36 protein-coding genes and 1 pseudogene (1 of these 37 running past the window's edge) are annotated in these 50,034 nt (G+C 48.8%); 24 read left to right on the forward strand and 13 right to left on the reverse strand.

All coding sequences use genetic code 11. The annotated features are described in order from the left end of the window. The 8 genes from FDF36_RS16660 to FDF36_RS16695 form a co-directional block, all read left to right on the forward strand. On the forward strand, window positions 1-455 hold the 3' portion of the coding sequence (locus FDF36_RS16660; protein ID WP_193683310.1) for a S41 family peptidase. It extends 1,231 nt beyond the left edge of the window; the window shows 455 of its 1,686 coding nt (coding positions 1,232-1,686); its start codon lies off the left edge, out of view; its stop codon occupies window positions 453-455. A gap of 193 nt (window positions 456-648) precedes the next feature. Next, window positions 649-3,486, forward strand: a complete 2,838-nt coding sequence (locus FDF36_RS16665) for a hypothetical protein (protein ID WP_220392116.1) — start codon at window positions 649-651, stop codon at window positions 3,484-3,486. Between the two features lie 176 nt (window positions 3,487-3,662). Then, on the forward strand, window positions 3,663-5,954 hold the full coding sequence (bglX, locus tag FDF36_RS16670; protein WP_220392117.1) for a beta-glucosidase BglX: 2,292 nt from the start codon (window positions 3,663-3,665) through the stop codon (window positions 5,952-5,954). Between the two features lie 1,123 nt (window positions 5,955-7,077). Next, entirely contained in the window at window positions 7,078-10,074 is a 2,997-nt protein-coding gene (locus FDF36_RS16675) for a SusC/RagA family TonB-linked outer membrane protein (RefSeq protein ID WP_220392118.1), read from the forward strand. A 137-nt stretch (window positions 10,075-10,211) separates the two neighbouring features. Further along, window positions 10,212-11,720 (forward strand): RagB/SusD family nutrient uptake outer membrane protein, encoded by a 1,509-nt coding sequence (locus FDF36_RS16680; RefSeq protein ID WP_220392119.1) that lies wholly within the window; start codon window positions 10,212-10,214, stop codon window positions 11,718-11,720. A 551-nt stretch (window positions 11,721-12,271) separates the two neighbouring features. Then, window positions 12,272-13,567: a glucoamylase family protein gene (locus FDF36_RS16685; protein ID WP_220392120.1), complete on the forward strand. Its 1,296-nt coding sequence runs from the start codon at window positions 12,272-12,274 to the stop codon at window positions 13,565-13,567. Window positions 13,568-13,702: 135 nt separating this feature from the next. Beyond that, a complete protein-coding gene (locus tag FDF36_RS16690) occupies window positions 13,703-15,424 on the forward strand; it encodes a family 43 glycosylhydrolase (protein WP_220392121.1) in 1,722 nt (573 codons plus the stop codon). 12 nt (window positions 15,425-15,436) lie between these two features. After that, the gene (locus FDF36_RS16695; protein ID WP_220392122.1) at window positions 15,437-16,210 is read left to right on the forward strand and encodes a carboxylesterase family protein; all 774 of its coding nucleotides are present in this window, start codon (window positions 15,437-15,439) and stop codon (window positions 16,208-16,210) included. A 108-nt stretch (window positions 16,211-16,318) separates the two neighbouring features. On the opposite strand, the gene FDF36_RS16700 is transcribed toward FDF36_RS16695, so the two are convergent. From FDF36_RS16700 to rpoN, 5 genes are all read right to left on the reverse strand, one after another. Further along, window positions 16,319-18,163 (reverse strand): 4-hydroxy-3-methylbut-2-en-1-yl diphosphate synthase, encoded by a 1,845-nt coding sequence (locus tag FDF36_RS16700; RefSeq protein ID WP_220392139.1) that lies wholly within the window; start codon window positions 18,161-18,163, stop codon window positions 16,319-16,321. 211 nt (window positions 18,164-18,374) lie between these two features. Further along, window positions 18,375-18,881 (reverse strand): 5-(carboxyamino)imidazole ribonucleotide mutase, encoded by a 507-nt coding sequence (purE, locus tag FDF36_RS16705; protein ID WP_005781966.1) that lies wholly within the window; start codon window positions 18,879-18,881, stop codon window positions 18,375-18,377. A gap of 145 nt (window positions 18,882-19,026) precedes the next feature. After that, window positions 19,027-19,407 (reverse strand): glycine cleavage system protein GcvH, encoded by a 381-nt coding sequence (gene gcvH / locus FDF36_RS16710; RefSeq protein ID WP_220392123.1) that lies wholly within the window; start codon window positions 19,405-19,407, stop codon window positions 19,027-19,029. 30 nt (window positions 19,408-19,437) lie between these two features. Further along, the gene (locus tag FDF36_RS16715) at window positions 19,438-20,118 is read right to left on the reverse strand and encodes a phosphatase PAP2 family protein (RefSeq protein WP_005781968.1); all 681 of its coding nucleotides are present in this window, start codon (window positions 20,116-20,118) and stop codon (window positions 19,438-19,440) included. Between the two features lie 29 nt (window positions 20,119-20,147). After that, complete coding sequence (gene rpoN, locus FDF36_RS16720; protein ID WP_005781969.1) at window positions 20,148-21,626, reverse strand: RNA polymerase factor sigma-54; 1,479 nt, start codon at window positions 21,624-21,626, stop codon at window positions 20,148-20,150. Between the two features lie 198 nt (window positions 21,627-21,824). On the opposite strand from rpoN, the gene FDF36_RS16725 reads away from it, so the two are divergent. The 5 genes and pseudogenes from FDF36_RS16725 to FDF36_RS16745 all read left to right on the forward strand — a co-directional run bounded on the left by FDF36_RS16725 (window position 21,825) and on the right by FDF36_RS16745 (window position 29,617). Continuing rightward, window positions 21,825-23,198 carry an aminopeptidase P family protein gene (locus FDF36_RS16725; protein WP_165016443.1) on the forward strand — a complete coding sequence of 458 codons (1,374 nt, stop codon included), beginning with the start codon at window positions 21,825-21,827 and terminating at the stop codon, window positions 23,196-23,198. 571 nt (window positions 23,199-23,769) lie between these two features. Further along, window positions 23,770-24,105: pseudogene (locus FDF36_RS16730) on the forward strand (HU family DNA-binding protein); the annotation flags it as partial. Window positions 24,106-24,232: 127 nt separating this feature from the next. Beyond that, window positions 24,233-26,170, forward strand: a complete 1,938-nt coding sequence (locus tag FDF36_RS16735; protein ID WP_220392125.1) for a DUF3857 domain-containing protein — start codon at window positions 24,233-24,235, stop codon at window positions 26,168-26,170. Between the two features lie 17 nt (window positions 26,171-26,187). Continuing rightward, the gene (locus FDF36_RS16740) at window positions 26,188-27,768 is read left to right on the forward strand and encodes a DUF3857 domain-containing protein (protein ID WP_220392126.1); all 1,581 of its coding nucleotides are present in this window, start codon (window positions 26,188-26,190) and stop codon (window positions 27,766-27,768) included. Between the two features lie 22 nt (window positions 27,769-27,790). Next, the gene (locus tag FDF36_RS16745; protein WP_220392127.1) at window positions 27,791-29,617 is read left to right on the forward strand and encodes an endonuclease/exonuclease/phosphatase family protein; all 1,827 of its coding nucleotides are present in this window, start codon (window positions 27,791-27,793) and stop codon (window positions 29,615-29,617) included. Between the two features lie 565 nt (window positions 29,618-30,182). Here the strand turns inward: FDF36_RS16745 and FDF36_RS16750 are convergent. Continuing rightward, window positions 30,183-31,736, reverse strand: a complete 1,554-nt coding sequence (locus FDF36_RS16750) for a sensor histidine kinase (protein ID WP_220392128.1) — start codon at window positions 31,734-31,736, stop codon at window positions 30,183-30,185. 234 nt (window positions 31,737-31,970) lie between these two features. Further along, the gene (locus tag FDF36_RS16755) at window positions 31,971-33,644 is read right to left on the reverse strand and encodes a nucleoside kinase (protein WP_005822293.1); all 1,674 of its coding nucleotides are present in this window, start codon (window positions 33,642-33,644) and stop codon (window positions 31,971-31,973) included. Window positions 33,645-33,727: 83 nt separating this feature from the next. Here FDF36_RS16755 and FDF36_RS16760 point away from each other — a divergent pair, with 83 nt between their 5' ends. After that, window positions 33,728-35,425 carry a Na/Pi cotransporter family protein gene (locus FDF36_RS16760; RefSeq protein WP_101603997.1) on the forward strand — a complete coding sequence of 566 codons (1,698 nt, stop codon included), beginning with the start codon at window positions 33,728-33,730 and terminating at the stop codon, window positions 35,423-35,425. Window positions 35,426-35,536: 111 nt separating this feature from the next. On the opposite strand, the gene rd is transcribed toward FDF36_RS16760, so the two are convergent. Beyond that, a complete protein-coding gene (gene rd, locus FDF36_RS16765; RefSeq protein ID WP_005781988.1) occupies window positions 35,537-35,698 on the reverse strand; it encodes a rubredoxin in 162 nt (53 codons plus the stop codon). 134 nt (window positions 35,699-35,832) lie between these two features. Between rd and FDF36_RS16770 the strand changes: the two genes are divergently transcribed. The 8 genes from FDF36_RS16770 (at window position 35,833) to FDF36_RS16800 (ending at window position 43,975) form a co-directional block, all read left to right on the forward strand. Next, a complete protein-coding gene (locus FDF36_RS16770) occupies window positions 35,833-37,500 on the forward strand; it encodes an ATP-binding protein (RefSeq protein ID WP_220392129.1) in 1,668 nt (555 codons plus the stop codon). Between the two features lie 63 nt (window positions 37,501-37,563). Further along, entirely contained in the window at window positions 37,564-40,248 is a 2,685-nt protein-coding gene (locus FDF36_RS16775; RefSeq protein WP_220392130.1) for a calcium-translocating P-type ATPase, PMCA-type, read from the forward strand. A gap of 72 nt (window positions 40,249-40,320) precedes the next feature. Then, window positions 40,321-40,947, forward strand: a complete 627-nt coding sequence (locus FDF36_RS16780) for an HAD family hydrolase (protein ID WP_005781993.1) — start codon at window positions 40,321-40,323, stop codon at window positions 40,945-40,947. 15 nt (window positions 40,948-40,962) lie between these two features. Further along, window positions 40,963-41,892, forward strand: coding sequence for a bifunctional riboflavin kinase/FAD synthetase (locus FDF36_RS16785; protein ID WP_220392131.1), 930 nt, complete (start codon window positions 40,963-40,965; stop codon window positions 41,890-41,892). Between the two features lie 206 nt (window positions 41,893-42,098). Continuing rightward, entirely contained in the window at window positions 42,099-42,227 is a 129-nt protein-coding gene (locus tag FDF36_RS21345; protein WP_255469910.1) for a hypothetical protein, read from the forward strand. A 38-nt stretch (window positions 42,228-42,265) separates the two neighbouring features. Beyond that, a complete protein-coding gene (locus FDF36_RS16790) occupies window positions 42,266-43,054 on the forward strand; it encodes a CPBP family intramembrane glutamic endopeptidase (protein WP_220392132.1) in 789 nt (262 codons plus the stop codon). A gap of 35 nt (window positions 43,055-43,089) precedes the next feature. Continuing rightward, window positions 43,090-43,728, forward strand: coding sequence for a DUF2975 domain-containing protein (locus FDF36_RS16795; protein ID WP_005781999.1), 639 nt, complete (start codon window positions 43,090-43,092; stop codon window positions 43,726-43,728). A 28-nt stretch (window positions 43,729-43,756) separates the two neighbouring features. Then, the gene (locus FDF36_RS16800) at window positions 43,757-43,975 is read left to right on the forward strand and encodes a helix-turn-helix domain-containing protein (RefSeq protein WP_005782001.1); all 219 of its coding nucleotides are present in this window, start codon (window positions 43,757-43,759) and stop codon (window positions 43,973-43,975) included. A gap of 53 nt (window positions 43,976-44,028) precedes the next feature. On the opposite strand, the gene FDF36_RS16805 is transcribed toward FDF36_RS16800, so the two are convergent. Genes FDF36_RS16805 through FDF36_RS16820 form a run of 4 tightly spaced genes read right to left on the reverse strand, consistent with a single transcriptional unit; the run spans window position 44,029 to window position 47,252 of the window. Beyond that, a complete protein-coding gene (locus FDF36_RS16805) occupies window positions 44,029-44,457 on the reverse strand; it encodes a SufE family protein (RefSeq protein WP_005782003.1) in 429 nt (142 codons plus the stop codon). Window positions 44,458-44,466: 9 nt separating this feature from the next. Continuing rightward, window positions 44,467-45,471: a M20 family metallopeptidase gene (locus tag FDF36_RS16810; RefSeq protein WP_220392133.1), complete on the reverse strand. Its 1,005-nt coding sequence runs from the start codon at window positions 45,469-45,471 to the stop codon at window positions 44,467-44,469. Window positions 45,472-45,526: 55 nt separating this feature from the next. Next, entirely contained in the window at window positions 45,527-46,441 is a 915-nt protein-coding gene (locus FDF36_RS16815) for a S66 peptidase family protein (protein ID WP_005782007.1), read from the reverse strand. A gap of 19 nt (window positions 46,442-46,460) precedes the next feature. Then, window positions 46,461-47,252, reverse strand: coding sequence for a glycoside hydrolase family 16 protein (locus FDF36_RS16820; protein WP_005782009.1), 792 nt, complete (start codon window positions 47,250-47,252; stop codon window positions 46,461-46,463). Window positions 47,253-47,434: 182 nt separating this feature from the next. Between FDF36_RS16820 and FDF36_RS16825 the strand changes: the two genes are divergently transcribed. After that, window positions 47,435-48,376, forward strand: coding sequence for a phosphate acyltransferase (locus tag FDF36_RS16825; RefSeq protein ID WP_220392134.1), 942 nt, complete (start codon window positions 47,435-47,437; stop codon window positions 48,374-48,376). Window positions 48,377-48,398: 22 nt separating this feature from the next. After that, on the forward strand, window positions 48,399-49,514 hold the full coding sequence (buk, locus tag FDF36_RS16830; RefSeq protein ID WP_220392135.1) for a butyrate kinase: 1,116 nt from the start codon (window positions 48,399-48,401) through the stop codon (window positions 49,512-49,514). A 110-nt stretch (window positions 49,515-49,624) separates the two neighbouring features. Here the strand turns inward: buk and FDF36_RS16835 are convergent. Then, window positions 49,625-50,034 (reverse strand): DUF4469 domain-containing protein (locus tag FDF36_RS16835; protein ID WP_220392136.1); only part of this gene is annotated, 410 nt, incomplete at its 5' end.

Genomic DNA, 50,034 nt, shown 5'->3' on the forward strand with positions numbered 1-50,034 from the left:
ATCTGGTGCGCGATAACCTGATCTTCGATTATGCAACGCAGTACTGCCTGAAGCATCCGTCCATCCCTTCTCCGCAGGAGTTCAAGGTAACCGATGCCGACTATAACGCTTTCAAGGCAATGGTGAAGAAAGCCGACTTCAAGTATGACCAGCAGAGTGAGAAGATCATGAAGACGCTGAAAGAAGCTGCCAAGTTCGAAGGGTATCTGGATGAAGCATCGGAGGAGATCAAGGCTCTGGAGAAGAAACTGACTCATAATCTGGACCGCGATCTTGATTACTTCTCAAAAGACATCAAGTCGATGATTGCCGATGAGATCATCAAGCGTTACTACTATACACGTGGAGGGATCATCCAGCAATTGAAGGATGACGATGGGCTGCAAGCCGCTCTCAAGATATTGGCCGATCCGGTCAAATACAAAGAAACTTTGAGTGCTCCGGTAAAGAAATAATAAATGGGGCTGTGTCAAAAGTCTTTTCACCACAGATTACACTGACTTTCACGGATTATCAACATCGATAATCAATGACTTAAAACTCATTCTGTGTTACTCTGTGTCCTCTGTGGTGAAAACAAACTATCAACGTCCGATAAGATAGCTCTGCTTTTTCCGCACAAAGAATTTTTCTAAAGACGACTGACTGATGAAGAATCTGTTATTGTTCCTTGTTTTTGTTTGTACTCTTTCTCTCCCTTGCCGGGGCAACCCTGTCCCTTTTTCACCTATTGTCCGTAATTATTCTGTCCTCGACTATAATGCCGGTAACGAAAACTGGGCCGTTGCGCAGGACGGGCGGGGCGTCATGTACTTTGGCAACAATAGCGGACTGCTCCGGTATGACGGAAGCCGGTGGAAGCTGTTTCCTTTGCCGGCGTCGGGCATTGTGCGTGCCGTTTACGTGGCTTCCGACGGGCGTATCTACGTCGGATCGTTCGAGGAGTTCGGTTATTTTGAAGAGAATGACCTGAACTTGCTGGAATATCATTCCCTGAAAGATCAGGTGAAAGGGTTCGATTTTCACAATGACGAGATATGGACTATCGTGGAGCAGGGAGGGAATATCGTCTTCCAGTCATTCGGTTCATACTTCATATACGATGGCACGACGACGAAAGGAGTCCGCTGCCATGAACTGCCCCTGAATCTGTTCCGGGTAGGGGATACGGTTTATTCCCAACTGATCAATGCAGGTGTTTGTGTCTTTACGGGTGATAGGTTTACTCCGTTGATCTCCCGACAGGAGTTGGGCAACAGCGACGTACTGGCAGGTTTGCCCTATTCCGGTGGAATGTTGTTGCTGACCCGTAACAGTGGTGGGTATCTTTATATCTCCTCCGGCATTCGTCCCTGGCATACGGATTGTGATGAGGAGTTGAAACGCCATACTGTCAATCGGGCAGTGATGACGAAAGACTCTTGTTACGTGATAGGAACTATCTCCAACGGGCTGTATGCCTTCAGTAAAGAAGGGCGCCTGCTCTGGAAAGAGAACGCTGACAATCAGTTGGAGAATAACACCGTCCTGGGACTGTATTGCGATATAGACAATAATATCTGGACAGCCCTCGACAACGGCATTGCCTACGTGCGCAACAATTCTCTGATTTATCATTTCGAGCCGGTGCGTCGCAAGGTTGGAATGGTGTATGACGTGCTGGTACGCGAAAAGGATGCCTATATCGCTTCCAACCAAGGGTTGTACCGGCTTGAAGACAACCTCCTGGAACTGGTTCCGGGACTCGAAGAGCAGGCATGGACCATCGGCGAATGGGGCGACCAGGTGCTTTGCGGACACAATAAAGGTACTTTCCAGATTAAAGGCATGCAGGCCCGGCTTCTTTCCGACGTACGGGGAGCTATGTGTATGCGGCAGGCGCAGATCGGTGGGGAAGAGCTCCTGATACAAGGTACCTACACTTATCTGAATATTTATAAGAAGAATGCTGCCGGTGAGTGGTACTTCTCCAATTCGGTGCGCAACTTCAGCCACATGGCAAAGAACATCGAAGTGGATCCTCACGGCAACATCTGGGTGCAGCACATGCGCAAGGGGCTTTACCGGGTGCGTCTCGATGAAGCGTTGAAGCAGGTGACGGAGCTAAAGCAGTACGACTCTCTGTCGGGGAATCCGGGCGGGCATTGTTACCTTTTCAAGGTAAACGGACGTGTCGCCTTCTCAGACGGGCGGAACTTCTACACTTATGACGACATGGCGGATTCCATTATTCCCTACAAAGCGATGAACGAACAGTTGGCCGCACTCCGGGATATCCACACCGTCACCGCCATGAAAGGCGATCTGTACTGGTTTCTCAGCGACCGCGAGGCCTGTCTGGTGAGATGTACCGTGAACGACTTTAAGGTGGAGCGGAGAATACCCTTCTCCATGTTTGGCAACCTTCCCATCGAGGGGCTGGCCCGGATGGTATACGACAAGCGGAATGATTGCTCTTACCTCTGCCTCAATAACTCCTTTGCCCGTATCGCTGCCGACAGCACCGGGCTGTACAAGTCTCGTGAGCAACCGTCTTTATGGATCTCCGGCTTTTCGGCATTCAACGAGCAGACGGGCGAGCGGCTGCAACTTCCGGTTTCGGGAGATGATGAGATAGCCCCCGCTTTCAACAATGTAGGCATCTCTCTTGCCTATCCCGTTTACAATGATTTTGCGTTTCATGTGCGTTACCGCCTCGAGGGGTTGTCCGGCAAGTGGATCGAGGGACTTCCCGATTTGCGGAAAGACTTTACCCGGCTACCATTCGGTTCTTATCGCTTCCGTGCCGAGGTGTACGATGACGGCGGGGTGGTTTCTGCTGTCGAACTGCCTTTCCGTATCCTGCGTCCCTGGTATCTTTCGTACGTAGCCATTGCCGTTTACGCTCTCTCCGGGCTGGCATTTCTGCTGGGACTCCTTTATGGGGTCTACGTCTATACCAAGAAGAAGAAAGATGCCGTCATCGACCGTCAGCGTGCGCACCATAAAGCAGAGATAGAGCAGCAGGAAAAGAAGATCATGGCACTGGAGAAGGAGCAACTCGAGGCCGATCTCCGCTTCAAGAGCAAAGAGCTTTCGGGCGTGGTGATGACCAACATCGCGCATCAGGAGTTCCTGAGCTCGCTGAAAGAGGAATTGCAGCAGCAGAAACTCTCCGGGCAATATACCCGCAAGAACCTGGATAAGCTGCTTTCGATGATCAATCAGAATATTGTCTCCGACGAAGAGAGCTGGAATATGTTCCAGTCCAACTTCGACCGGATACACGAGAATTTCTTCCGGAACCTGAAAGAAAAGTTCCCTGACCTGACTTCCGGCGATTTGCGCCTGTGCGCGCTGCTCCGGCTCAACCTGCCGACGAAGGAGATTGCGAAGCTGATGAACATTTCCGTAAGGGGTGTCGACGCTGCCCGCTATCGTCTGCGCAAGAAGTTGGGGCTTCCTCCGGAGAGCAGCCTGACGGATTTTATGATCTCCTTCAAGTAGTTGGAAATTAAATGATTGATGTGAAAAGAAGTACTAATGCAGTACTTCTTTTTTTGTTTTTTCGGGTTTGTAGTATTCTTGCCGTATGGATAAATGGAAGGCATTTGCCGGAGATTCGCTTTATTTGTACCTGCAAAGTCGGAAATTCATAAATAGATACTAAAACTGTAAAGACCATGAAACATTTTGTACGAAGAATGCAGGCATTCGCCGCTTCTTTGGTCATAGTGGCCGCCGGGGTACAGGCGCAAAAGGCTCCCCGGGATATGGACCGCTTTATCGACCAGTTAATGAAAAAGATGACGCTGGAGGAGAAGATCGGCCAGCTCAACCTGCCCGTGACCGGGGAGATCACTACCGGACAGGCAAAAAGCAGTGATGTGGCCAAACGCATCCGTAACGGAGAAGTAGGGGGACTGTTCAACCTGAAAGGGGTAGAACGCATCCGTGAGGTCCAGCGGCAGGCGGTGGAGGAGAGCCGTCTCGGTATTCCCCTGTTGTTCGGTATGGACGTGATCCACGGATACGAAACCATTTTCCCTATTCCTCTCGGCTTGTCGTGCACCTGGGATATGAAAGCCATTGAGGAGTCCGCCCGTATATCCGCCATCGAGGCCAGTGCCGACGGTATCTCGTGGACATTCAGTCCGATGGTGGATGTCAGCCGTGACCCGCGCTGGGGACGTGTGTCCGAGGGGAACGGCGAAGACCCGTTCCTCGGTGCTGCCATCGCCCGTGCCATGATACGCGGGTATCAGGGAAAGGACATGAGCCGTAATGACGAGATAATGGCTTGTGTGAAGCACTTTGCCCTTTATGGCGCATCTGAGGCGGGACGTGATTATAATACGGTAGACATGAGCCGCCAGCGTATGTTTAATGAATACATGCTGCCCTACCAAGCCGCGGTCGAGGCAGGTGTCGGAAGCGTGATGGCCTCGTTCAACGAAGTGGACGGTGTGCCCGCCACCGGCAGCAAATGGCTGATGACCGATGTGCTGCGCAAGCAGTGGGATTTCGGCGGATTCGTGGTGACGGACTATACCGGTATCAACGAGATGATCGATCACGGTATGGGTGACCAGCAGACAGTTGCCGCCCTTGCTCTGAATGCCGGGGTCGATATGGATATGGTGAGCGACGCCTTCAGCGGTACACTGAAGAAATCGGTGGAAGAAGGCAAAGTATCGGCAACTGCCATCGACGCCGCCTGCCGCCGCATTCTGGAAGCAAAGTATAAGTTGGGACTGTTTGACGATCCTTATAAGTATTGTGACGTAAGCCGTCCCAAGAAACAGATTTTCACCAAGGAACATCGTGCCGTTGCCCGTAAGACGGCTTCGGAGAGCTTTGTACTGTTGAAAAACGGAGGTGTGTTGCCACTCAGCAAGAAGGGCACCATTGCCGTAGTCGGTCCGCTTGCCGATACCCGTTCCAACATGCCGGGCACCTGGAGCGTGGCTGCCGTACTGGATAATGCTCCTTCGCTGGTCGAAGGGCTCAAAGAAGTAGTCGGTAATCGTGCGGAGGTGGTAACCGCCAAAGGAAGTAATCTGATAGGCGATGCCGAATATGAAAAGCGCGCCACGATGTTCGGACGCGAACTGCACAGAGATAACCGTACGGATCGCGAGCTCCTGGACGAGGCACTGAAAGTGGCTGCCAAAGCCGATGTCATTGTCGCCGCGCTGGGCGAATCATCCGAGATGAGTGGAGAGAGCAGCTCCCGCACCAATCTGGAAATGCCGGACGTGCAGAGAGCGCTGTTGCAGGAATTGCTCAAAACAGGAAAACCCGTTGTGCTCGTACTCTTCACCGGCCGCCCACTGGTGCTTACTTGGGAGGAGGAACACGTGCCTGCCATCCTGAACGTGTGGTTCGGAGGGAGTGAAGCCGCTTATGCCATTGGCGATGTCCTTTTCGGTGATGTCAATCCCAGTGGAAAGTTGACCGCTACTTTCCCGCAAAATGTGGGTCAAATCCCATTGTTCTACAATCATAAGAATACCGGTCGCCCGTTGCAGGAAGGACGTTGGTTCGAGAAGTTCCGCAGCAATTACCTCGATGTGAGCAACGAGCCGCTCTACCCGTTCGGTTACGGATTGTCTTACACAACGTTTGCTTACAGCGATATCCACCTGAGCAGCACAGAGATGAGCGCCGACGGAGAACTGACGGCAACCGTTACCGTCACCAATACCGGCAGTCGCGACGGTGCAGAGGTGGTGCAGCTCTACATCCGTGACTTGGTGGGCAGTGTCACCCGTCCGGTGAAGGAGCTGAAAGGTTTCGAGAAGATTTTCCTTAAAGCCGGAGAGTCCCGCAAAGTCAGTTTCAGCATCACACCGGAATTGTTGAAGTTCTATAATTATGATTTGCAATTTGTTTGCGAACCGGGCGACTTCGATGTAATGATCGGCGGAAATAGCCGGGATGTGAAAAAGGCAAGATTCTTGCTGAGGAAATGAAACTGTGAATAAGAGTTTACCGCAGAGGGCACAGAATCTCATAGAAAAGCTTTTTCTTTCAAATATCCTATAAACCAAAGATAAAAATTCGGTGAGGCTCTGTGCAACTCTGTGGTGAATCAAGCGACTATTCAACTCTTTCCTTCTATAGATATTCCCAGTACGTTAATTGGCTATCAATTACTGATTCGCATGAATAATATAGAAAATAAGATTGCATTTTCAATTTATTGTTTTATCTTTGTAGAATTATAAGATAAACCTAACTTTAATCTCCGTCACAATAAAATCCAGACTTAAAAAAACTTAAAATCAACTCATTCATATTTACATTATTATTTAGGAAACCGCTACTTGTAGCGGTTTCTTTTTTGTACAAAACAGGAAAATTGCAAAAATGTCATTTAGATGCCTATATATCGTCGTCGTGATCTCACGAAGACATCGTCTTGACGACGAAAAATTGAGATCGTGATCTCAATTTTTAAGAGATAAAATGACTCCAAATGACTATTGGTAATTAGTTGTAACATTCTATAAAAAGAAAATTTGCTCTTAAATTGATGCAAAATGAAGAGCTGCTTTCCTCTCTTTCACTACCCGTCTATTTCATCCGGAAAGAATCCGTTCCTAAACCAGACAAGTCTATTATTTTTATCTTAGAATATAGTAAACGGAAAGATTCTCTCTTCTATTAAAGTCTATAGCGTAAATACTTCATAGCGGATATAGAAATAAATATGATTCACCACAGAGGACATAGAGGACACAGAGATTAATCAGCTGCGCTCTATCTGTTTTCAGATATAAGAACAGATAAAGAACAGATCAGAATAATATGCCCTCTGGTTCTTCTGTCTAAATTAAAACTCTGCGTCCTCTGTGTACTCTGTGGTGAATTCTAAACTGAATAGCCTCGACCCCTCCCAACCGTTTCATTTCCTTTCCTGAAACCTATTTTTATTTTATTGAATATTAATTAATTATATCACTTTGTAGTAGGGATGCAGTACTCCGGAAATCCCGTTTTTTTCTTCATGGTACTCTTGTAGTACCCCTTTTTTTGACTTACATCAATTTACCTTCTAAGTTTGCAGTAGAATTTTAAATCAGTACCAAAACGATGAAAAAAAATCTGTTTACCCTATGTATGATGTTGCTGCTTTCTACGCTTTCTTTTGCGCAAGGCAGCCTGACCATCTCGGGTGTTGTCACCGAGAAGAAAACAGGAGAGCCTATCATTGGCGCCAGTATCCTACTGAAAGGGCAATCGTCCGGAACTATCACGGACTTTGACGGCAACTATTCTATTTCAGGTGTCCCGTCGGGCGCCACTCTTGTTTTCAGTTACATCGGCATGAAAGCACAGGAGGTCAAGGTAACCGCCTCTTCAAAGCTGAATATCTCTCTTGAAGAGGACAATCAGCTGTTGGACGAAGTAGTTGTAGTCGGTTACGGCGTGCAACGCAAATCCGATCTGACCGGTTCGGTAGGCACGGTGAAGAGTAAAGACCTTACGAAAGTAGCCACTCCCAATGTGGCGAATGCCCTTCAGGGACGTGTCTCCGGTGTCTATATCTCAGCCAACGGTGCTCCCGGAAGCTCGCCCGAAGTGCGTATCCGCGGTATCGGTACAACGAATAACAGCAACCCCCTTTATGTGGTGGACGGAATGTTTATGGACGACATCTCTTTCCTGAGCACACACGACATCGAGTCGATGGAGGTGCTGAAAGACGCTTCGGCAACCGCCATGTACGGTTCGCGCGGTGCCAACGGTGTAATCATCGTTACCACCAAGCAGGGGACGGAAGGAAAAGTGGTGGTGAACTTTACGGCCAGCGAAGGATTCCAGTTCAACAACAGCAGCTTCGAGATGGCCAATGCCACCGAATATGCCACGCTGCTGAACGAAGCACTGGTCAACACGGGCGGAAAACCCAAGTTTGACGACCCTGCTTCACTGGGCAAAGGAACCAACTGGTTCGACGAAATCTTCCGTGTGGCTTCCGTACGCGACTATCAGCTCAGCGTCAGCGGCGGATCGGAGAAGGTGCGCTACAACCTCAGCGCTGGATATTACCAGCAGGACGGCATCATCACCGGAAACACCTACAACCGCTTCACCCTGCGTGCCAACAATAGCTACAAGATCAGCAAACGACTGACCATCGGGCACAACCTGTCGGCCTCTTTCAGCCATAAGAAAAACGAAAACAGCGCGGTGGTGAAAGCCGCCTACACCATCAGTCCCGTGAAGCGTCCCTACAATGAGGACGGAAGTTTCATGGATTCCGAAAGCGCTTCTTCCGCCAATCCCGTCGCTACACTCCATTATACAAACAATGACGACTGGAAAGAACGCATCGTGGGCAGCGCCTTCCTGAACTGGAATATCCTGAACGGGCTCGACTTTAAAACCAGCCTCGGCATCGACTACATCAACGGACGCCGCCGCAATTTCGTGCCGAAATACTACGTTTCGGAAACACAGAAGAACGAAACCAACAGCCTCTCCAAAACCTGGGACCGCGACTTCACCTGGCTGTGGGAGAACCTGTTGACTTATGACTGGAAGATCAATGACAAGAACCGGCTCAACCTCTTGGGAGGTATCACGGCGCAGAAGCGTGTTTATGAATTGCTGGAAGGCACCGGACGCGACTTCTTCTCCGATAACGAAAACTACTGGTATCTCGACCAGGCTTCGGCCAGCTCCAAGTCGGTGGCCAACAACGGATACCACGAAACAATGATGTCTTACCTCTTCCGGGCCAACTATGCGCTAATGGACCGCTATCTGCTGACGGCTTCGGTCCGTGCCGACGGTTCGTCTAAGTTCGGTCCCAACAACCGTTGGGGCTACTTCCCCTCAGTGGCTGCCGGATGGAGGATCTCGGAAGAAGCATTCCTGAAAGACCGCGTGCAATGGCTGAGCAACCTGAAGCTCAGAGGAAGCTGGGGACAGATCGGTAATGATAAAATAGGTAACGACAAATACCGTGCGCTTGCCAATATCTCTCCGTCTTACGATGCCGTGTTTGGCGGCGTGTTCTATCCCGGCGGAACCATCACGTCACTCTCCAACCGGAGCATCCATTGGGAACGTTCGGAGCAGATGGACCTCGGTTTCGACCTCGGACTGCTGAACAACCGCTTTTCACTGGAACTGGATTACTATCGCCGCGATACGAAAGACATGCTGGTGACGGTGGATGTACCGGCTTCCGTAGGCCTCACCCCGGTAGAAACAAACGTAGGGGCGGTGCGCAACAGCGGTGTGGACTTTACCGTGAAATGGGAAGATTCGCTGAAAGACTTCCGGTACGGTATCCGTCTGACAGGAACGACCATCAAAAACGAAGTCATCAGCCTGGGCGGCAAACGCATTGCCAGTGGTGACATCGGTGCCGGAAAATCCGTACAGATGACCGAAGAAGGAAAGCCGATTAAATATTTCTATGGTTACAACGTGATCGGCATCTTCCAGAACGAAGCGCAGATCAAGGAGTACAACGAGCGTGCCGCCGCTGCCACCGGAAATTCCGGACAACAGTATCAGAACAACGTAGGTCCCGGCGACCTGATATACGAAGACGTGGACGGTGACGGATACATCACCGCCAACGACCGTAAGGATCTGGGCAGCCCCACTCCCAAGTTCATCGGCGGTCTGGGCATCAGTGCTTCCTGGAAAGGATTCGACCTCTCTATCGACTTCCAAGGCAACTTCGGAAACAAGATATTCAATGCCAAGCAGGTAGAACGCTTCTCCGGTTCGGACAACTGGGACCGCTCCTTCCTCGACCGCTGGACACCCGAAAACCCGAATACCATGACACCGCGAATGACCTTGGAAGGCAACAACTATCAGGTGTCGAGCCGCTACGTAGAGAGCGGTTCGTACGTGAAGCTGCAAACAGTCGAGTTGGGATATACCTTCCCGAAGTCATGGATGCAGAAGGTATCCGTGCAGAACCTGAGAGTATACTTCTCCGGCAACAACCTGGCCTACTTCACCGGCTATAACGGCTTCACACCCGAAGTACTGGGCGGAATCGACCGCCAGATCTATCCGGTGACGGCTACCTGCCGCTTCGGGCTGAACGTTACTTTCTAATATTAAATGATATAGACATGAATACGATTCACCACAGATTACACCGATTAACACGGATACTTTAATCTTATTACCAATGAAATAATTATTAATCGGTGAAAATCTGTGTAATCTGTGGTGAACCCAAAACCATTACAATGAAAAAGATATATTCAATATTACTGGCTTCGGCACTGACCCTTTCTTCCTGTGCCGATTTCCTCGATGTAGATTCGCAGGGAAAGCTGACCGAAGATGTCTTCTTCGGCGAAGAAGAAGGCGCGTTGATGAGTATTAACGCCATCTATACCCAACTTCGGGCGTGGGACATCATCGGGTTCTCATGGTTTGCCATCACCGAGCTGCCCGGCGACAACTCCGATACGGGCAGTGAGCTGGCCGACGGCAGTGTGGCACGGCTGAACCTGTTCAACGATTTTAGTTACGATGCCTCTACCGCCGAGATCAACGGCTGGTGGGAAGGCAATTATAAAGCTATCGCTTCGTGTAATGTGGCTCTGGACAATCTGGGCGCGGTGAAGAACGAAGAACTCCGGGTGAAGTGTGTTGCTCAGGCCCGCTTTTTCCGGGGATTCTTCTACTTCAATCTCGTACGTGCTTTCGGCGGGGTGCCTTTGGTGACGAAGGTGTTGCAGCCCGGCGAATACAACCAGCCCCGGGCAACCGAAGATGCCGTCTATCAACAGATCATCGAAGACCTTACCTATGCAGCCGAGCATCTACCTACCCGTCAGGAGTGGGGTGCGAAAGAGTCGGGACGCGCCACCAAGGGAACGGCCGAAGGATTACTGGCCAAGGTATATCTCTTCCGCCAGGACTATGCCAACGTGAAGAAATACACCGGTCAGGTGATTGCCCGCGGCGAGTACGGCCTGCACCCGGATTATCGCGACCTGTTCAATCCGAACTCTTACTATTCGGACGAAGTGATGCTCGCCGACCAATACCTCTGGGGCGAATCGACCGAACGCAACCTCGAGTCGGAGTATGTGAAATGGCAGGGCATTCGCGGTGAGATGGGCTGGGGGATGTTCTCTCCTTCCGAAGCTCTCGACCAAGCCTATGAAGCGGGAGATCCCCGACGCACGGCAACCATTTTCTACGATGGAGAGACATTGGAGGGAAAGGGCGAGATTCATTTCAAGAAAGAAGTGCCGCCCCGTGCCAACAAAAAGACCATCTGGCCTATCGGTTACTGGAACGAGAACTCGTTTGCCAAACAGAATTGTCACCTGATCTTTCTGCGTTATGCCGATGTGCTGCTGATGTATGCCGAAGCCTGCAATGAATTGGGTGAAACCCGGGAAGCCCTCGACAAACTGGAGATGGTGCGCGCACGTGCCCGCAGAACAGTACATCCGGCGGATATGACAGTGGGATTGCCCGAGATTACGGAAACCGGTAAAGAGAAGCTCCGCGAGATCATCTGGAACGAGCGCCGCATCGAGCTGGCTTTGGAGGGACACCGTTTCTTCGACCTGATCCGTGCGGATAAGGTGGTGCCGGGCTATGCGGAGAAGATGATGAAGGCACACGGGAAGACAAACTTCTCGATAGCAAAGCATGCTACGTTCTTCATTCCGCAGAAACAGGTGGATATTTCGCAAGGGGTTCTCAAAATCTCATCCCCCGGCCCCTTCTCTTAACCTTTAAGAGAAGGGGAGGAGGCTGCGCGATGGAAATACGGCGTTCCGCCGTCGAAAGGGGACTGCGTCCCCCTTGCCCCTGTGGGGATTCCGAAGTGCAGTAGAGATGGCGGCCTCCGCCGCCCCGAAGGGCAGTGGGGAGCAGGCAGAGCTGGGTGAGAGAGGAAAGGTAGGTTTTCTTTCGGCCTTGTACTTACTTCTAAGTTTGTGCTTGTGTTTGGGTTTGCGTCCACTCCTGGGTTTGCGTCCATTTCAACTTTATGTTCACCCCGACTTTATGTTCACATTCAATTAAAAAGTATATATATAACCAGTTCATTTAAATAGAATCATTCCAATACTATCAATTCCATGATTACACCCGGTGTCCTCCCCACCGTCCTTTGGGGGGGGGCGGAGGCCGCCATCCCCTCTGCACTGCGGAATCCCCACAAGGGCAAGGGGGACACAGTCCCCTTTCGACGGCGGAACGCCGTATCTCCACCGCGCAGCCACCTCCCCTTCTCTTAAAGGTTAAGAGAAGGGGCCGGGGGATAAGATTTTGAAACATTATGAAACATACCCTATTATTTCTTCTTCTGATCTGTGCCTCCTCGTTGCAGACCACCGTTGCAGGCAATCGTCCGAAACTGACCGACGACGAGTTGATGACCCTTGTCCAGAAACAAACCTTCCGTTATTTCTGGGATTTTGCCCATCCCGAATCCGGCTTGGCGCGTGAGCGCAGCAACGACCGTCTGGAAGTTGCGACGATCGGCGGTTCCGGCTTTGGCGTGATGGCAATTATAGTCGGAGTGGAGCGTGGTTTCATCACCCGTGAGCAAGGAGCGGAACGTCTGCTCAAGATGGTGGAGTTCCTCAACAAAGCCGACAGCTATCACGGCATCTGGGCACATTGGATGGACGGTGCAACCGGAAAGACAATCCCCTTCAGCCGTAAGGATGATGGTGCCGACCTGGTAGAATCCGCCTTCATGTTCGAAGGACTGCTGGCAGCCCATCAGTACTTCGACCGGGATACCCCCACTGAAAACCGGGTGCGGGGACTCATCAACTCCCTCTGGCATCAGGCCGAGTGGGACTGGTTCACCCGTGGAGGTGAAGATGTGCTCTATTGGCACTGGTCACCCAATAACGGCTGGGCAATGAATCATCAGCTGAAAGGGCAGAACGAGTGCCACATAGCCTATGTGCTGGCTGCCTCTTCACCTACTTATCCCATCCGCGAATCGGTCTATCATAAAGGATGGGCCAACTCGATCACCTTTAAGAACGGGAAGGAGTTCTACGGCATCCGTCTGCCGCTGGGCACCGACTTTGGCGGACCGCTCTTCTTCACCCATTACTCTTACCTCGGACTCGACCCGCGCGGGCTTAAAGACCGCTATGCCGACTATGGCGAGCAGATGAAGGCGCATACCCTGATCAACCGTGCCTATTGCATCGACAACCCGAAGAAGTACAAAGGGTACAGCCGCAAATGCTGGGGACTGACGGCAAGTGACAACCATCTGGGCTACTCGGCGCATTGTCCGCAGAACGATCTGGGAGTGATCACTCCGACCGCGGCCATCTCTTCTATTCCTTATACCCCGGAACATTCTCTGGAAGCTATGCGTTACTTTTACGAAGAGCTGGGCGACCGCCTTTGGGGAGAATACGGCTTCAAGGATTCCTTCAACCTAACCGAGAACTGGTTTGCACCTTCTTATCTGGCCATCGACCAGGGCCCTATTGTGGTGATGATTGAGAATTACCGCACGGGGCTGATCTGGAAACTATTCATGAGCCATCCTGATGTGCAGAGAGGGCTGAAGAGACTGGGGTTCAGTTCAGAATCAAAATAAATAAGATAAAGGTTCACCACAGAGTGACACAGAGTCTCACAGAGTTTTGATTTTTTATTAATGGGATTTCTAAAAAGAAAAAACTTCTCTGTGAGACTCTGTGTTACTCTGTGGTGAAAACATACCGTTACAACCATGAAACAGCTATTTCTCCTTTTACTCCTCTTCCTGTCCCCGGCTCTTGCTCCCGCACAGGACATGCGGCAGGATACCTACTGCAACCCGCTGAACATAGATTATACATATATGATCTATAATTCCGACAAGGACATCTCTTACCGTTCCGGTGCCGATCCAGCGGTGGTCAGGTTCCGCGGCGAATACTATATGTTCGTCACCCGCTCCAATGGTTACTGGCATTCTAAGGATCTGCTGAACTGGGACTTTATCACTCCCAAAAACTGGTATCCGCAGGGAAGCAACGCCCCCGCCGCCCATAACTACAAAGACTCTGTGCTCTACGTCACCGGCGATCCGTCCGGTTCGATGAGTATCCTTTACTCCGACGACCCGAAGCGGGGAGAATGGAAAGCCACCCCCGCCATCTTGCATAACCTGCAGGATCCGGACCTGTTTATCGACGATGACGGCCGGGCCTATATGTTCTGGGGATCGTCCAATGTCTATCCCATCCGGGGAGTGGAGTTGGACAAGAATCACCGCTTTCTTCCCAAAGGAGAGGTGAAAGAGCTTTTCAGCCTCGACATGCTCCGCCACGGTTGGGAACGTTTCGGCGAGAACCACAGCGACACGGTTCTGAGAGGTTATATCGAAGGCCCGTGGCTGACCAAGCACAACGGGAGATATTATATGCAGTATGGTGCTCCCGGCACTGAGTTCAATGTCTATGCCGACGGCGTTTATGTAGCCGATCATCCGATGGGGCCTTACACCTATCAGAAACACAACCCCGTGTCGTATAAACCGGGCGGATACATGAACGGTGCCGGACACGGAAGCACGGTCCAGGGCCCCGGCGGAGCGTACTGGCATTTTGCTTCGATGGCCCTTTCCATCAATGTCAACTGGGAACGCCGCCTCTGCATGTTCCCTGCCGGATTCGATAAAGACGGCATCATGTACGTAGATACCCGTTTCGGAGATTATCCACGTTATGCCCCCGCTGTGCCCGGCAAGAGGGGCCGGTTCCGGGGATGGATGCTCCTGTCTTACCGCAAACCGGTGACAGCGTCTGCCGTGAAAGGCGGATTTGGACCTGCCGCGCTGACGGACGAGCTGACCAAGACCTTCTGGCTTGCTGAGGCGAACGATGAACGTCAGTGGGTGATGATCGATCTGGAGAACCCTGCCCGCGTTTGTGCCGTGCAGGTGAACTATCACGACTATCGGAGCGATATGTACGGCCGGATTCCCGGCTTGCGCCATCGCTACGTCATCGAGGGTTCTACCGACGGAGAGACCTGGAATACGCTGGTTGACCGCAAAAGCAGTTATAAGGACACACCGAATGACTATGTGGAGCTTGAAACTCCGGCCACGGTGCGTTACGTCCGGTATAGGAACATCGACGTACCCACTCCGAATCTTGCTATCTCCGAGTTGCGCGTATTCGGCCTCGGCTTCGGCAAAGCTCCCCGCCGTCCCGGCAAACTGACCCTGGACCGGCATGCCGACCGGCGGGACATCACCATCCGTTGGGAACCAGTGAAAGGTGCGCAGGGGTACAATGTGCTCTGGGGCATCGCTCCCGATAAGTTGTACAGTTCGTGGATGGTATACGACGGCACCGAGTTGCTGATGAAATCTCTGACCACCGACCAGGATTATTATTTCGCCGTGGAGGCCTTTAATGAAAATGGTGTATCTTTACCCTCCGAAACCCGATATGTAGAATAATCCCGAATAGCCATGAAACAGTTTGTTCTTTTCTTCCTCAGTATCTTCCTGCTGACCGTGGGTGTCCGTTCGCAAGAGGCGTATCAGAAAAAAGTATTTATCTCCTCCCGGGGAGATTCGCTGAACTACCGTTTGCTTCGTCCGGAGTCGGAAAAGCCGGGGCAGCGATATCCTTTGGTGCTCTTTCTGCACGGTGCCGGCGAGCGGGGGAGCGACAACGAGAAACAATTGACACACGGTGGACAGATGTTTCTCAACCCCGTGAACCGTGAGAAGTATCCGGCATTTGTCCTCGTGCCTCAATGTCCGGAGAAGGATTACTGGGCATACGTTTCCCGCCCTTCTTCGTTCGTTCCTTCGGAGATGCCGGTGGGACAGGAGATCACTCCCGTTTTGCGTGCGGTAAAGGAATTGCTGGACACTTACCTCAATTTGCCTTCGGTGGATCGTGACCGCGTCTACGTAGTGGGTCTTTCTATGGGAGGCATGGCGACGTACGACCTTGCCATCCGCTTTCCGGATACATTTGCCGCCGCCGTCCCCATTTGTGGCACGGTGAATCCCGGACGTCTGGCCGATGCCGTGAGTGTCCGTTTCCGCATTTTCCATGGGGATGCCGATAACGTAGTGCCGGTAGAAGGCTCTCGCGAGGCTTATAAAACGTTGAAGAAACTTGGAGCAGAGGTGGAATACGTCGAGTTTCCCGGTTGCAATCACGGCAGCTGGAATCCGGCTTTCAACTATCCCGGATTCATGGAGTGGCTCTTTACCAGCCGAAAGAAGTAAGGTGCCGGGAGTAACTCTCGGCACCCTTTCTTAATCCGTGGTGCTTTCTTTTTGTTGATTACTTATTCGTCGGCGGGACTAACTGTCTTTTTTGGGAGAAGATCGGGATTAAGCCTTCTCTTCGTAGTCACCGTTTGCCTTAATCAGTTCGATCAGTTTTTCCACGGCTTCTTCTTCGGGAATATTCTTCTCGATGCACTCCTTCCGTTTGTAAAGGCTTACCTTGCCACGGCCGGCACCCACGTAGCCATAGTCGGCATCCGCCATCTCGCCGGGTCCGTTGACGATACATCCCATGATGCCTATTTTCAGTCCCTTCAGGTGTGAAGTGGCTGCTTTGACGCGGGCAATCGTACTTTGCAGGTTGAACAGTGTCCGTCCGCATCCCGGGCAAGAGATATACTCCGTCTTGCTGGTGCGGATGCGTCCCGCTTGCAGGATGCCGAAGGCGGTAGCGTCGATCACCGCATGACTCAGTTCCCCTTGGTTAAAGAGATAAATGCCGTCACACAGACCATCGAATATCAGTGCTCCCATGTCCGCACCGGCCTTGATTTGCAGATCTTCGGCTGCATTTTCGGAGTAGTGCTGGAAGAAGATGACCGGGTTCTGCAACCCTTCCACCGCCAGTTGATGGGCCAGCGCACGATGTTCGCCTACCCGGTTCGGGTGGTTGCTTTGCGAGATCACCACTACTTCGGGATGTCGTTTCAGGCAGGCCACTACCTCGTCCGTAAGTGCCATATAAGGAATGAAGAAGAACTTCAGTCCGGCGGTGCACGTTTCCATCAGCTCCAGTTGGGCATAATTGAAAGCAGGCCACGTGTCCGGTTCTCCTTTCCACACGTCGGCGTCGAGGATGTATTGCATACCTTTTTCCGGCTGTTCGGGCAGTTCACGTCCGGCGTAGATATAATCCGGCGTGAATTGCGGGTTGGTCTCCATCCGTCCGTCCATGCGGTCGGCAAGCACTACTGGCAGATGGTCGCCGCCAATGTTCCGCACCGGTTGCGTTTTGCGCCTCGTCGGAGAGAGGTAGTTGAAGTCCGGTGCCTCCATGCCGGGGATGTATGGGTGATCCTGTCTCCCGACAATGTAGTCGACCAGTTTGCGTGCCACGGGAATTTCGGCTTCCGGCTCCTCACTCAGTGAGACGCGGATGGTGTCGCCCATTCCGTCGGACAATAAAGCACCGATGCCCAAGGCCGATTTGATGCGTCCGTCTTCTCCGTCGCCAGCTTCCGTCACACCCAGGTGAAGCGGGAATGCCATGCCTTCCTGTTCCATCACGGCCACCAGCAGGCGTACGGTTTTCACCATTACCACTGTGTTGGAGGCCTTGATCGAGATTACGACATCCGTGAACTTCTCGTCCACGCAGATGCGCAGGAATTCCATGCACGACTCTACCATACCTTCGGGCGTGTCGCCATAGCGGGACATGATGCGGTCGGACAGTGAACCGTGGTTCACGCCGATGCGTATGGCCGTATGATTTTCTTTGCAGATATTGAGGAAAGGAACGAAGCGGTCGCGTATCTTCTGCAGTTCGGCGGCATACTCCTCGTCGGTGTATTCCAGTTGCTTGAACGTGCGTCCCGGGTCTACGTAGTTGCCCGGATTGATGCGTACTTTCTCCGCATATCGGGCTGCCACGTCAGCTACCTTCGGGCTGAAGTGTACATCGGCCACAAGCGGAACCATGTATCCGTCACTGCGCAGTCCGATGTTGATGTTCATCAGGTTTTCGGCTTCTTTCACCCCTTGTGTGGTGAGGCGGACGTACTCTCCGCCGGCATCTACGATGCGCTTTGCCTGAGCCACACAAGCTTCGGTGTCCTGCGTGGCGGTATTGGTCATCGACTGGATTCGGATAGGGTTGGAGCCTCCCAACGGAGCAGCCCCGATGTTCACTTCCGAAGTTTCCCGCCGGGAGTAGTTGAATAAATCCATTTTGTTGTATGTAATTGGAGTCGCTTTACGACCGGACGATTTACTGCTTACGAGAGGAGTGCCGAAACTCACCACAGAGGACACAGAGTAACACTGAGTGAATTTAAACCATTGATTATCCATATTGATAATTTGTGAAAATCTGTGTAATCTGTGGTGAAAAGAGTTCCGCCTCCTCCCGTAACCGGTAAATCGTCCGTCATAAATCTTCTCAGTTTGTTTTAAACTCGTATTTGATCTCTTTCAGCTCTTCATTAGCTTTTACGATCTTCTTTTTCAGTCCCTCCTTATAGGCAATGAATTTCGTTTCGAGTTCTTTATTTTCCAATGAAAGCATTTGTACGGCAAGGATGGCAGCGTTCAATGCTCCGTTGATGCCTACGGTTGCCACGGGGATTCCCGGAGGCATCTGTACGATGGCCAGAAGCGCATCCATTCCGTCGAGAGACGACTTGATAGGTACACCGATTACCGGCAGCGAGGTGGAGGCGGCAATCACGCCCGGCAGGTGGGCGGCCATGCCGGCAGCGGCGATTATTACTTTAATGCCGCGTGAGCGGGCATTCTTGGCGAACTCTTCCACAGCTTCGGGAGTGCGGTGAGCCGAAAGCGCGTTCATTTCGAACGGCACGTGAAGGTCATTGAGCAACTGAGCGGCCTTCTCCATAACTGGAAGGTCGGAAGTGCTACCCATGATGATGCTTACAATTGGGGTCATATTGTTTTAATTATACGCTAAATGTTTTCTTTCTTTAGACTTGCATGGCTTCGGATTCACCACAGAGGACACAGAGAATATTTTTCTCTTTAATAGCTTATGAAGGAAGAGATTAAAACTCTGTGTCCTCTGTGGTGAAATCTCTTTATTCGTTCACCAATGCCTTGTAACTTTCTGCATTCAGCAGGTTGTCAAGGTCGGCAGCATTGGCAGGTTTCATTTTGATGAGCCAGCCTTCGCCGTATGGGGCTTTATTCACCAGCTCGGGGTTTTCTTCCAGTGCGGGGTTTTGTTCCAGCACTTCGCCTGCAACGGGCAGGAAGAGGTCGGAGATGGTCTTTACTACTTCGATGGTACCGAACACTTCGTTGGCTTCCAGGGTTTCGCCTTCGGTAGGAATGTCGACAAATACGATGTCGCCCAGTTGTTCCTGTGCATAGTCGGTGATACCTACATAAGCTGTGTCGCCCTCAAGGCGGATCCATTCATGTTCGTTGGTGTACTTTACATTCTGTGGGAAGTTCATAATGATTAGTTTTTAGGATTGATACTATGTTTAAAATAAAAATATACGAAACAATACGTTGCTGAGCGGGTGGAGCACCAGCAGCGAGCAGACGAAACCGACGGTAAAGCCGGCAAGGACTTCGCCCAGCGTGTGATGTTGCAGGATGATGCGTGCCGAGCCTAATATCCCTGCTATGAGGATGAAGAGGCAAAGCCACCACACCGGGTTGTAGCTGAAGAGCGCACTGAACGATACCAGTCCGCCTACGATACCGCCCATGCCTGCCATGTGTTCGCTCAGCTTCCACTTCAGGTTGACGAAGATGCAGATGACCAGCACGACCAGCGAGGCCAGTATGATGCCTGTCATATACCAGGGGATATTCAGTTTGTGCATCATCATCAGGCAGAAGACGTAGGAGATGATGGTGAGCAGGATCGGCACATAGCGTTTCTTGCGGTCGCTCAGGTCCTGGCGGGCAAAGCCGTTCACTTTGCGGAACAGGAAGATGGTCATGGTGGGCATCAGGATGGTGAAGCAGTAGACAATGCCCAATACGATGAGTTTGTACTGCAACGGCATGATGCGCAGGTAAGAGAACAGGAACAATACGAGGAAGGCCAGAAAGGGGATAGAGAATGGAGTCAGTATTCCCGAAATGATTCTGGCCGTACGGATCAGTGTCCTGTCAGCTATGATATGTTGCTCTATCTTCTCTTCTTCAGCCATTGGGTTTTGTTCTTTTTGATTATGCTTTTTTATTTTCTCAGTCTCGCCACCGGGATGTTGAGTTGCTGGCGGTACTTGGCCACCGTCCGGCGTGCGATGGGGTATCCTTTTTCTTTCAGTATTTCGGCCAGTTCATCGTCGGTCAGCGGTTTCTTTTTGTCCTCGCCGTCGATGCATTCTTTGAGGATTTTCCGTATCTCACGTACCGACATCTCTTCGCCGTCTCCGGTGGTATATCCGTCGCTGAAGAAGAACTTCAGGGGATAGATGCCGTAGTTGGTCTGTACATATTTGCTGTTGCTCACGCGCGAGATGGTCGATATGTCGAGTCCCGTACGTTCGGCCACGTCTTTGAGGATCATCGGGCGGAGCAGCGACTCGTCGCCTTCGAGGAAGAAGGGGCGTTGCAGGTCGATGATGGCCTGCATGGTGGTCATCAGCGTATTCTGGCGTTGCTTCACCGCGTCGATGAAGCCTTGCGCAGCATCCATCTTCTGTTTGAGGAACATCATGGCCTCTTTCGATTCTTTGGACTGGTTGGCCTTGTTCTTCGTATGTTCCTCCACCATCTCGGTGAAGTCGCGGCTCATGCGCAGTTCCGGCAGGTTCCGGTTGTTGAGGCTGATGTTGATGGTTCCGTCGTCGTAGGTATCGACGATGAAGTCGGGGACGATCTGTTGCAGGTTCCGTCCGATGGCTTCACCCAATGACGCACCTGGGCGCGGATTGAGCTTGGTGATCTCTTCGAGTGCCTTGTAGAAGTACTCTTCGTCCAGTCCGAGCTTCCTGATGATCTTCTCCCAATGTTTCCGGGTGAATTCTTCGTAGCACTCGCTGATGATCTCCTCTTCCGTTGCTAACAGGGGGTCCGCGGTATGCGGTTGTTTTTTCCGGCGTATCTGGATCAGCAGGCATTCTTGTAGGCTGCGCGCGCCGAGGCCGGGAGGGTCGAAGTCCTGTACGATTTTCAGGGCTTGTTCCAGTTCTTCTTCCGTCGCGTTGATGCCGGCATAGATGGCCAGTTCGTCGCCGATGCTTTCGAGCGACTTGCGGAGCAGGCCGTCATCGTCCAGCGAACCGATCAGGTATTCTGCCAGTTCGCGCTGATGTTCGGTCAGGTCGCGTTCGCCCAGTTGCTCTCTCAGGATTTCGTAGAATGACGTGGCGTCCGAGAATGGAATCTCTTCCGCCTGCTCGCCTTTGGAGCGGTTGTTTTCCTGGAGTTTATAGTCGGGGATGTCATCTTCGGTCAGATAGTCGCTCAGAGAATCGTAGTCCGTATCTCCTTCTGCTTCTCCTTCGGCGGTTTCGGCAGGGGTGGTTTCGTCGGAGGCGTTTTCTTCTTTGCCTTCTTCAAGGGCGGGATTCTCCAGCAGTTCGGCATGTACACGGTCTTCCAGTTCCACAGCCGGTAGCTCCAGTAGCTTCACTACCAGAATTTGCTGCGGTGAGAGCGTTTGTATCTGCTGCTGCGCCTGCGATTGTATCTGACGGGAACCTTGTGCCATACGTTGAATGCTTTACGTTTTTTTTTGTTTCTCGCTACAAAAGTAATGAATTGTTCGATATAGCGAAATGATTTATCCGATAAAAGGAGTTAAAGGAGGAAACGGGCGGAGAAGGCGGCGGAATTAAAGCTTTCCATCTTCTTTGCCAATTCATCCTTTGTTTATATCTTTGCCTTCATAACTTAAATACATACCATTATGTTCAGCAAAGAGACATATATGCAGCGCAGAGCCCTGCTGAAAAAAACATTAGGCTCCGGAGTATTGTTGTTTTTGGGTAACGACGAGTGCGGGTTGAACTACGAGGACAATACGTTCCGCTATCGTCAGGATTCCACCTTTCTTTATTACTTCGGCCTTTCGTTTGCCGGACTTTCTGCTATAATCGACATTGATGAAGATAAGGAAATTATATTTGGTGACGAGCTTACCATCGATCACATCGTGTGGATGGGTACACAGCCGACGCTGAAGGAGAAGAGCCGGCGGGTGGGAGTCAGCATCACCATGCCTTCGGCGGACATCATCGGCTATCTGCATAAGGCGGTGCAAAAGGGCCAGGCCATCCATTACCTGCCTCCTTACCGTGCCGAGCATAAGCTGAAACTGATGGACTGGCTGGGAGTACCTCCCGCACGCCAGGAAGGGTCGGTGCCCTTTATCCGCGCGGTGATCGCGCAGCGCAATTACAAGTCAGCCGAGGAGGTTGTCGAAATTGAGAAGGCTTGTGACATCACGGCGGATATGCACATCACGGCCATGAAGATATTGCGTCCCGGCATGCGCGAATGGGAGGTGTCGGCAGCTATGGAAGCGGTGGCACACGCCGCTGGAGGCGATCTTTCGTTCGCTACCATCGCTACGGTGAACGGGCAGACACTTCACAACCACTATCACGGCAACACGGTGAAGCCGGGCGATCTGTTTCTGATCGATGCCGGTGCCGAGACGGAGATGGGATATGCCGGCGACATGTCGTCCACCATCCCTGCCGATAAGAAGTTCACGCAGCGGCAGCGCGAGGTTTACGAGATACAGAACGCCATGCATCTGGAGTCGGTGAAAGCACTCCGTCCGGGCATTCCTTATATGGACGTGTACGATTTGTCGGCACGCGTGATGGTCGAAGGCCTGAAAGGACTCGGACTGATGAAGGGAAATGCCGAAGACGCCGTACGTGAAGGCGCGCATGCCCTGTTCTATCCTCACGGATTAGGGCACATGATGGGGCTCGACGTGCACGATATGGAGAACCTGGGCGAACTCTGGGTGGGCTACAACGGACAGCCCAAGAGCACGCAGTTCGGCCGTAAGTCGCAGCGTCTCGCCATACCGTTGGAACCGGGCTTTGTGCATACCGTTGAGCCGGGCATTTATTTCATCCCCGAGCTGATAGACCTGTGGAAGGGACAGAAGAAGTTTACCGACTTTATCAATTACGATAAAGTGGAGACGTACAAGGACTTCGGGGGCATTCGTAACGAAGAGGATTATCTGATTACGGAAACGGGGGCCCGCCGTTTAGGAAAGAAGATTCCGCTGACACCGGACGAGGTGGAAGCGCTAAGATAATTTTTTTTCATGAACAGTGTTATTAAGATGTGAATCCAGGTAACACTTTTATTTAATTTTTGGTATGTCCGGATAACGATCCGGACGGTTTATGTAAATTTTGTTAAGACAAGATTGCTTGGATGTGAATCTGGGCAATCTTTTTTTTGTCGATTTTTTAAAGAAAATGAAGAAAGAATTGTTTTTCTGATTTTAATAAGATACTTTTGTTGAAGATTTGAATCATTTACTATCTTAAACGGATTTAGCTATTGAAACGTATGCTTGCCGTTTATGAAATTAAAAATAATACTGATATCTGATAAACCATTATACACAGACAACTTAATTTTTTTTTTCATAGCATTCTGATATCACTTAGATGTGAATCCAGGAGATATCTCTATTTTATAATAAGACTAATTTAATGAATTTTTCAAATTGACAAAGATTGCTTGGATGTGAATCCGGGTAATCTTTTTTTGTTGTTTCTTGAAAAAAGAGAAGAAAGAGTTGTTTTTAAAATTTTAAGGGTATTCCTTTGAAGGAATTAAATAATTTTCTATTAATAACCTATCTAATCCTAAAAAACATGAGCGGATTGTATTATAACTTAGCGTTGCGGAACAGTGATGTGAGAGATAAAGATTCTGAAAAGTTGTATTATTGTGTCTTGAAGAACAGGGGGATGGTGGATCAGGAAACATTTATCAATTATCTAAGTCAGATTTCCGGGGGGCAAGATGCCTTATGTTTGGCTGTGCTTTCTAAGTTGGGAGCAGCGATTATCAATTTTCTGCAAGATGGGCAGGGCGTGGACATCCTGCATTGGGGAATCTTCAATCTAACGGCAAATAGCGCGGGGGTAAAAACAGCTGATGAGTCAAAAGCGTCGCAAATAAAGTCTATCAACTTGCGCTTTTCTTCTGCTGTCCGATACTTTATTTTCAAAGACTTCTCCTGATACGTTTTGTTTTTATGCATCGATATACTACTTTTGTCCGTTACAGACAGAAAAACGATAAAACCATTCACAAATATTCAATTTATAAACTATGCGTAAATTAAAAAATGTCCTCCGGGCATCTTCATGCTGTGCTTTTTCAATCTTAATGTGTCTCCCGACTGCCGGGCAGAATGCATGGAGCGAAGCTGACTGCGTGACCCTGCTGGACAGTATCTCGGTAACCGTACAGCCAAACGGCTCCGGAAGTTTTGCCGTGTACCGATCGTTTAAAGTACAGACTCCCAAAGGGGCAGTGAATAACCATGTGATCAAGTATGATTATGATCCACTGACGGCCTTTGCCCGTTTCAAGCAAGTCACCGTGCAGCGTGCCAACGGCGAAACCATGCAGGTGGATGTGACCAAGACCTGCGATTATGCCGCTCCGGCAAGGGCTATTTATTGGGGAGCCCGTCAGATCATGCTCGAACTCGGACGCCTGGAGCCTGGAGATGTCGTTTCCTACGAAATCAGTAAGAAAGGCTTTACATACGCTCTGCTGGCGGGAGCTGAAGAGGATGACGCGCGTTTCATTCCGCCCATGCGCGGGCAATTCTACGATATTGTTCCTTTTTGGGTGAACGAGCCCACCCGCCGCAAGGTATACGTTGTCAGTATGCCGATGGAAAAAGAGCTTCAGTTCCAGTTCTATAACGGTGCCTGCGCCTCGTCAATGCGTTATGAGGACGGGCGAAAGGTATATGCGTTTGCCGTGAACGAAGTGCTTCCTTTCCGGAAAGAGCCCAATATGGTGGATCTTTTTGATGAAGCCCCGAAGCTGATGATGTCGTCTACCCCGAAATGGGAGGATAAGTCGCTCTGGTTTCACGACCTGAACGAGGCGTACGGCAGCTTTGCCCCACTGCCCGAGGCTCAGAAGAAAGTGGACGAACTGATAAAGGGAAAAAAGACCGAAATGGAAAAAATCGCCGTATTGACCCATTGGGTAGCCGATAATATCCGTTATGCGGGCATCACCATGGGCGAAGGCGAGGGCTTTACACTCCATAATACGAAGATGAACTACACCGACCGCTGCGGAGTATGCAAGGACATTGCCGGCACGCTGATCTCTTTCCTGCGTATGGCGGGATTTGAGGCCTATCCGGCCATGACGATGGCGGGAAGCCGCATCGAAAGCATCCCTGCCGATCACTTTAACCACTGTGTGGCAGTGGTGAAGTTAGCGAATGGGACGTATATGCCCCTCGATCCTACCTGGGTTCCTTTCTGTCGCGAGTTGTGGAGCAGTGCCGAGCAGCAGCAGAACTATCTGCCCGGCATTCCGGGAGGTTCCGACTTGTGCCTGACTCCGGTTTCGGCTCCCGAGAATCATTATGTCCGCATCACTGCCGATAACAAAATCGATGCAAAGGGCACGCTGAAAGGTTCGTTTACCATCACCGCCGAAGGTCAGTCGGACAGCAGCATCCGCCGCATCTTTACGCAGGGCTGGCAGACCGAATGGCAAAGCACGATGGAAAGCCAGTTGCTCAACGTATCTCCCAAAGCCCGTATGCTCGGAGTGGACTACGGAAAGGCACCGAAGGATTATCAGGCAGGCCCCATTCGCATCACGTTCCGTTATGAGATACCGGACTATGCGCTGGTCGGTGACCGGGAATTAGTGTTGAAACCGATGGTGATGAACAACCTCTATACGAGTGTTCTCTCGTTCCTGCGTATCGATACCGGCTTGGAAACCCGCCAATACGGCTTCCGTGATGCTTGCTCTCGTCTGGTCGAATTGGACGAAACGATTGCCCTGCCGCGGGGATACCGCTTAGTGGGAGAGCCGCGCAGCGAACAAAAGGCCGCTCCGGCAGCCGACTTCGAAGGCTCGTTGCAGCAGGTTGGCAACAAACTGGTGCTGAAACAGAAACTCGCCTTGAAGAAGCGCATCTATCGGGCAGCCGACTGGGAAGGATTCCGCGCTGCGGTGAATGCCTACAAAAGCTTTGCGGATTATTTGATTGTTAAACTCTAAAAAGATGATCGTCACACATGACTAAAATATATACCCTTCTGCTCCTCTGCCTGTTTGCGCTGACTCTTCCGGTCACCGCCCGGGAAGCGGAATTTAAGAAAATCAAAGAAAGCTGGACCCTGCAGGCTGATGGTACGCAGGTTTATCGTCAGTCGAAAGTCCTGACGCTGTACACTCACACGGCCATGAACCGCACGTATGGGGAGTCGTTCATTACGTACGATCCCCGTTATCAGACTTTGCAGATTCACGAGTCGTATACCCGCCAGAAAGACGGAAATATCGTCAAGACCCCCGCCAATGCTCTGGTCGAAGTGCTCCCCTCGGCAGCAGCCAATGCGCCGGCATTCAATGCTTTGCGCGAGATGGTAGTCGTACACACCGGACTGGAACTCGGAGCTACCATCTATCTGGACTATTCCATTACAACCAAACCGGGGTATTTGCCGGGGATTCAGATCTGCCGGTTGCTGGAGCACTCTTCGCCGGTGAAGGAGTACGAGATCAACATCACCGTTCCCCGGGGGCAACATCTGCAATATGCCCTTAACAACCACAAGGCGAAAGCTTCCGTAACCGAATCCGAAGGGATGAAGCAAGTCAGCTGGACCCTGAAGAATCTGCCCGCCCTCAGCCGTGAACCGCAGGTGTCGGTGATCGGCGGTGATTTGCCTCTGCTGACTGCCACGACTGAGGAGAAACCCCTGTCGTTTCTGATGTCACAATGGCAACCGGAAGGAGATGCTGGGATTCGTGCGCTGGCCGGAAAACTGACTGCCGGAGCGAAGGACGATAAAGAAAAAGTAACCGCGATACGTGACTATGTGATTGATAATCTTTACTATTCGTCCCTCCCGTTGGCGGAAAGCGGTTATCGCATCCGTCCCGCCGCAGAGGTGATCCGTTCGGCATACGGCACGGAGGCCGAGAAGGCGAATCTGATGGCCGCATTGCTGAAAGCGGCCGGACTGAAAGCCGGGATAGGGGCGGTCTGCGCTCCGTCCGAGAATACGGCATCATTAGGAGTAGGCAGCATCCGCGAACTATTTGTGTGGACCGACGCCGGAGGCAGCCAACAGGCTCTGTCACTGAAAGGCAAAACTCCCTCAGCCGTTTCCTGGCAGAAAGATTATGCCTATGTAGCTTCATTGACGCAGCCGTTTGAACTGAATCTTCCACCGGTTGCCCTGAGAAAAGACTATGCATTGCAGCCCGACGCGGCAAATGCCAAAGATGGCTATCTGGTCTTCACCCTCCCTGTAGAGCGTGGCAGCCTGGCCGGTTCCCAGTACGTCCGGTTCAATAGCAAGCGCACTTCAAACCTTTTGTTGCCCGGACTGGCGGATGAATCTTTCACCTATACCATAGATACTCCTGCAGGTATGGAGCCTGTCACTCAGCCGATGGAGAAGAAGATGGACAATGCCGTAGGTACATTAACCGTTTCCATCCGTCCCGAAGGAGCGAAAACACGAGTAACCCGGAGCCTGAAGTTGAAGAAACAGATGATTCGTCCGGCGGATTATGCCGCTTTCCGTCAACTGATGACAGAGTACGGGGCAGTGGACGGGTTGACATTAGTGTACAGAAGCAAATAAAACCTGATAAACAAACAGATCCATGAAAAAACTTATATTGCTCTTATTCTCCGCACTTTTTGTGCTGTCAGCTCAGGCTGAAGATGTGCTGCGCCTGATGACCTATAACGTCCGCAACGCCAATGGTATGGACGGTATATGCAATTATCAGCGTGTAGCCAATGTGATCAACAACGCCCGTCCGGACATCGTTGCCATCCAGGAACTGGACAGCATGACTGCCCGGAGCAACCGGACCGATGTTCTCAAGGAACTGGCGGAACGCACTCAATTGCATCCCTGCTTTGCGCCTGCCATCGATTATGACGGAGGAAAGTACGGCATCGGCCTGCTTTCGAAAGAAACTCCGCTTCGTGTGCAAACCTTTGCCCTTCCGGGACGTGAAGAGGCACGCACGCTGCTTGTCGCCGAGTTCCCGGAGTATGTCTTTGCGTGTACGCACCTCTCTCTGACCGAAGAGGATCGGATGAAATCTCTCGAAATCCTGAAGTCCGTTGCAGCCAATACCCGGAAACCTTTCTTCCTTGCCGGTGACTTCAACTCGGATGCCGACTCCGGCTTTATCAAAGATTTGAAGAGTACATTCCAGATACTTTCCAACCCGAAGCAGCCCACTTATCCGGCTTCCGAACCGAAGGAGACGCTCGACTACCTGATTGCTCTGAAACAGGAAACGCCTACTTTTGTTGTCAACTCGGCCCGGGTGATCGATGAGCCTTTGCCATCCGATCATCGTCCTTTGTTGGTAGAAGTACGGATGGCGGTACCCGAGAATCGGATTTGCCGTACCAAACCCTATCTTCAGAATCCCGTGGGAGGTGGAATCACGGTGATGTGGCAGACCAACGTGCCGGCCTATTGCTGGGTGGAGTACGGCACGGACCCTTCCAACCTGAAGCGCGCACGTACCCTTCTGGACGGTCAAGTTGTTTGTGGCAATACTCTTCACAAGATTCGCCTCGATAGTTTGCAGCCCGGACAGAAATATTATTATCGTACCTGTTCGCAGGAGATCCTGCTTTACCAGGCCTACAAAAAGGTGTTTGGCAATACAGCCCGTACAGAACTCAGGGAGTTCACGTTGCCCGCAGCCGGTGATGACAGTTTTACGGCCGTGGTGTTCAACGACCTGCATAAACAATCGAAGACGTTTCAGGCATTGTGCGAACAGATAAAGGGGATTGACTATGATTTTGTAGTGTTCAACGGCGATTGTGTGGACGACCCCGCCAATCACGATCAGGCAACAGCCTTTATCAGCGAACTGACCGAAGGCGTGGAGGGTGACCGCGTACCTGTCTTCTTTATGCGCGGCAATCACGAGATCCGGAATGCCTATTCGGTAGGCCTGCACAGCCTGTTCGATTATGTAGGCGATAAGACTTACGGCTCCTTCAACTGGGGAGATACCCGTATCGTAATGCTCGATTGCGGTGAAGATAAGCCGGATGATCATTGGGTATACTACGGACTCAACGATTTTACGAAGCTGCGTAATGACCAGGTAGGATTTTTGAAGCGTGAGCTCGCTTCCAAAGAATTTAAGAAAGCCGCTAAGCGGATTCTGATTCATCACATTCCGCTTTATGGGAACGACTACGAGAATCTGTGTTCCGGGCTTTGGGGTAAACTTCTGGAGAAAGCACCCTTCAATATCAGCCTTAACGCGCATACACATGAATATGCCTATCATCCCAAAGGCAGCCTTGGCAATAATTTCCCAGTGATTATCGGTGGCGGTTATAGCATGAAAAGTGCAACGGTAATGGTGATTGAGAAGAAGAAGGATATACTCAAAGTGAAAGTACTCAACACCCAAGGAGAAGTGCTGCTGGAACTTACGGTCTGACAACGGACACCCCGATAAACGGACAGGAGGGTATCCAAACTCAGATTTAGAAAAGGAGAACTTTTCATTTGAGACTTGTGCACTCTTATCAACAATGAAAAGAGCCATATCAAACTCTATTTTGAGTAATGATATGGCTCTTTTATATTTATGGATTACAGTTTGTAACTTTTTAGAGTGCTCGCTTTAGTTGCGACACATTCACCTCTTTTATTTAATTATTCAAGTTTCGGAAGTGCAAGTCCTCGTTTATAGTTGACAAAAAAGCAAGTATCCCGACTTTTGACTGGAAATTCCATTCGTGAGGCGGAGAAGCAAACACTGAAATCAATCACCTGAAAAACAATATTTTCAAAGCATAAGACTCCTCTTCTCAAAAGCTGTGTTTTAACACAGTGTTAAAGCTTATTCTTTAGATGCAAATAACAAGTGTTTTAAATGCAAAAGGCTTGTTGTTTGCGCACAAGAATCAAACGTCTGAAAAAGGCGTTAACAATGTTAATTGAAGAAAGGTATAAATATGCCGGTTCAGACGGCATAAATCTACTTCCGAAACTTAAGTTAATTATGCATGTAATTCAAGTACAAATCTGCTTCCTTTGGTATAGCTGGTGTCCAGTGTCAGGCTACCGTTCATCTTGGTAGCTATCAGGGCACAGATAGGTAGTCCCAATCCGTCTCCTTCCGTCAGATCTTTAATCTCAGTGAAAGGTTTGAACAGGTTTTCTTGCTTTTCGGCGGGAATGCCCGTACCGGTATCCGAGATGATAAACTGATGCGTATGTGCGCCTCTCTTCTTGAAGTCGAGGAAGATCTTTCCGCTTTCGGTATATTCCGCAGCGTTCTTCAACAAGTGAATCAGTATCCGTTCCAGTTGTTCCGGATTGGTCTTGATCTGGAGTTTGGCGGCGTTTACCACGGTCGACACTTCCGGTTGTACAAACTCTTTTACCTTATCCATGGTAGCTTCACAGAAAGTATTTACGTTGATCTCTTTCATCTCATAAGGCTCGGTCAGAGAATTTTCCAGTGTGGAAAGTTCCTGTATGTCGTTACTGAACTTCTTCAGAGCTGCTACCTGTCCCTGCATCTGTTGTGCCTGCTGAGGAGCTTTGTTGGACAGTTCGGCGGCTGAAGAGGCCAGTGTATCCAACGTAGGTTCCATCTGTGCTGATATATTCTGGATGAACTGTGTCTTCAATTCGTTGTGTTCATTGGCTATCTGTACGCTTTTCTTTAGTTTGCGGTTCCCGGCAATGAAGCGGAGCAGTACGATGACGATGAAGATCAGACCGGCTATCAGGATGACGACAAGCGTACATAATCCAACAATCATATACTGTTTTCCGGACAGCGTATCGTCTTTTTCCTGAATGATCTGCTGGCTTTCGTCATATTTGCGTTTCAATACGTTCAGTTCATCTTGTGCTGTTAGTGCCTTTACCGAATCGGTCCAGACAATGAAGTTCTCGTACGTACGGGCCACCAATGAAGCATTGTTTGACTTACGGCCGATGGCAATCAGGTTCTTATAGCATTCGTTTACCTTTTCGTAGTTCTTCTGGGCTTTGTATTGATTGATCAATTTCCGGAAGCAGGCATCTCCTTGTGCGTTTTGGCCGAAAGTGTAGTGATAGTTTGCCTGCGTGTACAAGAGGTTCTCACTTAACGAATCGTTCTTTGCCTGGCCGGCGGTTTCCGCCAGTTTGTCCAACTGTGCTTTGGCTTGTGCGGCATTCTTCAGCCCGATATACATTTGTAATCTCTCTTTAGTGATTTGAAAGCGCAACGGATAGAATTGCTTCTGCTCCTTTTGTTCGCCCGCCCAGACTAACTGTTCCATTCCCCTGCAGAGGTCGAATGCTTCTTTATAATAATTCTCACGATGGTAAAGAGCAGCTCCCTGAATTCCACATTCCACGGCTTTCGGATAGTTTTCTTGTGCCGCGAAGGCGCCATAGGCTTGGATGAAAAGATAACGCGCTTTGGTATATTCTTTTTGTTCCAGACTGCTTTGCGCTTGTTTCATCAGTTCATTTGCTCTGTTTTGTGTGCCTTGTGCATCGACGATTGTGCTAAAACAAACGAGGATGGTCAGGATTAAAGTCGATATTTTCATACGATATGGTTTTAAACAGTGACAAAGTTAAAAAATCTTTGTAAGAACCTCTCATTTACCCCTTTTATTTTTCATTTCTTCCTCAATTCTTCCTTTGAGAGTTATGACAGGCATTGCCGGCTGATGGGGTAGTGGATAGTATTTGATAATTCAAGCATAGATTTTACAAATAATGCTCTCTTTCGGAGTTTTATTTGTAAAGTCTATGTCTGAAAAACATAAGGATGTGTCTTTTTAATATTTGAAGCTGCTTCCTCCCAGGAACTCTCTAAGAAGTGAGGTCGGAGGAATCTCCTTATCCTGTACCGGAGTGAAATATTTGATAAACTTCAGTAGCCGGTATGCTTCGGCATATTCCGGGCAGTTACGTGGCACGCTGGTCAAGATGGGTTCGGCATGGCAGCGGAGCACGGCAAATTCAAATAACAGGGCAGAGTTGAACATCACGTCGGCATTCTCCTGATAAGGGAAAATCCACTTGTCTTCTCCGGCACGCACGCTGGGCCAGCGCGAAATGGTTTCCTGCGCAGAATAGCCACGATAGTTGAAGTCACGGATAATGCGGCGCAAAAGCCGGTTGTCCGTGGTCGGAATCCAGTTATGGTCGTCCAGGGAGATGGTTGTCAGAGCAGATACATAGATTTTATATTTATTCTCTGCCGGGATTTGCGGGGTGAGTTCCGGGTTCAGGGCATGAATCCCTTCAAGAATCAATACCGTATGTTCGTCAATCCGCAGTTTGTCGCCTTTATATTCTTTCTTTCCCAGCATGAAGTTGTAGCGGGGCAGTTCTACTTCCTCACCGCGCAGCAGAGCTTGCAGCTGCGCATTGAATAATTCCAGGTCGAGGGCATAGAGCGATTCATAATCATAATTGCCGTTTTCATCCAATGGAGTTTCTTCCCGGTCTACAAAGTAGTTGTCCAGTGAGATGGGATAAGGCTTTAGCCCGTTTGTCATCAGCTGGATGGAGAGCCGCTTGCTGAAGGTGGTTTTGCCGGATGATGACGGTCCGGAGATCAATACCAGTTTTACACGGTTCCCGTTTTCTCCCCGGTGGAAGATGCTGTCGGCTATTTGTGCTATTTTCTTTTCCTGCAGTGCTTCTGCCACATTTATCAGGTCGGTAGCATGTCCTTCTTCACAGGCTATGTTGAAATCTCCCACATTGTTCAGCCCCATAATGTAGTTCCAGCGCAAATGCTCTTTGAAGACATCGAGCATCTTCTCTTGTTTCACTACCTCTTCCAATACGGTCGGGTTTTCTTTGTTGGGAATACGCAGTAACAGCCCGTCGTAGTACTTAACGAGGTCGAACAGATGAATAAATCCCGTACTTGGGAGTAAATTACCATAATAATAGTCCGCAGTGCCACCCAAAGTATAATAATAGGTATAGATGGAGCCGGAAGACTCAAGCAGTTTCACTTTGTCATTCATGCCCCGCTCGCTGAATACACGTACGGCTTCAGTGGTGTGGCATTCGATACGGTGGTAAGTGATATTCTCCGTAATGATTTCCTGCATGCGTTTCTTTATTTGCGACACATCCTCCAGAGTGATGGCCCGGCCGATGCGCAAATTGCAGAAGTATCCCTTGGATACGGGGTGCTCTACAAAAAGTTTGCCATTCGGAAAGAGTTCGCTGACTGCCTTGTAGAGTACAAAACAAAGAGAACGTACATATGTACGCATCCCCGAAGAATCTCTTACATCCAGAAACTCTACATCCTTATTGTTATATACACGGAAGTTGAGTCCTTCAGAACGATTATTTACTTTGGCACTGACTACCTGATAAGGAAAATTAAGATTGAAACCGTAATAAATATCCAAAAGTGAGCTTCCAATAGGGAATTCTTTAGAAATATTATTATTTTTGCAATATATTTGTAACATCTGTTTCATTTCACATCGTTTAGGGGTGAATAGTACGGATAAATATATCACATAATTGCTAAGAAGACAAACAACCACTAAAATAATTATAGATGGAATATTCTTTTTATGATTTTTTAAAGCTCATTGGCTCATTAGGACTTTTTCTTTATGGAATGAAAATCATGAGCGAGGGCTTACAGAAAGTCGCAGGTGACAGATTGCGAGGAATCCTGACAGCAATGACCACGAACCGGGTAACGGGAGTTTTAACAGGAGTGTTGATCACCGCCCTTATTCAGTCTTCTTCGGCAACGACGGTGATGGTGGTCAGTTTTGTAAATGCCGGTTTGCTGACTTTGGCCGAGTCCATTAGTGTGATAATGGGTGCCAATATCGGTACGACAGTTACGGCCTGGATCATTTCCATTTTTGGGTTTAAAGTTGATATGGCTGCTTTTGCCCTCCCTCTTTTAGCCATTGCCCTTCCTCTTATCTTTTCCGGTAAAAGTAACCGTAAGTCTGTCGGTGAATTCATTTTTGGTTTTTCTTTCCTCTTTATGGGGCTTTCGTATCTTAAAGCAAACGCGCCCGACCTGAATGCTAATCCGGAAATGCTTGCTTTCGTGCAGAACTATACCGATATGGGATTCTTCTCCGTTCTGCTCTTTCTATTTATCGGTACTATTCTCACAATGATCGTTCAGGCGTCTGCCGCAACGATGGCTATTACTTTAATTATGTGCGCCAACGGATGGATTAGCCTGGAGCTTGGTGCTGCATTGGTGCTGGGCGAGAATATCGGAACCACGATTACAGCAAACCTGGCTGCCCTGACAGCCAATTCGCAAGCGAAACGAGCTGCTTTGGCCCATTTCGTTTTCAACGTTTTCGGTGTGATCTGGGTATTGATTATTTTTCATCCCTTTATGGTATTTGTCAATTGGGTGGTGGATAGTTTCTTCCATCCGGGAAGTGCCGAAGTAGCCATTTCTTATAAGTTGTCTGCTTTCCACTCTATCTTTAATATATGTAACGTCTGCCTGCTGATTTGGGGAGTGAAACTGATTGAACGTACCGTGTGTGCCATTATTCGTCCGAAAGAAGAAGACGAAGAGCCACGTTTGCGTTTCATTACCGGTGGCATGCTTTCCACGGCCGAACTTTCGATACTTCAGGCCCGCAAGGAAATCCATTTGTTCTCCGAACGTATTCACCGTATGTTCGGCATGGTGCAGGATCTGCTGCATACGGAGAAAGATGACGACTTCAATAAATTATTCAGCCGGATTGAAAAGTATGAGAATATCAGTGATAACATGGAGCTGGAGATAGCCAATTACCTGAATCAAGTGTCCGAGGGACGATTAAGTTCGGAAAGTAAGCTCCAGATACGTGCCATGCTCCGTGAAGTAACCGAGATTGAAAGCATCGGCGACAGTTGTTATAACCTGGCACGTACCATCACCCGGAAGCGACAGACAAATCAGGATTTTACAGAGAAGCAGTATGAACACATTCACTTCATGATGAAGCTGACGAACGATGCCCTGTCACAAATGATTGTCGTGGTTGAGAAACCCGAGCATCAGAGTATCGATGTCAATAAGTCGTTCAATATTGAAAATGAAATAAATAACTATCGTAATCAACTGAAGAATCAGAACATTCTGGATGTGAACAATAAAGAATATGACTATCAGATGGGTGTTTATTATATGGATATTATTGCCGAATGCGAGAAGCTTGGTGACTATGTGGTAAATGTAGTGGAAGCAAGCAGTGACGTAAAGGAAAAGAAAGCATCTTAACAGGTCGATGAACCGTGAACGATGAACGATAAATGATGAATAAAGTGTGATTGGTACACTTACGGTTCATCGTTTATTGTTCATCGTTCAAAAACGTCCGTTGTTTATAAGTTATCCATTATACGGTTCGAAATCTTCTTTCCCAACTCCACAAAGGGGGCATACCCAATCATCAGGGATATCTTCAAACTGTGTTCCTGGTTCGATTCCGCTTTCCGGATCACCTGTCTCCGGATCGTAAATATAATCACAAACGGTGCAAATGTACTTCATGTCGTCTCTTTTTTTTAAAGTTTATGCAAATATAACAAAAGGATCGGATATATTGTTCACTTATTTTTTCTTTTTGGTTAATAAAACACTACCTTTGCCATAACAACAAAGCATTAATCAAGCAGTTATAAATTATGATGTGGCAGATTGTATTAATAGGGGTATGTGTCTCTTTTCTGGGAGCATTTCTGTGGGAAAGAAGAAAACGTAAGTTTATGCAATCTGCATCAGACCGGAAACTGGAGAATGTAAATCGCTTGTTTGATGCTATCCTAACGCATATTCATGCTTATGTCCTTGTTATCGATTCTGATTTTAAAGTCCTGAAAACAAATTATTATGATTTGACTCACCTCAATCCTGATGGTAAAGAAAAGCGCGTCGGTGATTTATTGCAATGTCAGAATGCATTGTCTGCCAAGGGAGGATGCGGAACCCATGCTTTTTGTCAGGAATGTCCTGTAAGAGGGGCTATCGGGGCTGCTTTTCGTCAGAAGAATGAGTTTACCGATCTGCAGTCTTCACTGAATATTGCCATAGGCGAAGATGAATTTATAAAATGCAACGTAATGATCTCGGGAGTTTTTATGACTCTGGATGGTGAAGATCGTATGGTATTGACGGTGCATGACATCACTTCCATCAAACATACGGAAGAGGCGCTGGCCGAGGCTAAAGAGAAAGCCGAAAACGCTGATCGTTCTAAATCGGCCTTCCTTGCCAACATGAGCCATGAGATCCGTACTCCATTGAATGCCATCATCGGTTTCTCCGAACTGCTGGCTGCTGCCACCGAGGAAAAGCAGAAATATCTGGAAATCCTCCATACAAACAGTGAACTCCTATTGCAATTGGTGAATGACATTCTCGATTTATCGAAGATTGAAGCCGGTACATTAGAGTTTGTTTATTCTGATGTTGATATCAATCTGTTACTGGCCGATCTGGAACAGTTGTTCCACATGAAGATCGGTTATGATTCGCCTGTACAGATAATTACCGAGGCCGGATTACCCTCATGCATGGTTCATTCCGACCGGAACCGTATCGCCCAGGTTGTATCCAATTTTGTTTCTAATGCAATCAAGTTTACCACAGAAGGCAGCATTCGTATCGGATATAAGCCTTGCGAGAATGGACTTCGGTTTTATGTCACCGATACCGGTTCGGGCATTTCAGCAGATAAGCTGGGAGGTGTATTCGACCGTTTCGTACGTCTGCAGAGTGATAAAAACGGCACCGGGCTGGGACTTTCCATCTGTAAGACGATTGTGAATAAACTGGGTGGGGAAATCGGAGCTGAATCGGTGGTAGGCCAGGGGAGTACTTTCTGGTTTACCTTGCCCGAACATTCGGATATCAAACCTAAGGTAATTATTGAAAAAGAACAGGAGAGACCGTCTTCTGTTGTGTCGGTTCCTGCCGCGGGGGTAAACGGTGATAAGAAACTGACAGTATTGGTGGCAGAAGATATGGAAGATAATTATCGCCTTTGTGAAGCTATCCTTGCTTCCCGTTACGAACTCTATTGGGCACATAATGGTGAAGAAGCCATTTCCCTTTTCCTGAAAAACCAGCCCGATATCATCTTGATGGATATTCGTATGCCCGAGGTGAACGGTTATGAAGCTACGGAGGCTATCCGGCAAATGTCGGCTACTGTGCCTATCATTGCTCTCACAGCTTTTGCTTACGAAGAAGACCGCCAAAAGATTATGCAGAGTGGCTTTACCGATTTCCTGACGAAGCCTATTTCATCGAGAATCTTGTTGGGAAAACTGGAATCCTTAAAAAAGATTTAAGAAACATTCTATACCGGATTTATGTTGTATTTTTGCAACCTCTAATTTAATGTATGTATCTGCATGACTGCAAAGAACGACGATTATTTTCATTTGGGCCTTACTGATCAAGAAGTCCTCCAAAGCCGGGAGAAACATGGTGTTAACCTGCTGACGCCACCCAAGCGTCCTTCTCTCCTCAAACTCTATCTGGAAAAATTTGAAGATCCTGTTGTACGGGTATTACTCGTTGCGGCTGTGTTCTCCCTTATCATCTCGATTATTGAGAATGAATATGCTGAAACCATCGGTATCATAGCTGCTATCCTGCTGGCAACCGGTATTGGTTTCTATTTTGAATATGATGCGAACAAGAAGTTTGATTTGCTGAACGCCGTCAATGAAGAGACTTTGGTAAAGGTGATTCGTAATGGGCGCATTCAGGAGATTCCCCGTAAGGATGTGGTAGTCGGTGATATTGTGGTACTGGAAACCGGTGAGGAGATTCCTGCCGATGGAGAACTGATAGAAGCCATCTCCTTACAGGTGAATGAATCGAACCTGACCGGAGAGCCGGTAATTAATAAAACAACGGTAGAGGCGGATTTTGATGAAGAAGCTACGTATGCCTCCAATCTGGTGATGCGTGGCACGACTGTGGTCGACGGTCACGGATCGATGAAAGTACTTCGTGTGGGAGATGCCACGGAGATTGGGAAAGTGGCACGTCAGAGTACGGAGCAGAGTACGGAACCTACGCCCCTTAATATCCAGTTGACTAAGCTGGCTAACCTGATAGGTAAAATCGGTTTTACCGTAGCGGGGCTTGCTTTCCTTATTTTCTTTATAAAAGATGTAGTACTCTATTTTGATTTTGGAGCTTTGAATGGCTGGCATGACTGGTTACCGGTGTTGGAGCGTACCCTGAAATACTTCATGATGGCAGTCACCTTGATTGTGGTCGCCGTCCCCGAAGGGTTACCTATGAGCGTAACGCTCAGTCTGGCCCTGAATATGCGCCGTATGCTTGCCACCAATAATCTGGTTCGTAAGATGCACGCTTGCGAAACGATGGGAGCCATTACCGTGATTTGTACAGATAAGACCGGTACGTTGACGCAGAACCTGATGCAGGTGCACGAGCCTAACTTCTATGGTTTGAAGGATGGCGGGAAGCTGGCAGATGACGATATCAGCAAATTGATAGCAGAGGGAATCAGTGCTAACTCGACTGCTTTTCTTGAAGAGACGGGAGAGGGAGAAAAACCAAAAGGGGTGGGCAATCCCACTGAGGTTGCTTTGTTGCTGTGGCTGAACGGTCAGAACCGTAACTATCTTGAACTCAGAGAAAGGGCGCAGGTACTCGACCAATTGACGTTCTCTACCGAGCGTAAGTTTATGGCTACTTTGGTGAAGTCTCCGCTGATGGGCAAGAAAGTGCTATATATAAAAGGTGCGCCTGAGATTGTGCTTGGCAAATGCAAAGAGGTGATTCTTGACGGTCGTCGTGTGGATAGTGTGGAATACCGTTCCACTGTCGAAGCGCAGTTGCTGAGTTATCAGAATATGGCTATGCGTACACTTGGTTTTGCATTCCGCATAGTAGAGGACAACGAACCGGACGATTGTGTGGCCCTTGTGTCGGAAAACAACCTGAACTTCCTTGGTGTGGTTGCTATTTCCGATCCTATACGTCCCGATGTACCCGCAGCGGTGGCTAAGTGCCAGTCGGCAGGTATCGGTATTAAGATTGTTACCGGAGATACTCCGGGCACAGCAACTGAGATTGCACGCCAGATCGGATTGTGGAAACCGGAAGATACGGAGCGTAACCGTATAACGGGAGTTGCTTTCGCCGAACTGAGCGATGAAGAAGCCCTGAATAGAGTGATGGATCTGAAAATCATGTCCCGCGCCCGTCCTACCGACAAGCAGCGCCTGGTGCAGTTGCTCCAGCAGAAAGGAGCCGTAGTAGCTGTGACCGGTGACGGAACCAATGATGCCCCGGCACTTAATCATGCACAGGTGGGACTTTCAATGGGTACCGGAACTTCCGTAGCCAAAGAGGCCAGTGATATCACCTTACTCGATGATTCTTTCAACAGTATCGGAACCGCCGTGATGTGGGGGCGTTCGCTGTACAAGAACATCCAGCGTTTCATTGTATTCCAGTTGACCATTAACTTTGTGGCACTTCTCATCGTATTGCTCGGTTCTATTGTAGGAACGGAGTTGCCGCTGACTGTTACTCAAATGTTATGGGTAAACCTCATCATGGATACGTTTGCCGCATTAGCTCTGGCCTCTATTCCGCCAAGCGAAAGCGTTATGAATGATAAACCACGCCGTAGTACTGATTTTATTATCAGCAAAGCGATGCGGCAAAATATATTCGGTGTCGGTACAGTCTTTCTGGTGGTGCTGATGGCAATGATATATTACTTCACAAATGTCGATGGAGGAATGACGGTACAGCGGTTGACCGTTTTCTTCACCTTCTTTGTGATGCTCCAGTTCTGGAACTTGTTCAACGCCCGTGTGTTTGGCACTACCGACTCAGCATTCAAAGGCCTTGCGAAATCATACGGTATGGAGCTGATAGTACTGGCTATTCTGGGCGGACAGTTCCTCATTGTACAGTTCGGTGGGGCTGTATTCCGTACAGAGCCGCTTGACTGGCAAACATGGCTTATCATCATCGGTTCTTCCTCTCTCGTCTTATGGATTGGTGAACTGATCCGCTTTGTCAAACGTTTAACTCAGAAATGAAATAAGAGGGGTCTCACCCCATCCTTTCTCAAAGGAAGAGGGGATGGAGTGAGACCTTAAAACAATATAGAGATGAAAAGAAAAGGAATTAAAAACCTTATTTTTGATTTTGGTGGTGTATTGATCAATCTCGACCGTCAGCGTTGTGTGGAGAACTTCCGGAAGTTGGGATTAGAGAAAGTAGACGAATTGTTAGGTATGTATTCTCAGCAAGGGATCTTTATGCAGCATGAAAAAGGATTGATCTCGTCGGCTGAATTTCGTGAGAATATCCGTGGACTGCTCACAAAAAAAGTGACTGACGAGCAAATCGATGCTGCCTGGAATAGTTTTCTGGTAGATATCCCTCGCTTTAAACTCGACATGTTGCTGAAGCTCCGCGAAAAATATGTGGTCTATCTGCTGAGCAATACCAACGAGATACATTGGAAGTGGGCATGCGAGCACGCATTTCCGTATCGGGGCTTCCGTGTGGAAGACTATTTTGAGAAGATGTACCTTTCGTATGAAATGAAAATGGTGAAGCCTGCCGAAGAGATTTTCCGGGGGGTACTTGAAGACGCAAACCTTGATCCGCACGAAACTTTTTTCATCGATGACTCCGAGGCCAACTGCCAGGGAGCCCAGGCATTGGGCATCTCTACTTATACGGTAAAACCCGGTGAAGACTGGAGGCCACTTTTTGCCGGAGATAAATAATTTAGAAGACATAGCATGCAGATAATCCATAATATACCGGCATTTACACCCGAACCTTGTGTAGCTACCATCGGCTTTTTCGACGGAGTACACACAGGGCATCGTTTCCTGATCAAGCAAGTCAGAGAGCTGGCTGCCGCTCGTGGATTGCGCTCTGCATTAATTACCTTCCCTGTTCATCCCCGTAAGGTGATGAAAGCGGATTATCGTCCGGAACTGCTGACTACTCCGGAAGAAAAGCGGACACTGCTCGAGGAAACAGGGGTGGACTATTGTTTCATGCTTGACTTTACGCAGGAAGTATCGCGCCTGACTGCCCGCGAGTTTATGTCTGATCTTTTGAGAGACCGTTATCGGGTGCAGACACTCGTCATCGGTTATGACCATCGCTTTGGGCACAACCGTAGTGAAGGTTTCGAAGACTATTGCTGTTACGGCTCCGAGATGGGCATAGAGGTAGTTCGTGCCCGTGCCTGTGTGTGTGATGATCTTCATGTAAGCTCTTCCGTCATTCGCAAGATGCTGCATCAGGGTGAAGTCGATATGGCGTCCCGTTGTCTGGGTTACGACTATTTTCTGGATGGTACGGTGGTGAGTGGCTATCAAGTGGGACGTAAGATAGGATTTCCTACAGCCAACCTCAGTGTGGACGATCCTGATAAATTGATTCCTGCCGATGGCGTTTATGCGGTTCATGTCACATTCGATGGGCGTACCTATAACGGTATGTTGAATATCGGTACCCGCCCCACGATAGGAAATGGTCCCGAGCGTTCGATAGAGGTGAACATCCTTCATTTCCATTCAAATATTTACGATAAGTTTATCCGTATTTCTTTTGTGAAGTATCTCCGTCCGGAACTGAAGTTCGATGGGATTGACGGGCTGATAGCTCAACTTCATCGGGATGCGGCCGATGTAGAAGCTCTTTTGGGGAATAAATAAAATGTCAATTGACATTTTGTATTTCCTGTTTGCCTTTGAGCCGGCTATATGCGCCCCTCTTAATATCGAAAAACATGCTATATTTATTGTTTATCGATAAATAATTGTCGGATTTCTTGTTTAAGTGGAAATTAATATCAATCTTTGCATATCGAAAAACGATAAATTATTATTGAATAACATAACGAATCTCCAAAGTCAATCTTATGGGAAAGTCATTGATGAGCATTACGATGTTGGTAGTATCCATCTCTATGTTAGCTTTGTTTGTGTGTAGCTCTGTTTTGCACGGACATGGTACAAATCACCCTGCTACTGAAACGGTAGTCAATTAAAACCGTTATCTTTGTACATATTTAAAACAGAGAACCGAATGAAAACAGCGATCAAATTAATTCTTATTTATCTGGGGATCCAGCTTGTCTGTGGTGGGCTGATAGGTATTCCTTTTACTGTTGTTGCCCGTATGAATGGTGGGAATATGGATGCCACCCGGATTTCGGAGTTGACACTGGCTCCTTCGATGTTACTTTCCATGGCAGTGATGTTTTTTTATTTATGGAAAGCCCGGTACATACCTAAGGATAAAATGAGCTGGTCATTCGTTTCGTTACCGTTTCTTACGGTCACTTTTCTGATAGGCTTGTCGATGACTGTTCTGATGGACTTGTTAACTGCTGTTTTATCTTGGGTGCCTGATGTTCTGGAACAACAGTTTAATGCTTTACAGTCCGGTTGGTTGGGAATTGTGGCCATCACGTTGTTGGGACCGGTTCTTGAGGAACTTTTGTTCCGTGGTGGTGTCACTAAGGCGTTGCTTGAACGATATTCTCCCCGGAAAGCGATTTTTCTTTCCGCACTTCTTTTCGGAATATTCCATTTGAATCCGGCTCAGGTAGTTGCCGCCTTCTTCGGAGGACTTCTGTTGGCGTGGGTTTATTACCGGACGCGGAGCCTGATCCCCTGTATCCTGATACACATTGTGAATAACAGCCTTTCTGTGATATTGAGCCTGACCTATCCCGATGCGGATACGATTAGCGATGTGACCGATACTACATCTTATTACATACTGATAGCTGTGACCGCTATGCTGTTCGTTGGCTGCTTCCTACGGATAAAGCAGGTTACGATTCCGGGAGTGTGGAGAAAGAGTGAGTGAAACTAAACTATGAAGATTGAAAAACAAGTCATAATATGAAAAGAAGATTGAACATACTATGTTTACTGGTATTTCTGGTATTCTGTTATTCGGTATTCAACATGGGGCGTGATTTCGGTCATGGCTTTTCCGAGGGCATGAAGATAAGTCATTCCGGCAATGAAAGTGTGGAACAGGCTATTAACCTTCGCATTGCTACGTTGATGCCCGAAGATTTTTCGTCGTTTAAAGATTCTGTTTACAATGAACGGACCCAATCTTATGTGCCTGTTGCTTACACACAGTTGATCACGAATGTAAAAGTGGATAGGAGCACCTGGCTGATGGTTGCGCAAGTGCTCTCCGGGCTTCTTGCCATTTTGGCCGTAATAGCATCTACGGTGCTGTTTGTGCAGTTGATTGTTTCTATCAATAAATCGGATATTTTTAATTGGAAGAATGTTCGTAGGTTACGTTGGTTGGGAGTCACCCTGTTGCTGAGTTTTATTAGTGAAGCGGTGCCGGCTTTGATGAATGATTATGAACTGTCCTCAGTCTTTTCATTATCCGGCTACTCTATGGAGACAAGTATTGACTCTGTGATGCTGGTCATTTTAGGACTGGTTTCGCTGATTGTAGGCGAAGTATTCGCCATCGGGTTAAAGATGAAAGAGGAGCAAGACCTTACCATCTGAATCCGGACACTGAAAAATTAATGGAATTATGGCTATAATAGTAAACCTTGACATTATGATGGCCCGAAGAAAGATATCTTTGGGGGAGTTGGCGGAGAAGATAGACATTACACCTGCCAACCTTTCTATCCTGAAAACGGGAAAGGCCAAAGCGATTCGTTTTTCTACCCTTGAGGCAATCTGCAAAGTACTCGATTGCCAACCGGGGGATATTCTGGAATATCAAGTGGATGAAAAAGATCCTTGATTTGCCACAGCGGACCTTCTGTGTGTCCACTGTGGCGATATAGAATGAGGAGATTAACCTTTTGTCCCTTTGGCTTTGAATGCCAATGCGTACATTCGCATTTGTTTTACCATGGATAGCAGACCGTTGCTGCGGGTGGGCGATAAATGATCTTTCAGCCCGATGCGGTCGATGAAGTAAAGTTCCGAATTCAGAATCTCGTCCGGTGTATGTCCCGAAACAACTTTTATCAGCAGGGCGATAATACCTTTTACGATCAGTGCATCACTTTCTGCTTTGAAGATCACCTTTCCACCTACCTCGTCTGCCTGAAGCCACACACGGCTCTGGCAACCTTCAATCAAATTCTGTTCCGTTTTATATTTCTCGTCAAGCGGTTCCTGTTCGTTTCCTAAATCGATAAGCAACTGGTAGCGGTCCATCCAGTCGTCAAAGTCACTGAACTCGGCAATGACTTCGTCTTGTAATTCGTTGATTGTCATATTGAATAATTATTTCTCGTTATAGATAACTTCCAGTACGGTCTGTCCCACGGCTTTGAGTGTCGATTTGTCGATAACATCCATGTTGTCGTTTACGGTATGCCAAGTCGGTCCGAAGCTGGACAGTTCACAATTTTCGTCGTTCGGAATGATGTCGATAGTCGGGATACCGGCCAGCCGATTGATAAACAGATGGTCGTCAGTGATCTGGCCACCTGTTTCGTTAATAAAGTAACGTCCGTAACCGGCGTCGTTAGCCTTCTTCCATACCTTTTTGTTGACTCCACGGGCAAACTTCTCCGAATACACTTCTTTGAAGAAAGTGGCATCTTTGCCGCCTACCATATCGAGCAAGATACCGAAACGGGCATTATAGCCTTCCACATGCGGATTGCGTGCCCAGTATTGTGCACCGAGACACCATTGCTCCTCTAAATGCTCTCCTTTATAGAATTGGGGAGCGCCATAATCTTCTGCGTCCAAAAAGATAATATCGATTCCCAGTTCCGGTTGTTGCTGATTGATCAGTCGGGCTATTTCAAGCAACACGCCCACACCGCTCGCCCCGTCGTTGGCACCCAATATCGGTGTGTGGTGATTCTTCTCGTTGGGATCATTGTCTGCCCACGGACGTGTATCCCAGTGTGCAAAAAGGGCAATGCGTTTTTTGCTTTCGGGCTTGAATGAACCGATGATATTGCGTGCTTTCAGCAGCGTGCCGTCATAGGCGGGCAGTTCCACATCCTGGTTAGTCACTTTGGCCCCATGCTCTGCCAGCTTAGCAGCCAGATATTCTCCACATGCTGCATGTCCTTTACTGTTCGGATTGCGAGGGCCGAAGTCCACTTGTGCCTGTATGTATTTATAGGCGCTGTCTGCATCGAATTGTGGTGCTTTCACGGTTATATTCTTTTCAGGCTCCTGAACTGAATTGGTTTTGTTGTTGTTCGTTCCGCAAGAAAAGGCGGATAACAAAATAAAAGCTGTCAGTAATAGCATAGAATTTCTTTTCATAATTATGCTTTTGGGGTTAAGGCCTCAAAATTAGTCATTTTCGCAGTAGGGTAGGTCAGATAGGAGGGTTTATTAACAATTCTACTCCTTTCTTTCCGGATATAAGTTCTACTTCCGCCCCATTGATCAGTGGCAGATTTTCCGTTACATGCCCTACGGGGAAATCAAAGCAGATCGGATAATTATACTCTTCTACCAGATCGAAGAGTGCACCATAAAGGTCTTTCTTTATGGCACGATCTTCTTCGTATTCGGTAAACTGTCCGATGATGAGGCCTGACAACTTCTCAAGTACGCCCCCTAATTTCAGGTTATACATCATGCGCTCGATGGCATAAGGACGTTCGCCCACGTCCTCGATAAACAGGATTGTCCCTTCGGGAGGTATGTCGTACGGAGTTCCCCGAAGGCCGTGGAATACTGCCATATTGCCACCACGCAGAATACCCTTGGCTGTGCCGAGTCGGTTCAACTTGTGACGCTTACATTTATATGCAGGCAGTTTACCGAAAAGTATATCCCTCAGGTACAGTGAACACGGATCGTCGGCCGCTTCTACTGCGAGATGGCGTGCCATAGGAGCATGTAACGAAGCAAATCCGTTATACTGAAACAGATTATGGAGCGCTGTGATATCACTGAATCCGATCATCCACTTCGGGTGTTCGCGGAAACGGGTGAAGTCGAGCCGTTCAATAAGATGAACCGCTCCATAGCCGCCACGGCTACATAAAATCGCCTTAATTTCTTTGTCGTCCATTGCTGTCTGAAAGTCCGAAGCGCGCTGCCGGATGGTGCCGGCATAACATCCCCAGGAGCTACGGACGTGTTTTCCCATTTCAGGGACCAGTCCCCAAGACGCCAGTTGCGCCTTGGCACCTCTCAGAAACATATTGTCTATCTTGCCCGAAGGCGATACGATGGCAACTTTATCGCCTTCGTACAGGAATGGAGGGAATTGTATCTTCATTCAGTGAATTTGTTTTAGTTTATTTCTTCTGGTAGAATTTTACCCAGTCTACATGCATTTCTACTGGAAGCTCTTTCGGGTCTACAGCTCCTACCCACGAGCCACCCAGTTGCATGTCGATCAGCAGATAGAAAGGCTGATCGAAGGGAAATTGCCCTTCTTTGTCTGTTTCGATGCGGGGATAGGTGAAAGTATGCGTATCATTGATATAGAATGCAATGCTGTCCGGATACATTTCTACCGAATATACATTGTAGTCATCGGGATTGATCGTACCTACGGAGTGTGACAACGGATTGTCTTTAATACCCAGATTGTATGTATAGTTGGTATGTATAGTCTGGTAAGCGATTGTGTCGTGATTCAGACGTTCCATAATATCGATTTCTCCACCCATCGGCCAGGGAGCATCTACCGGAAGCATCCAGATAGCCGGCCATTCGCCGCGTGCACCGTTCAGCTTGGCGCGTATCTCCAGACGCCCGTTGCTGAATGCCTTTTTCCCTTTGGTATAAATCCCTCCGGTCAGATAGGGTGCTGTGTCATTGGGCTGGCTGTAATTGATGATACCCCGCAGCACCATATTGCCGTCACGCATATCGAAACAGGAGTCGAAGTCTGTCATATAGTTATTCCAGTCCGATTTGCCACGTGGTATTTTGCTCCATACCTGTGGGTCAAAGCCTGTTTTCTGGTCGAAATTATCTTCCCAGACTAATGTCCACTGGTCGGATGAATGACGTTGGCACGATGAAAAGCCTGAACTGATACACAGCAGGCAGAAAAGAGCGAGAAAAGTTTTTGTTTTCATGGTTCTGTTTGATTATAGGTGTTTAACAGGATACAAATTTACATTAAAAAACGAAATTACCTGCATCCGTAGAAATGAAAGCGTTGTATAATATCAAAATGTTATCCGGTTTACCCATTTTTTCAATATACCATGATGTACTTCTCAATCCTTTTTCTGATATTTGCTAAAAATCTAACGTTATGGAACCTATTAGAAACTTCGACCAACTGACAGAACACCTAAAAACCTTAAACCGACGGAAACGGATTGCCGTTGTCTGTGCCAATGATCCGAATACAGAATATGCCATTGTCCGTGCACTTGACGAGGGTATTGCAGAATTTCTGATGATTGGTGACTCAGCCATCCTTCAAAAGTATCCTACCTTGCAAAAGTATCCGGATTATGTGAAGACCATCCATATCGAAGATCCCGACGAGGCAGCGCGTGAAGCGGTCCGCATTGTCCGCGAAGGGGGAGCCGACATTGTGATGAAAGGGATTATCAGTACTGACAACCTGCTTCATGCTATTCTTGACAAGGAGAAAGGGCTACTACCCAAAGGAAAGATCCTTACTCACCTGGCTGTAATGCAGATTCCAACGTATGATAAATTACTGTTCTTTTCGGATGCGGCTGTTATTCCCCGGCCCACTTTACAACAACGTATTGAGATGGTTTGGTATGCCATTTGTACCTGCCGGAGGTTTGGGATAGAACAGCCGCGTATCTCTTTGATTCACTGTACGGAGAAGGTAAGTGCCAAGTTCCCCCATTCGCTCGATTATGTTAATATCGTGGAGTTGGCCGAAGCCGGAGAGTTTGGCAATGTTATTATTGATGGTCCGTTGGATGTCCGTACTTCCTGCGAGCAGGCCAGCGGGGATATTAAAGGAATTGTATCGCCCATCAATGGGCAGGCAGATGTATTGATATTCCCTAATATCGAGTCGGCCAATGCTTTTTATAAATCTGTTTCATTATTTGCCAAGGCCGATATGGCAGGATTGCTGCAAGGCCCCATTTGTCCGGTGGTGTTACCGTCACGTAGTGATTCCGGACTTTCCAAGTATTATAGCATTGCGATGGCATGCCTGACGGCTTCTACCCGGTCGGCAGAGGGAGGAAGATGCTCCGAATGATGATCATAATTAAACTAAGAATATGGATAAACTGAATGCAATCCCCACTTCCCCTTCTGCGAGGAATGGACGGGGTGAAAGGGTCCTTGTTATCAATCCCGGTTCCACTTCAACAAAGATTGCCGTTTATGAAGACGAAGTTCCTTTGTTGGTACGCAATATCCGCCATACAGTAGAAGAGTTGTCTGCCTTCCCCCAGGTGATCGACCAGTTTGAGTTTCGTAAATCACTTGTCCTCCGGGAGTTGGAGGCAAATGATATTCCTTTCCGGTTCGATGCTGTCATTGGACGCGGAGGTTTGGTGAAGCCTATTCCCGGTGGAGTTTATGAGGTTAACGAAGCCATGAAGCGGGATACCCTCCATGCCATGCGTACGCATGCCTGCAATCTGGGAGGTTTGATAGCCGATGAATTGGCCGCAGCTCTACCCGGGTGTCGGGCGTTTATTGCAGATCCGGGTGTGGTGGACGAACTGGAAGAGGTTGCCCGCATTACCGGTTCGCCCTTGATGCCGCGTATCACTATCTGGCATGCACTGAATCAGAAAGCTATTGCCCGTCGTTATGCTGCCGAACATGGCACTCGTTATGAAGATCTTGATTTGATTGTCTGCCATTTGGGAGGAGGCATTTCCGTTGCGGTCCATCGTCATGGGCGTGCGGTCGATGCCAATAATGCACTGGATGGAGAAGGTCCTTTCTCACCCGAAAGAGCCGGAACTCTTCCCGCCGGACAACTGATAGACCTCTGTTTCAGCGGGAAATTCACCAAAGATGAATTGAAGAAACGAATTTCGGGCCGTGCCGGGCTTACCGCCCATTTGGGAACCACTGATATTCCTGCCGTTATTCAGTCCATTGAGGCAGGTGATGATCATGCCCGGTTGGTGCTCGATGCCATGATCTACAATGTGGCCAAAAGCATCGGTGCCGCCTCTACTGTTTTATGCGGAAAGGTAGACGCCATCCTGCTGACCGGAGGCATTGCCTATTCCGATTACGTAATTTCCCGTTTAAGGGAACGTATTTCTTTCCTTGCTCCCGTCTTCGTGTATCCGGGAGAAGATGAGATGGAGGCTTTGGCATTGAATGCTTTGGGTGCTTTAAGGGGAGAACTTCCGGTACAGGTTTATCAGTAATTTTAGAGCTTGGTTGCATTGCCGCATTGTGCAGGGGTGCACCGGCACCTTGTGCAGAACTGCACAAGATATCAATGCAGCCCTGCATAAGGGAAGCGATGCGGTATGATTTATGCTGTCGGGTCGTCCACAATATCTCCGTCGCCCTCGGTTGCATTGCCTATTACGATGGTTTGGCTGATGACATGTGGGGTCTTCAGTTGCCGGTTGCCACTTGTATATTGCGTGGTCAGTCGCAGTTCGTATATTCCGTCTGTCAGGTCTGGCGGTAGGAGTACCAGTACTTCCGAAGGGTTGTTTACTGCTATCATATCCATCGGTAGCTTTGTTTCTGTGCCTTTTTCATCAATTAAGACGATACCTACAGCAGGATCTGTACCTGCTACTTTGATGTTCTTGCCCTGTAGGCGATAGTTACGTCCGGCAGTTGCACTACCATCCGTGGCACGGGTGGCAGCGTCTTCACCGCCGATGAAGTAGGCCGGGTCACCTTTGGCTCCCAGAATTTTCACGCCGGTCC

Origin of the sequence: Bacteroides fragilis (genome assembly GCF_019583405.1) — a bacterium.
GTDB lineage: Bacteria > Bacteroidota > Bacteroidia > Bacteroidales > Bacteroidaceae > Bacteroides > Bacteroides fragilis_B.

Bases quoted from the DNA above. Each gene is read 5' to 3' on its own strand.
- FDF36_RS16665 (WP_220392116.1), top strand. From the start codon at position 649: ATGAAGAATCTGTTATTGTTCCTTGTTTTTGTTTGTACTCTTTCTCTC.
- bglX (WP_220392117.1), top strand. From the start codon at position 3,663: ATGAAACATTTTGTACGAAGAATGCAGGCATTCGCCGCTTCTTTGGTC.
- FDF36_RS16675 (WP_220392118.1), top strand. From the start codon at position 7,078: ATGAAAAAAAATCTGTTTACCCTATGTATGATGTTGCTGCTTTCTACG.
- FDF36_RS16680 (WP_220392119.1), top strand. From the start codon at position 10,212: ATGAAAAAGATATATTCAATATTACTGGCTTCGGCACTGACCCTTTCT.
- FDF36_RS16685 (WP_220392120.1), top strand. From the start codon at position 12,272: ATGAAACATACCCTATTATTTCTTCTTCTGATCTGTGCCTCCTCGTTG.
- FDF36_RS16690 (WP_220392121.1), top strand. From the start codon at position 13,703: ATGAAACAGCTATTTCTCCTTTTACTCCTCTTCCTGTCCCCGGCTCTT.
- FDF36_RS16695 (WP_220392122.1), top strand. From the start codon at position 15,437: ATGAAACAGTTTGTTCTTTTCTTCCTCAGTATCTTCCTGCTGACCGTG.
- FDF36_RS16700 (WP_220392139.1), bottom strand. From the start codon at position 18,163: ATGGATTTATTCAACTACTCCCGGCGGGAAACTTCGGAAGTGAACATC.
- purE (WP_005781966.1), bottom strand. From the start codon at position 18,881: ATGACCCCAATTGTAAGCATCATCATGGGTAGCACTTCCGACCTTCCA.
- gcvH (WP_220392123.1), bottom strand. From the start codon at position 19,407: ATGAACTTCCCACAGAATGTAAAGTACACCAACGAACATGAATGGATC.
- FDF36_RS16715 (WP_005781968.1), bottom strand. From the start codon at position 20,118: ATGGCTGAAGAAGAGAAGATAGAGCAACATATCATAGCTGACAGGACA.
- rpoN (WP_005781969.1), bottom strand. From the start codon at position 21,626: ATGGCACAAGGTTCCCGTCAGATACAATCGCAGGCGCAGCAGCAGATA.
- FDF36_RS16725 (WP_165016443.1), top strand. From the start codon at position 21,825: ATGTTCAGCAAAGAGACATATATGCAGCGCAGAGCCCTGCTGAAAAAA.
- FDF36_RS16735 (WP_220392125.1), top strand. From the start codon at position 24,233: ATGCGTAAATTAAAAAATGTCCTCCGGGCATCTTCATGCTGTGCTTTT.
- FDF36_RS16740 (WP_220392126.1), top strand. From the start codon at position 26,188: ATGACTAAAATATATACCCTTCTGCTCCTCTGCCTGTTTGCGCTGACT.
- FDF36_RS16745 (WP_220392127.1), top strand. From the start codon at position 27,791: ATGAAAAAACTTATATTGCTCTTATTCTCCGCACTTTTTGTGCTGTCA.
- FDF36_RS16750 (WP_220392128.1), bottom strand. From the start codon at position 31,736: ATGAAAATATCGACTTTAATCCTGACCATCCTCGTTTGTTTTAGCACA.
- FDF36_RS16755 (WP_005822293.1), bottom strand. From the start codon at position 33,644: ATGAAACAGATGTTACAAATATATTGCAAAAATAATAATATTTCTAAA.
- FDF36_RS16760 (WP_101603997.1), top strand. From the start codon at position 33,728: ATGGAATATTCTTTTTATGATTTTTTAAAGCTCATTGGCTCATTAGGA.
- rd (WP_005781988.1), bottom strand. From the start codon at position 35,698: ATGAAGTACATTTGCACCGTTTGTGATTATATTTACGATCCGGAGACA.
- FDF36_RS16770 (WP_220392129.1), top strand. From the start codon at position 35,833: ATGATGTGGCAGATTGTATTAATAGGGGTATGTGTCTCTTTTCTGGGA.
- FDF36_RS16775 (WP_220392130.1), top strand. From the start codon at position 37,564: ATGACTGCAAAGAACGACGATTATTTTCATTTGGGCCTTACTGATCAA.
- FDF36_RS16780 (WP_005781993.1), top strand. From the start codon at position 40,321: ATGAAAAGAAAAGGAATTAAAAACCTTATTTTTGATTTTGGTGGTGTA.
- FDF36_RS16785 (WP_220392131.1), top strand. From the start codon at position 40,963: ATGCAGATAATCCATAATATACCGGCATTTACACCCGAACCTTGTGTA.
- FDF36_RS21345 (WP_255469910.1), top strand. From the start codon at position 42,099: ATGGGAAAGTCATTGATGAGCATTACGATGTTGGTAGTATCCATCTCT.
- FDF36_RS16790 (WP_220392132.1), top strand. From the start codon at position 42,266: ATGAAAACAGCGATCAAATTAATTCTTATTTATCTGGGGATCCAGCTT.
- FDF36_RS16795 (WP_005781999.1), top strand. From the start codon at position 43,090: ATGAAAAGAAGATTGAACATACTATGTTTACTGGTATTTCTGGTATTC.
- FDF36_RS16800 (WP_005782001.1), top strand. From the start codon at position 43,757: ATGGCTATAATAGTAAACCTTGACATTATGATGGCCCGAAGAAAGATA.
- FDF36_RS16805 (WP_005782003.1), bottom strand. From the start codon at position 44,457: ATGACAATCAACGAATTACAAGACGAAGTCATTGCCGAGTTCAGTGAC.
- FDF36_RS16810 (WP_220392133.1), bottom strand. From the start codon at position 45,471: ATGAAAAGAAATTCTATGCTATTACTGACAGCTTTTATTTTGTTATCC.
- FDF36_RS16815 (WP_005782007.1), bottom strand. From the start codon at position 46,441: ATGAAGATACAATTCCCTCCATTCCTGTACGAAGGCGATAAAGTTGCC.
- FDF36_RS16820 (WP_005782009.1), bottom strand. From the start codon at position 47,252: ATGAAAACAAAAACTTTTCTCGCTCTTTTCTGCCTGCTGTGTATCAGT.
- FDF36_RS16825 (WP_220392134.1), top strand. From the start codon at position 47,435: ATGGAACCTATTAGAAACTTCGACCAACTGACAGAACACCTAAAAACC.
- buk (WP_220392135.1), top strand. From the start codon at position 48,399: ATGGATAAACTGAATGCAATCCCCACTTCCCCTTCTGCGAGGAATGGA.